Consider the following 57,671-nt stretch of genomic DNA (forward strand, 5'->3'; position numbering starts at 1 on the left):
GCACAAAATGTAGCAGGTGATGCCGCAATTGTTGAATCAATTACTAAACCAGGCGCTGAAATCCATGATTATCAACCTACCCCCAAAGATATTATTAAATCCCAACGTGCTGACTTGATCCTGTGGAATGGATTGAACCTAGAGCGTTGGTTCGAGCGTTTCTTTGAAAACCTAAAAGACATACCCGCAGTTGTTATTACTGACGGCATTCTACCATTACCTATCCGTGAAGGGCCTTATAACGGGAATCCTAACCCTCACGCATGGATGTCACCAACAAACGCTTTAGTCTATATTGAAAATATTCGCAAAGCATTTGTGAAATATGATCCTGAAAATGCAGAAATCTATAATGGGAATGCCAAAGCCTATGCTGAAAAAATCGCCAAATTGGATTCTCCGCTGAGAGAGCGTCTTTCCCGTATTCCACAGGATCAGCGTTGGCTAGTTACCAGTGAAGGAGCTTTTAGCTATCTGGCCAAGGATTATCAATTCAAGGAAGTTTATCTGTGGCCAATCAATGCAGAAGAACAAGGCTCACCACAACAAGTTCGTTATGTCATTGATACGGTAAGAGCAAATAAAATCCCAGTTGTATTCAGCGAAAGTACAATTTCTGATAAACCAGCCAAGCAAGTCAGTAAAGAAACTGATGCCCGTTATGGTGGTGTTCTTTATGTAGACTCACTCTCCAGTAGTAACGGCCCAGTACCAACATATATCGATTTGTTGAACAAAACAGTAGATACAATAGCAAAAGGATTTAATCAATGAATTGCAGTAAGCCGTTTGAACATCCTCATTTAGTGGTTGATGATGCCACTGTGACTTATAACAACGGTCACACCGCTATTTATGACGCAAGTTTTTCTATCACTGGCGGTACTATCTGTGCGTTAGTTGGCATTAACGGTAGTGGTAAGTCCACATTGTTTAAGACTATTATGGGCCTACTAAACCCATCCCAAGGGAAAGTTACCCTGAGCGATATGCCTGTCAAAAGTGCTTTAAAGAAAAATATCATTGCATATGTACCCCAGACAGAAGAAGTTGACTGGAACTTTCCAGTACTGGTTTCCGATGTTGTTATGATGGGTCGCTACGGCAAAATGGGATTCCTGAGAATCCCAGGTAAAAAAGATCACCAAGCTGTTGATGAAGCGCTTGAACGTGTTGGCTTAACTGCTCTACGCAACCGGCAGATTGGTGAACTTTCAGGCGGACAAAAAAAACGGGTTTTTCTTGCAAGGGCCTTGGCTCAGGAAGGTAAAGTTCTGTTACTAGATGAACCGTTCACCGGTGTTGATGTAAAAACAGAGAATGCCATCATTGACTTACTGTGTGATTTACGTGATGAGGGCCATCTGGTTCTGGTTTCAACACACAACCTTGGTAGTGTGCCTGAATTCTGTGACCATGTTATCCTGATCAACCGAACTGTTCTGGCAAGTGGCCCAACAGAAACAACATTCACCCAAAAGAATTTAGAAAGGACTTTTGGTGGAGTACTCCGCCATATCAATCTATCCGGACCAGAATTACATGATGATGATGACCCACGTTCTCTGACTGTCATTACTGATGATGAACGCGCGGCAGTGTTTTATGGTCATAACCACCATGTTCCGCCGCGGCAAACTCAGCAAAAGGAGAAACGCCAACCATGATAGAACTTTTGCTGCAACCTTTTCACTATAACTACATGGTGAAAGCCATCTGGGTCAGCGCTATTGTCGGTGCCGTCTGTGCTTTTCTTTCCGCCTATCTGATGTTAAAAGGCTGGTCATTGATGGGAGATGCTCTTTCTCACTCAGTTGTGCCTGGTGTTGCCGGTGCTTACGCACTGGGTCTTCCCTATGCTGGTGGCGCTTTTTTTACTGGTATGCTGGCAGCCCTGTCGATGACTCTGGTTCGTCATATTACTCGCTTACGTGAAGATGCGGTGATCGGGTTTATATTTTCTACCTTCTTTGCTGCCGGCTTATTAATCGTTTCTCTTAATCCAACATCTGTTAACGTACAAACCATTATTCTCGGCAATATTCTTGGTATCGCTGATGAAGATGTTCTTCAGGTTGAAATCATTATTGCAGTTTCATTTATCGTGTTAATGTTTATCTGGAAAGATTTACTCGTCGTGTTCTTTGATGAAACCCATGCACGTTCTATTGGCCTATCGCCCTTGAGGATGAAAATTATTTTTTTTACTTTATTGAGCGCATGTACAGTTGCAGCTTTACAAACTGTTGGCGCCATTCTAGTGATCGCAATGGTAGTAACTCCAGGAGCAACGGCTTATTTGCTGACTGATCGTTTTAAGCACCTATTAATAATTGCAATTGCTATTGGTTCCCTAACCAGTGCATTTGGTGCTTACCTAAGCTTCTTTCTTAATGGTGCCACCGGTGGTGTCATCGTCACACTTCAAACAGTTATTTTCTTATTAGCGTTCTTCTTTGCACCAAAACACGGGCTATTAGCTTCTCGTATACGTGCCAGAAAAGAATCCTCGGCATTGGCTCAGGAGACGCAATCATGAATGAGTTGATTCAACTAATCATTGAACCATTTATGTTTCCGTTCATGCAGCGGGCAATATTCGCAGCTATTGTAACAGGCGCAGTGTGTGCGATGCTTTCTTGCTATCTGGTACTTAAAGGCTGGTCGTTAATGGGTGATGCTATCTCTCATGCAGTATTACCAGGAATTGTTCTGGCTTTTGCTGCCGGGATACCACTGGCTATTGGCGCATTTCTTTCTGGTATTTTTTGTGCTTTCGCAACAGGATATCTGAAAGAACACAGCCGAATAAAAGAAGATACTGTTATGGGAATTGTCTTTTCTGGTATGTTCGCTTTTGGTCTGGTTCTTTTTGCCCGAATGGATACCGACCAGCATCTCACTCACATTTTGTTTGGTAATATGTTAGGGATAACCAAAGATGAATTGAATCAAACATTATGGATCACCTGTATTACCATGGTGGTGGTACTGCTGAAACGCAAAGATTTCATGCTTTACTGCTTTGATCCTAATCAAGCGCGTGTAGTGGGATTGCCTGTTAAATTTTTACATTACGGCTTGCTTTGCCTGCTAGCAATGACGATTGTCGCCTCCTTACAGGCTGTAGGAATGATTTTAGTCATTGCAATGTTGATATCGCCGGGAATTATCGCTTTCACGTTATGCCGCAGCTTTGATCGAATGTTAATTGTCGCTATTATTGCATCAGTCAGTTCCTGTGTTCTTGGTACACTTATTAGTTTCCACATTGATGGAGCAACAGGCCCGTGTATTGTTATTGTCCAAGCTATTTTCTTTACACTGGCATTGGCTTACAGTCAAATAAAACTGGCAAGAATAAAATCCAAACATAAAACGCATCAAGTTTCTCTGAAGATCTCTAACGAACCCAATCAATAACAAAAAGGGTTATATCCGTTTTGAGATATAACCCCGTTAATCATCTTTTTTACCTGATCATATATTTTCTCTGACTATAATTGTTAATTGTTTATAAAGTGATTAAGGGCGTAGAGAGGTGAACCATGTGGCAAGCAGTAAATCGTTTGTTGAATGAGCATTTCGGTGTTGCCGAAATTCGCGATAAAACCGAGTTAGTCGGAGGCGATATCCATCAATCCTGGCGAGTCGTTCATGGAGAAAGGCAAATTTTTGTCAAATCTAACATGAGGGAAATGCTTCCTGTCTTCAAAGCAGAATCAGAACAACTTGAACTATTGGCACGCAGCCAAACTATCCGTGTCCCGGCTGTTTATGGTATTGGCAGTGATCGTGATCATAGTTTTTTATTGCTTGAATTTCTGCCTTTAAAATCTTTTGATCCTCACAGTGCCTACTGTTTCGGCCAACAACTGGCCGCACTTCATCAATGGAGTGAACAACCTCAATTCGGCTTTGATTTTGACAATATGCTAGCAACAACACCACAACCAAATGGCTGGCAACGTCGTTGGCATCAATTTTATGCGGAGAAAAGGGTTGGTTGGCAATTACAGATTGCGGCAGAAAAAGACATGATATTTGGTCATATTGATAATATCGTTCAAGCTGTAAGTAACAAACTCCAACATCACCATCCACAACCCTCTCTCTTACATGGAGATCTCTGGCCAGCCAATTGTGCTTCTCTAGATGATCATGCAGTTGTTTTCGACCCAGCCTGTTATTGGGGAGATCGTGAATGTGATTTCGCTATGTTACCATTATACTCAGACCTACCAATGCAAATCTTTGATGGCTATCAGAGCGTATGGCCACTCCCCATCAACTTCATTGAGCGACAACCTGTATACCAACTCTACTACTTACTTAACCGGTGCAACCTGTTTGGTGGTGATAATTTTGCTGCAGCTCAAAACATTATCGATAACATTCTGGCCGAAGATAGCCAATAAGTAACTAATCAAGCTGCGAAAACATTTTATTCCGCAGCTATAATCATCGGAGAACTTACCAACCTAAAATTCCTAGTATAAAATAAGCGATTACACCGATAATTACCGGTGAAATATATAAGATATAAATCTGACTGAACAGTGTATGATGAGGAAGTTTAATTCTTGATTCAATCTGCTCTCTTGTCAGACCATCGCTACCTTTAGCTCTTTCAAGAATAAGCTGATCTTCAATATTTTCACGTATAAACTTTACTTGCCTATACATACGTTGACCAGATGCACTCATAGCGAGACCAACAAAAATAAGGAAATAGATAATCAAAAAACCAAGAGTTGATCCTGTAAAATCAACCCAAAGATCAGGCGTTGGCGAATTTTTCCAGAAAAAATCCAAGAATGGAGTATTGAAACGCACCATTTCCGCCATCATTTTCAGAAAATCATCCAAAACAGCATTGATGCCATCACCTTTAATACCTTGCTGCCAAACAAGATTGATCACAGAAACGATAGTCGATAAAAGTGCCGGAATAAAAATCACCCAACCTAAGACTCGCTTAATAATAGCGATATATCCAGCTTTCTGGTAAGTCATCAATATCCCTCGTAGTAATAATTTTTGTCTAATCATAGCCCATCAGTCATTAAATTTAACTTTATATTTAATTAACTAAGCATTTCTTACCATGTTCCCAATAAGAAAAAGATTTCATCTATCAGGATTGCTACAATCAGTTTTCGCTAACTATATAACCAGTGGGAGATGCGAATGTCCTTTCATTTACCAATAAAAGCAGCCATTTTTGATCTGGACGGTTTGCTGATTGACTCTGAACCCTATTGGACCCAAGGAGAGAAAAAAGTATTCAGTGAATTAGGCTTGGATCTATCTTTGGCGGAAAAACTACCAGATACTCTTGGACTACGTATTGACCATATTGTAGAGCTATGGTACCAAGCTTCTCCGTGGCAAGGTGTACCGAAATCAGAAGTAGAACAGCGGATTATCGACCACGTTATCAATTTGATAAAAGAAAACCGCCCTTTACTCCCAGGCACTGAACATGCTTTAAGCCTTTGCCGTGAACAGGAATTGAAAATCGGCCTAGCCTCAGCTTCCCCACAATATATGTTGGAACAAGTGTTAAAAATGTTCAACTTGCGTCATTATTTCAATACTGTCGTTTCGGCTGCCAAATTACCTCATAGTAAACCCAATCCCGAAGTTTATTTACGCTCTGCTGAACAACTGGGGGTTGCCCCAGTAAATTGTGTAGCTTTAGAAGCTTCATTTAATGGAATGATAGCAACAAAAGCAGCGAGAATGCGTTCAATCGTTGTACCATCAGCTCATCATTTCAATGATCCACGTTGGGCATTAGCTGATATTAAACTGCATACACTCGAACAACTAAATGTAACGGATATCGTTTGACTATGACTTTAACTGCTATTATCTGTTCAGATGGCAGTTCTTGATTGTTCACATAGCAGCCTTAGTGCTTATATCTTATTCTGTCAAATAAAAACTTGATTAAATATTAATGTTATTTATTAATAAATAACATATTTTTGTTTTTCACCCTCTATCTTACCCGCATAAAACCCACTATACTCGCCCACTGTATGGATAGACAGTCACCAGTCAGAGGAATTTATGACCGCGGAAGGGCATCTTTTATTTTCAGTTGCCAGCATTATTCTGGCGCAAAAACTCAAAATAACACCAGAAATAGCTAATGGTGACTGGTTACATATGCTACCAGGAGTGCTTCTCACCGCATTGTTACCAGATATAGATCACCCAAATTCAACCCTGGGTAAATTATTCAGGTTTATCTCCATACCAATCGCCAAATTATGTGGGCACAGAGGATTTACTCATAGTCTCCTTGCCCTCGTATTAGGTGTTGCCTTATTTTGGCTGAAAATACCAGAAGAGTGGCTTATCCCAACTGATTTTTTCCATGCCATGATTGTTGGCTATCTCAGTCATCTGATTGCAGATATGCTGACTCCCGCTGGTGTACCGTTATTATGGCCAATAAAGATACGTTTTCGCCTACCTGTGCTTGGCAAGCAGGGAAACAAGAAAGCAGAAAGATTTATTTCTGTTCTATTGATCGCTATCGCCATTTTCCTACCAGAACACATTAAATACTCCATATTTTTTTATATAGATTGCATCAAGGAACTCTATTTTTAATGCCCTGATTGACTAAAACTAAATCTTAATTATTACATTTGTTATATCAAATTCGATCTAGTTATAAATAGGAATAATTTAAGCTGATATTATGTTCCCCAACTGCTTGTTGTAATGTGTTCGTTTACAAACTTACACGATTCAATACAGCTTATTACCTAACTAATTGAATTCTGGAGTTTGGGAATGAATTTATCACTCATTCTGAATGTGCTCGTTTTCGCAGCGCTGCTTTTGCTATTGTCAAAAGCCAGTTCACATCAATGGAGTCTGTCGAAAAAGGTTCTTGTCGGCCTTGCCATTGGCGTTATTTTTGGCCTGGCACTACAACTCATTTATGGTCCCGATAATGCCACAGTGAAAGAATCAGTATCATGGTTCAACATTGTTGGCAATGGTTACGTACAGCTTTTGCAAATGGTGATTATGCCTCTGGTATTTGCCTCTATTCTGAGTGCGGTTGCCAAATTACATAAAGCATCTTCTTTAGGAAAAATCAGTTTTCTAACCATCGGAATGCTGCTGTTCACTACAATGATCGCAGCACTTGTCGGTATCATTATTACCAACCTGTTCGGCCTGACTGCAGAAGGTCTAGTTCAAGGAACCCAAGAAACAGTACGCCTGTCTGCTATCGAAAATAACTATATGGGCAAAGTCTCTGACTTGTCTGTGCCGCAGTTAATTTTGTCTTTTATTCCTAAAAACCCATTTGCTGATTTAACTGGCGTCAATCCAACTTCTGTTATCAGTGTTGTTATTTTTGCAACCTTCCTGGGTATTGCTGCGTTGCAAATGCTGAAAGATAATCACCAACGTGGTGAGCAAGTATTAGTCGCTATCGATACTATGCAAGCATGGACAATGAAATTGGTTCGTCTGGTTATGCGCCTGACGCCATATGGTGTCATGGCTCTGATGACTAAAGTTGTCGCTAACTCTAACATCCACGAAATCGTGAAACTGGGCAGTTTTGTTATCGCATCCTATATTGCACTAGCTCTGATGTTTATTGTTCATGGGTTTCTGCTCTCTCTTACTGGCATCAATCCAGTAAAATTTTTTAAAAAAACCTGGCCAGCGCTAACCTTTGCATTCACCAGTCGTTCAAGTGCAGCCAGTATTCCACTGAATGTTGAAACCCAGACACTTCGTATCGGTGTACCTGAGTCTATCGCCAGTTTCTCTGCATCTTTCGGTGCAACAATTGGTCAGAATGGTTGTGCCGGTATTTATCCTGCCATGCTGGCAACCATGGTTGCTCCAACAGTAGGAATAAATCCATTTGACCCCATGTGGATCGCGACACTAGTTGGTATTGTAACTATCAGCTCTGCTGGCGTTGCCGGCGTAGGTGGAGGCGCTACATTTGCCGCATTAATCGTTTTACCGGCAATGGGGTTACCTGTAACGTTAATTGCCCTATTGATTTCTGTTGAGCCTCTTATTGATATGGGCCGCACAGCCTTGAATGTAAGTGGTTCAATAACCGCAGGTACAATTACCAGCCAATTGCTGGGGAAAACCGATACAGCCATCTTCAATCAGGAAGAAGAAACTAGGTTAAATCAGCTATAAATTTTTAAAAGCTGGGAAACACTCCCAGCTTTTTTACTTCATTCACAATATTATTTATTCAGGTATTGACCACTACGCAGTGCTTCAATACGCTTATCTAATGGCGGGTGAGACAGAAACAGCTCACTGAATGTTTTAGATTTCCCATTAATACAGAACGCCATCATACTGCCCTCTTCTTGCGGCTCATAACTGGTTTTCAGACGCTGTAAGGCAGCAATCATCTTCTCACGGCCCACCAACCTGGCAGAACCTGCATCTGCATGGAATTCACGATAACGAGAAAACCACATAGTAATAATACTCGCCAGAATACCGAATACTATTTCCAGCACCATTGAAACAACCATGTAAACAATCGGATTACCGGAATTACTACTTTCTTCTTCGTCATCGTTGCCTGACAGAAAACTTGATACAGCCTGAGCCAACAAACGGGAGATAAAGATAACAAAAGTATTTACTATCCCTTGCAACAAAGTCATGGTCACCATATCACCATTAGCAATATGGCTAATCTCATGAGCGATAACAGCTTCCGCTTCTGCTCGGCTCATATTGTCCAATAGACCGGTACTGACAGCTACCAGCGAAGCATTACGACGCGCTCCGGTAGCAAATGCATTAATATCAGGCGCAGCATAAATTGCAACCTGTGGCATAGCAATATTGACTTGCTCTGCCTGACGGCGAACAGTTTCTACCAACCAGTGTTCAATTTCATTTGTTGGCTGTTCTATAACCTGACCACCAACAGAACGCAGAGCCATCCATTTGGACATCAGTAGAGAAACAAACGCTCCACCGAATCCGAACAAACCAGCCATAATCATCAGACCCTGTACACTACTTCCCTGAATTCCTGTCAGAGAAAGTATTATCCCGAACACCAACATAACAGCAAGGTTGGTGAGGAGGAACAAAGCAATTCGCATCATAATAAACGGGCTTCCTTTATTAATAATCAATACATTTTCAGAGTTATCCTATAAATAAGGCTATTCTTGCTATATTCAAGGTTTTTAGCTCTTCAAACGATAAAATCAACACAACTTTACAAAATCATAAAATACCAACATTAGCCTAACACCTATTGGTTAAGCAAAATACTTTGACACCAAGTAACACAAGGAAATTGTGAAACAGCTCATCCTTCCCGAAAAATAAAAATCGTCTCAAAAAAAGCCGCTTATATACTGAAAGCTAGTACCGTTCACTCAACGCATCTGAGATGAACGGTATTGGGCATTATTAAACTGGTTATTTAATCTATTGCTCTACTTAGATCGAGATAACATTTTCTCAGCAGGCTGGTGTGCCAAATCAAGCGCAATCTTCACTGACTCATCAAGATATGGATCTGGCCCTTGATAATCCTTAGGTAAATCATCCAGTGATGCTAATGGTTTCTTTCCTTCTCGTTTAAAGCGATCATTAATCCGGTTCAACTTCAGAGCATCATCTTCTTTATTCTCTTTCTCTCTTTGTACATAGTTCAGAGAAACAATATTTTTATGCTCTTTCATCGCCTTATAGTGAGCAATGTCCTCATTGATATACTTAAATTCTGGATCATTTGCGATACGAGCATTATGGGCCACAGTTAACTGAGGAACTAACCCTGCAATAACTTTAGACCCTGTATAACGGGCAGGAGGAATGCTATCCCAAGGCAAAGCATTATCTTCAAAACTCTCTCCTGTTTCCGCCAGATCAACCCCCGTTGGCATCACAATATCAGGTGTCACACCTTTACGTTGAGTACTACCGCCATTTACACGATAGAATTTCTGAATCGTATACTGGACAGAACCCAGTGATGGCCAATCAGGACGCATCATTTGATCGTAAATACGACTCAAAGAACGATATTGTTGAACAGTACCTTTACCAAAAGTTGGCTCCCCAACAATCAAGGCACGCCCATAATCCTGCATTGCTGCAGCAAAAATCTCAGAAGCAGAAGCACTAAAACGGTCTACCAAAACAACCAAAGGCCCTTTATAGTACACCACTTCATCAGTATCAGAATCCTGCCGAATTTTCCCATTATTATCCCTGACTTGCACCACCGGGCCACTTGGCAGAAATAGACCAGACAAAGAAACCGCTTCTGTCAGTGCACCACCACCATTGCTACGCAGATCTATGACAATAGCACTAACATGTTGCTTAGTTAGTTTCTGTAACTGAGTTTTAACATTATCAGTCAAGCCAACATAAAAACCTGGAATATCAAGAACCCCCACTTTTTCTTTACCGATTGTCTTAACTGACATCTTCACTGCCCGGTCTTCCAGGCGAATCTGTTCACGAGTTAAAGTGATGGTACGTGGTTTCGCCCCTTTAGTATCAGAAATAACCTCAAGCCGTACTTTACTACCTTTAGGACCTTTAATCAGTGCGACCACATCATCCAAACGCCAGCCAATAATATCCACCATTAGCTTTCCTGATTGACCGACACCGATAATCTTATCACCTACTTTTAGCTCTTTACTTTTGGCTGCGGGGCCACCAGCAACCATAGAATTTATGACAGTGTAGTCATCGTCTATCTGTAAAACAGCACCAATTCCTTCAAGGGAAAGGCTCATTTCTGAGTTAAATTGTTCAGTATTGCGTGGTGAAAGGTAATTGGTATGAGGATCAATTTCACGAGCAAACGCAGTCATAATCAATTGGAAAACATCTTCACTTTGGCTTTGTGTCAGACGTTTTAGCGCAAACTGATAACGTTTGGTCAGCACTTCTTCAATTTCTTTATCATCTTTACCCGCAAGTTTGAGATTGAGCCAATCAAATTTAACTTTAGCATCCCAAAGCCTATTCAGCTCTTCTACACTCTGTGGCCAAGGAGCTTTAGACCGATCAACATCAATTGTATCGTTACCATCAAAACTCATTGGCTGTTCAAGACGAGATAAAGCATACTGATAACGTTCAAAACGGCGTTTCTGTAACAGATTAAACAGGTCATACGGGATTTCCAGATTCCCGCTTTCCAATTCCTGGCCCAACAATTTTTTCTTATCAGCATACTGAGCTACATCTGACGCCAGCAATATATTATGGCTGTAATCCAGTATATTGAGATAACGGTCAAAGATTTTTGCTGAAAAACCACCATCTAAATTAAATTGACGGTAATGAGAACGAATGAAGCGGGATGTTACCCGCTCGCTCACAGTTGAATGCTGAGGCTCTTGTTTCAATATAGGCAATTGCTCAATACGAACAGGGACAGTTGCTGGACTGTTTGTATTTGCATAACAAGTACCAAAAATTGAAACGCTTAAGACAAAAGCCAGCTTGACGAATTTGTTCATGCTTGGGTTGGCCTCCGTATCAGAACTGTAAATGTTCTGCGCGTACAATCATTGCCAGACCAGAAGGCAATTGTACTCGTACACCATCTTTAGCGATTTCAAGCACAGAGGCATCCATCGAGCTTTTACCTACCCTGACTTTAATTTCCTGACCAATTTTCAGCAATGAAACATCAGCAATCTGAGTCGGTGTAGGCTGACTAGGTTTAGCAACAGGTTTACGTGCTTGTTGCTGAGGGCGACTTTGTTGGCGTGGCTGCCGTTTTTCCCCTTCAGTATTATTAGCACGGCGACGAGGAGCCGGCTTCCTGGCAATTGGACTCTCATTTTTTTCACCGGCAGCTACATTTTCAGCTTCACGTTTTTTGACTCTTTGCTCTGCACGCTGGGCCTGAACCCGTGCTTTGGCTTCAGTCAGTTGCTGGAGAGCATGCTCAATATGTTCCGCATCCAATTCACCGCATGAGTTACCATCAAGGTCAACACGTTGTGCCCCCTCTTTAACACCATACAGGTAACGCCAGCTTGATGTGTACAGACGCAAGGCAGAGCGCAATTGTGTTTTACTTAAACATTCTTCGTCCTGAATACGTTCAACGATATCCTGAAAGATACCGATCTTTAAAGGACGAGCTTCACCTTCGGCTACGAAACAGAGCGGAAAGCGCTCAGCTAAAAAAGCAATGATTTCTTTACTACTATTCAACTTAGGTTGATTTTCCATGAAATTTCCTGATTACAACGGTTTTGCCAACCAGCATAGGCATGAACTGGCGTCATTATAATAGCGTTGTTGATAAATGCCACGTTATCCATATGTTAAGTTACATTCAACTCAACATATTTCGGCACAACGCACTGTTCTAAATGAGCACAGAGCCCATCAATAAGGGCTTGTAAGCCAAATTCATCTTCTTCATCAAACCGATGAAAAATCGTACTATCAATATCTAATACACCTATGATTCTATCGTTTACAAGCAATGGCAACACAATTTCTGCGTTACTAGCAGCATCACAAGCAATATGACCAGGGAATTCATGAACATCATTAACACGTTTAATACGCTTTTCTGATACAGCAGTTCCGCATACCCCTTTGCCAACAGGTATTCTGACACAGGCAACCTTTCCCTGAAATGGCCCCAGAACCAACGTATCACCATCAATCAGATAAAAACCGACCCAGTTAACGTCATGAAGACGTTCATACAGCAATGCACTAGCATTAGCGAGTGTCGCTATTAAGTCATACTCACCAGACAACAGAGCTTTTAAGTCTCCAGTAAGATCCCGATAGAACTCATTTTTATTCATATTGACCTATCCGATGAAATTTACAAAACGCATCTCTATTTTTATATCAAAAAAATATCAAATGCCCATAACAATAAGGTTAACAGCCTGTCACACTGACGTAAATTTTTTACTGTCTCTGTTAAGATATTCTTTATTATATTTATCGAACGTTTATCAAGATTGGTGAGATATCACACCTCTTACCAAAACACCAAAAGGTGCAGCCAATATAAGTATAATGCATAGTAAACGCCTCTATACCTCCTACAATAAAAATCAGACTGTATTCTCTCACATTGCAAAGGTAAATTATCTGGGAACCAATCAATAGAGTAGAGAAAAGCAAAACATTCAAACAATTTATCCGTAGAATTATTACACTTGCCACTCTATCATTAACGCTTTTGGCTCCGACAATTACACCAAATAAATATTTCCTACTGAATGTGGAAAAAGCCAAAGAATGACAAAGATGAAAAAAGCAATATTACAAAACTAAGTTTTAGCACAGATAGTTATAACAGCAATATCATCTAACGATTATCCAATACAGGAAATATTATTACTGGCAATCTCAGTCATTTGATCTATTCTCAAATGATGGCCTTACTGGTCGTACCTGTTAATTGAAATTAAGGAGCCATCATGAACCAGACAAAATTGAGAATTTCCAGCTACGAAATTGACGATGCTATTCTGTCCCAACCTTCCGCAGACGACGATACTACCATTAGCATTCCTTGTAATTCTGACCGCGAACTTTGTATGCAGTTAGATGGATGGGATGAACATACCAGTATCCCCGCCTTATTAAACGACAAACAAATTCTGTTATACAGAAAACATTATGACAAACAAAAACACGCATGGGTGATGAGGGTAGTCTGATGTCCAAAAAATTTCTAACAAAAAAAAGCCGAGTTGACTCCTCTACTCGGCCTAGGGAAAATGGCTCTTAAGAGCCGTGCGCTAAAAGTGTCATTGAGACGTAAAACAACTTACAACTTAAAGCGTAGCTGACATATTACGTTTAAACAACCTCTTGGACAATAAACGGCCAACATGGTGTTTATTAAGTCAAACATCACGATATGGCTTAGCTCAATGACATTATTTTTTATCGCATTACTTTCTATCACATAGTGTTAAAGCTGCTCTCTGGAATGGTTCTATGCTCATTTTTTGATCCGGATTATTACTGTCATCTAATAGAATAATATCCAGAGACTTAGCATTCACTTTCCCTTCCCTGACCATCTCTGTGGCTATATCATTCAATGGGTATTGCACCAGTGTGCTTGGATTAATCACAAACAAAGCCTTATTGGCTCTGCAATCCAGCATCACTTCTTCCCGAGTAAATGCCCATTTATCACCAAATTGCAGCTTACTCACCGTTTCAATAGGTGCAGCAATACCTTGAAAAGCCAGACAGAATAAAGAAAGTAATAAAAATAAACGTTTCATAATAGTTACCAATGTGTAGATATAAGGGCAAACGAAGCAAATTATCCTCACGTACTACGTGTGCGCTCCAGTTTCTGCACGTTATCCGTGTTCCACTATTTATTATCACCAATAAACTGCACCAATAACACCTACTAAAACAAGCTGCTAGTTAAAAAAATCAAATCGGCTGATAAGTAGCAAAAACAGCAACACATAATAAAACCAACGCCCCAAAAATAATTTCAATCCAACTATTTATAATCAGCAGTTGATAGCGACCAGGTTGCCTTAGTTTAGGAACCAAGATATAACGGTTAATCAATGCAAGCATCACCATAGCCGCTACCAGCGCTATCTTCAGCCATAGCATTGACTGATATTCAGTACCGCTATACTCCGGCCAATCAGGGAGCAAAATCAAGCTACTTATCATGCCTGTAACGATAATAAGGATTACCGCGATATGGCCATAAGTGGAAAAACGCACCATAGAAATCATAACTTGCCTATCCAACCCTACAGCTAGTTCATTCCGTATACGCAAAAATTGCAGGCATAACAAAAACGGCCATAATCCCCCAAACCAGTACCCAGCACTTAATAGGTGAATAACCTGATTAATCTGATGAAGGATACCCAACATGCCATCATGTATTACCGCATGACCTATAAGAGCATGGCAAGACAGTAAAATGGTAGAGCTGATTAACATCAGAATATTTCTGGCTTTTTGGTTATTGATAAACAAGAACCCTGTAGTAACTACTGCAACCAATATTTGCCACTGCCAGATCTTGCCAAAGGTTGTTCCTAGTACTGCCAGCCAGATTTCTGGATTATAAGTATCCTGCCAGCCATCTCCCATTAGCCCCGCTTGTATCACCAACCAGCCAATTGCTGTTATTAATGCCACAACTGTATTGATAATTACCCCCAAACGGAGGCGGGCATCAATTAGGACAGAGAGGCGATCAGGAACCAACATAGCAGTAAATATGCTGAGACCAAACATCAACATAACTGCCACGAAATGAGTGAAGCGACAAAAGATATAAAGTGCCGCCAGAGACATAATTATTTAACTGTAAAGCTATAGATGCCTTTAGTCTTATGCCCATCAACCGAAACTACGCTCCAGTCAACATCATATTTACCTGCCACTAGCTTATCTTCGACAGGAAGGATAAGTTTTGTACTAGTTGCAGGATCAAGCCTCAATTGACCAGTTTTGATGGATTTATTTTCCGGGCCAGTCACTTTTACCTTACTGAAATTCAGTTCAATACCTTCTGAAAAGCTCAGAGTAATTACCTGTGGTGCATTTTCCACTGTGGTATCTTCTGCTGGAATTTGTTCTGTTAAATGCGCGTGAGCCAGAGCTTGCTGGCAAGACATACTGATAAACAAGACAACTAAAGCAGATAATTTCCGGCAAAAAGAACGAATTTCGCTGATAGTCATAAATAACCTCTTAATTTTCAGGTATATTCCTATAAATTAAGGCTATCTTATAACAAAGAAATTATTTTATCCGCGATAACTTACAATAAGAATTTCGTCTTGTGAACTATCGCGCAAAAACAAAGGAAAACCGCGGCACTAGCCTTAAATACCTAAAGTCATTGCCAGCTACTGCGGTTAATTAATTCCGTTCATTCAGATAGGGTTGGCAGTGGCCAGACCTTTCAGATCCTTATCCAACAGGAAGAGCGCCTTACCATCCTCACCAACCATCTCCAGTTTATCAAGAATAGACTTGAACAATTTCTCTTCTTCATGCTGCTCTGCTACATACCATTGCAGGAAGTTAAAAGTAGAATAATCCTGCGTTGTTATCGCCAGATGAGCGAGTTTATTAATTTCATTAGTAATAAATTTCTCGTGTTCGTAGGTTTTATTAAGTACATGAGACACGGATTCATAGTCTGCCGAAGGCGCATCAATCCGCCCTAAACGTGGCATCGTACCCGTATCACTCAGATAATCAAATAAGCGATGCATATGCTGCATTTCTTCTTGAGAATGCGACTTAAAAAATGCAGCGGCGCCAGCTAATCCTTTATCACAGCACCATGCACTCATTTGTAGATATAAATTCGCAGAATAGAACTCCAAATTCATCTGCTCACTTAATTTATTAACCATTTCTTGATTTAACATAATAAATACTCCTGTCATTAATTTACCTGTATTATGCCAATTAAATTGAAATAAAAAAACCCAACAAACAAAAATAAATCATAAAAATATATCATACTGAAATATAACAATATTTTCAATAAAACCAAATGGAAATGAATCTCATTTAATATATTTAAATGAAAATGAATTTTATTTTCAAAATAACCTTATCAAATAAATTCTTATATTTAATGATAATGAATATTATTTATATTTATAAAATTATCGATTCAGTTCTTGCCAAAAAAACCAGTCTGGATTAGCTTTATCATTTTATGAATTAGAATTTTAATTCAGGGAGAGACTCATGGGACATAATCTGGCTGAACTTTCTACAGAAAATATGGATAAAATCAATGTTGATCTGGCAGCATCTGGTGTGGCTTTTAAGGAACGTTACAATATGCCAGTACTTCCTGATACAGTTGAGCAGGGACAACCCACATACCTTCGAGAATATTTTCAACAACGCTTAGTGCATTATCGTCAATTATCCAAACAATTTTCCCGCTTACCCTACGACCCAAAAAATCGCTAGCCATCCAGCAAGAATTAATAACCACCGGATAACCGGTGGTTATATCAGATTACTGCTCGGCAAACTTATCCGTTGCACTAATAAGTTGATGTAAAATACCCGGCTCATCAAATGAATGTCCAGCTCCTTCAATGATGTGTAATTCTGCTTCTGGCCATGCCTGCGCTAGATCCCAAGCATTTTGCACTCGACAGGCCATATCATATCGGCCATGAATAATAACTGCCGGAATATTCCTTATAGCGTCAATATTATTTAACAGTTGCTGCTGCTCATTCATAAAACCCTCATTAATAAAATAATGATTTTCAATTCGGGCAAATGCCAAGGCAAACTCATCTTCTGTAAAAGACTCCACACTATCCGAAGGAAGCAATGTTACCGTCTCTCCTTCCCACAAGCTCCAGAGGCGAGCAGCTTCTAATTGAATTTGACGATCATCACTAGTCAATCGTTTGTTATATGCACCAATAACATCCTTTCGTTCTTCCTCCGATAAAATAGAGACAGTTCGTTGCCATTTATCCGGGAAGAAATTAGAAGCGCCATCCTGATAATACCAATGTAACTCTTGTGGCCTTAGCAGGAAAATCCCCCGAAGAATCAGTTCAGAAACTCGCTGAGGATGAACCTGTGCGTAAACCAGAGATAAAGTTGAACCCCATGAGCCGCCAAATACCAGCCATTTTTCTACCCCCATCAATTGACGTAAACGCTCAATATCTTCAACCAAATGCCAGGTAGTGTTATTTTCCAGGCTGGCATGAGGTTTTGAACGCCCACAACCACGCTGATCAAACAGCATGACATGATATTTCTTAAGATCAAATAGTCGGCGGTGGTAAGAAGCAATACCACCGCCAGGCCCGCCATGAATAAATACGGCGGGCTTACCCTCAGGATTACCACATAATTCCCAATAGATTTGGTGACCATCACCTGTGTCCAAATAACCAGAACGGTAAGCTTCACAGGCCGGATATAACTTTCTCAATTCTGACATAACATCTCCTTTACTGGTTAACACCAGATCTGGTGTCCATCTGATGACGGTTAGAGATATACCCGTTATCTTTCAAGTTGCCTCTTTGTTGGCTGCACTCGCTCCCTCCGGTCACATAGTTAGCTGTGCTCCCGGGGATTTGCTCCCTTGCCGTCGCGATGCATCTTAAAACCCATAAGGTATAACTATCAGAAAATGTTATTTCAGTTCGCTATAGCTAATTGTATTTTGCTGACAATCAACGATAACCTTGTAATCTTTGTCACGCTTAGAACCACGAACAGTAAGTGGAACTTTTAACACCTCTTTATCACCCGTGATATTTTCTGCATTTACCCACGCCACCGGTGTAGAAGTTCCCAACTGTTTTCTATCTTCTGACCAGCGGTTAATACGGTTTTGCAGAAAATCTCGCTTTACCTGAGCAGCAATCTGCGATTTGGTTAAATTATTGCAGGAAACAAATTTATCAACACGTTTGCTCTCTGACACAGCAAATACGGCAAATGAAACCGTAAACAAAAGCGCAGCACCTGATAAGCCAACTCTGTTAATGATATGACATGCTTTCATACTACCTCCTGTTAATATCTCAAAATAAGAGATTAAATATGGAGCTAACCTAACATGTCAGGTAAAAAAAATGTGTGATTATTGTTAAATAAATAATTTAATTATGTTCATTTTTAATCATCAAACACTACATTAACCTGCTCTTGACCTCTATGCTTATCGCGAAGCTCCTGGGCAACCAGCGCAATGGCTTCCCCACTGCTCATTCCTTCAGCCATCAATTGCTGAATTTTTTCCACTGCTAGTTGCTGTTCTTGGTGAGATAATGTTGGCATACCTGAAAACACGAGAATAACCTCAATAAATTGATCGACGACCAAGAGTATAGCGATTTTTAACTCAGGTAAGGAGTGGATTTCTATGTTAACCTCTGGCGATTAAAATTAATGACAACTTTCTGCGTTGCTATTGTTAAAACCAACACCACAAATGAATACTTCATTGCAAAAACGACAATTACCTTATCAATCAGATGCCGCCATCAACTATTTCGCGCCGATTTCAAACCAGCCTTGGGCAATGCTGCTCCATTCTGGCTCTGCAAACCATTCCCATAATCGGTTTGATATTCTGGTTGCAGAACCACTGATCACACTCCTTAGTCAGGATAAATCAACCGAAATAAAGAAGCATGGCACTACCTCTATTACTGAGGAAGATCCCTTTTACCTGCTAAAAAAACAGCTAGAAAATTTAAATATCACCGCAAAATTTAATCCTGATTTGCCATTTCAGGGCGGTGCATTAGGTTTATGGGGATATGACCTTGGACGTTGTATTGAGGAATTACCGTCACAAGCTAAAAATGAGCTGTCATTTCCAGATATGGCAATAGGTATTTATGACTGGGCTTTGATTGTCGATCATCACAAAAAAAAAGTGACTCTATTAAGTCACAATGACGCTGATGCGCGTCTAAACTGGCTTATATCCCACGGAAACTCGCCAGAAACAGCCTTTACGCTGACCAGCGAGTGGCAGTCAAATATGAGTGCTGAGCAATATAATGAGAAAATCCGTCACATTCATGACTATCTGTTAAATGGTGATTGTTATCAAGTTAATCTGTCACAACGATTTTGCGCTGACTATCGGGGAAATGAATGGCAGGCATTCGTGAAACTTAATGAGAGTAATCGTGCACCTTTTTCTGCCTTTATCCGTTTACCAGAAAACAGCGTGATCAGCGTTTCTCCTGAACGTTTCTTACTCCTGGAAAATAAACAAATTCAAACTCGCCCTATCAAAGGCACATTACCGCGCTTGAATCAGGCTGAAAAGGATACATTACAGGCTGAAAAACTAGCAACATCGAAAAAAGACCGAGCCGAAAACCTGATGATCGTCGATTTGTTGCGTAACGATATTGGTCGGGTCGCCACACCGGGTTCAGTTAAAGTTCCTGAACTATTTGTGGTTGAACAATTCCCTGCCGTTCATCATCTGGTCAGCACAATTACCGCAACACTACCCAATGAACAGCATGCCATAGATTTATTACGAGCCTGTTTTCCCGGTGGTTCTATCACTGGTGCCCCGAAAATCAGGGCAATGGAAATAATAGAAGAATTAGAGCCTCACCGCCGACATGGATATTGTGGTTCAATTGGCTATATTAGTTTCTGTGGCACAATGGATAGCAATATCACTATTCGTACCCTATTGACCGAGAAAGGAAAAATATATTGTTGGGCGGGTGGCGGAATTGTTGCAGATAGTATTGCTGAAAAAGAGTACCAGGAAACATTTGATAAATTGAATCGTATTTTGCCACAACTAGGGAAAATAAAATCGATATGATGCTACTATCTAATTTCATTAACAGATTTCAGTTACAACTTCCATCACATCCTAAACGGCCTTCAAATAACCGCCGCCATGCGGCGGTATTATTACCGATCATCAGCAAGCCGAGACCAACACTATTACTGACCCAACGCTCAATCACTTTACGATCACATGCCGGTCAAGTAGCTTTTCCAGGTGGTGCTGTTGATCCTGAAGATAAATCAATAATCGCCACAGCACTACGGGAAGCAGAAGAAGAAGTTAACATACCTCATCAGAAAGTTCAGGTTCTGGGGAAACTCCCCCCTTTAGACAGCATTAGCGGCTATCTAGTCACCCCGATTGTCGGATTACTCCCCCCCGGACTGCCTTTCCATAACAATCCGGCAGAAGTTTCCAATATATTCGAAGTTCCTCTATCTGATGCACTTTCACTGTCGAATTACCATCATCTTGATGTTAGCCGCCGTGGTCAGCAACATCGTATCTATTTTTATTGGTATCAAGGACAACTCATTTGGGGCTTGACAGCGGCAATAATTCATCAATTAGCTCAACAGATTCAAGTTTGATCTGTATCATTAGAAATAATCAATTTGTGTGTTTTTCATCCATCTTTGTCACTGTTGCTATCATAATTCAAAAAAAGCTGTAAACTCCCTTATCAACACTACTAAATCACAGTAAAGTAGCGTGCCTCAATATATATAACTATATCTCTATCTTTTTTAAGGAGTCTGGCGTGATTAGCGTTTTCGACATGTTTAAGGTCGGTATCGGCCCATCTAGCTCTCATACGGTTGGCCCGATGAAAGCCGGCAAACAGTTTGTCGACGATCTGGTAAACCAGGGATTAATGCCTTCTATCACGCGTGTAGCCGTTGATGTTTACGGCTCACTCTCATTAACCGGTAAGGGTCACCATACGGATATCGCCATTATCATGGGCCTGGCAGGCAACTTGCCAGCAACTGTTGATATTGATTCGATCCCCGGTTTTATTCGTGATGTAGAGCAAACTCAGCGTATTAAGCTGGCCAATGGTTTACATGAAGTCGATTTCCCACACGACAGCGGCATGGTTTTCCGTAGTGATAACCTATCGCTACATGAAAACGGTATGCAAATTCATGCATTCGCTGGTGACAAAAAAGTTTATAGCAAAACCTACTACTCAATTGGTGGTGGTTTTATTGTTGACGAAGAACATTTTGGTAAGCCATCTCAGGATACCAAACCTGTTTCATATCCATACAGCTCAGCAAAAGAATTACTGATGAATTGTAATAAAACCGGGCTGTCAGTCTCCGGTTTAATGATGAAAAACGAATTGGATCTCCACAGCCAGGAAGAGATTTATGCCTATTTTGCTGATGTTTGGGATACCATGCAGGCTTGTATTGAGCGTGGCCTGAACACAGAAGGCGTTCTGCCTGGCCCATTGCGTGTACCACGCCGGGCAGCAGCACTACACCGTATGCTGACTGCATCAAATAATCTGTCTAATGATCCAATGAATGTCGTAGATTTGATAAACATGTTTGCATTAGCAGTCAACGAAGAAAATGCTGCGGGTGGACGTGTTGTTACAGCACCAACCAATGGTGCTTGTGGAATTGTTCCCGCCGTACTTGCTTACTACAACCATTGCATTGAACCTGTAACACCAGAGCTGTACATCCGCTATTTCCTGGCCTCTGGTGCTATCGGTATTCTGTATAAAATGAATGCCTCTATTTCTGGCGCTGAAGTTGGTTGTCAGGGCGAAGTGGGGGTTGCTTGCTCAATGGCAGCAGCAGGTCTTACTGAATTACTCGGCGGTAGTGCTGAACAGGTTTGCATTGCGGCTGAAATCGGCATGGAACATAACCTTGGTCTTACTTGTGACCCGGTAGCAGGCCAAGTACAAGTTCCCTGTATTGAGCGAAATGCAATTGCTTCGGTAAAAGCAATCAACGCTGCACGTATGGCTCTGCGCCGTACCAGTGAACCACGTGTTTCTCTCGATAAGGTTATTGAAACCATGTATGAAACAGGTAAAGACATGAACGCTAAATATCGTGAAACATCCCGAGGCGGTTTGGCGATTAAAGTTCAGTGTGATTAATCAAATAAGTAACCCGCTTTTTTAAGCAGCAAATCCTTCCTTAACGAACATATCCCTGCCTTATGGTCGGGATATTTTTTATACAAAATCCAGACCGACCATTTTTTAACCTAAAAAGATGAATATATTTTTAATTTTAGATTAATAAGATGTTACCGGAAACAGAATTAATAACTTTTTAAAGCTAAATTTAAGATAATTAAAGTAATATTTAACAATATTTAGTTTATTAAATTATTTTATTACTAATATGTTCACCTATTTCATTTTTTCTGACTGATAGCAATTTTTCTCTAGTGCCTCTGATGCTAATCTAATAGTATGTTTTCTCAGTCAATAAGAGATAAAAGTCTAAATCAAGCCAAATATTTAGATATCAAATCAACAAAAGACTATTACTTATACAGATAAATTTTTTGTTGGAAGAATGATTCATTAAAATTATTGGAGTAAATTTGTAATCATTCTGCATTTATATTACTAACAGAGGGGAAAATAGGTGAGTATAGCCATTATGATTGGCACACATGGAGCTGCGGCTGAGCAACTGCTTCGCACCGTAGAGATGTTAATTGGGGAACAAGAAAACGTTTCTTATATTGACTTTGTTCCTGGTGAAAATGCCGATACTTTATTTGAAAAATACAACAGCAAACTTGCAAAGCTCAGCACAGATAAAGGGGTGCTATTTTTTGTTGATACATGGGGAGGAAGTCCATTCAATGCAGCTAACCGTATCGCTGTAGATAAAGAAAATTATGAGATTATTACCGGGGTTAACGTCCCGATGCTAGTTGAAGCCTTTATGTGCCGTGATGATGATCCATCTTTAGAAGAGTTGGTCTCAGTCGCTCTGGAAACAGGAAAAGAGGGTATCCGGGCCCTAAAAACAGAAGAACCGCCAAAAGTTGAACCTGTCAAACCTGTAGCCCCCGTAGCGACACTTACATCAGCACCACCAACCGGTGGTCATATGAAAATCGCGCTGGCCCGAATTGATGACCGCCTTATTCATGGGCAGGTTGCTACCCGTTGGACAAAAGAAACCAATGTCAAACGGATTATTGTCGTCAGCGACGAAGTTGCAGCCGATACTGTTCGCTCCACTTTACTGAAACAGGTTGCTCCACCGGGGATTAGTGCTCACGTTGTTGATGTCGCAAAATGTATTCGCGTTTACAACAACCCGAAATATGCTAATGAACGAGTCATGTTACTGTTCACAAATCCAACAGATGTTCTTCGTCTGATCGAAAATGGTGTCGATATCACTTCGGTAAACATTGGAGGAATGGCATACCGACAGGGAAAAATACAAGTTAACAACGCAATATCTATTGACGAAACTGATATTGAAGCCTTCAAAAAATTGGATGAACGTAGCATTGAGCTAGAAGCCCGTAAAGTTGCCAGTGATACCCGTCTGCAAATGATGGATCTTATCCAGAAGGTCAAAAACGAAAATTAAACCAGAGCAATTTAACTATTACTCAATGACAAAAATTTCTCACCAAATTTAATTTGGTTACAGGAGACAAACAATGGAAATTACCGTTGTTCAAATTTCATTGATATTCATCGTAGCCTGTATCGCAGGTATGGATTCCATTCTTGATGAATTCCAATTCCATCGCCCACTTGTGGCCTGTACTTTAATCGGAATCATTCTTGGTGACATGACAACTGGCGTTATTATTGGCGGTACGCTGGAGATGATCGCACTTGGCTGGATGAATATCGGTGCCGCAATTGCTCCGGATGCTGCTTTAGCATCAATCATTTCAACTATTTTGGTTATCGCAGGTGGCCGAGATATCGGTGAAGGTATCGCACTGGCAATTCCTTTGGCAGCCGCAGGTCAAGTTCTGACTATCATTGTCCGTACCATCACTGTTGCGTTCCAGCATGCTGCTGACAACGCTGCAGAACGTGGCAATCTTCGGGCTATCAGCCTTATCCATTTATCCGCATTACTGCTTCAAGCTATGCGTATCGCTATCCCTGCCCTGATTGTTGCCCTGTCCGTTGGGACCAACGAAGTCCAACAATTGCTCGCCTCTATTCCTGAAGTTGTAACAAACGGCCTGAATATTGCGGGTGGAATGATTGTGGTTGTAGGTTATGCAATGGTCATCAATATGATGCGTGCTGGCTACTTAATGCCATTCTTCTATCTCGGTTTCGTCACTGCGGCATTTACTGATTTCAACCTGGTTGCATTGGGTATTATTGGTATTGTTATGGCCGTGCTATACATTCAACTCAGCCCTAAATACAACAAATCTCAGGTGGTTACTGCTGCCCCTGGACACACCAATAACGATCTTGATAACGAATTAGACTAAGAGGATGAGCAACATGTTAGATACAACAAAAACGGCTGCTCAGACAGTCGGCCAGAAAAAACTGACACCAAGCGACATCCGCGGTGTATTCCTCCGCTCTAATGTGTTCCAAGGCTCATGGAACTTTGAACGTATGCAAGCGCTGGGTTTCTGTTTTTCTATGGTTCCAGCCCTCCGTCGTCTGTATCCAGAAAATACCGATGAGCGTAAACAAGCAATTAAGCGTCATCTTGAATTCTTTAATACTCATCCTTACGTTGTCGCACCTGTATTGGGCGTCACGATGGCGATGGAAGAGCAGAGAGCTAATGGAGCAACAATTGATGATGGTGCTATCAACGGTATTAAAGTCGGTTTGATGGGGCCATTGGCCGGTGTAGGTGACCCAATTTTCTGGGGCACAGTCCGCCCGGTATTTGCTGCTTTGGGAGCGGGTCTAGCAATGAGCGGTAGCTGGCTTGGACCTGTACTATTCTTCTTTTTATTTAATCTGGTTCGCCTATTGGTTCTTTATTCAGGGATCTCTTATGGCTATAAGAAAGGGATTAATATCGTTCAGGATATGGGGGGAGGCTTCCTACAAAAAATGACGGAGGGGGCATCAATCCTTGGCCTGTTTGTCATGGGAGCATTAGTTAATAAATGGACGAAAGTCAATATCCCACTAGTCGTATCAGAAATTCCTAACCAACAAACAGGTGAAAAAACAATCACCACGGTTCAGAATATCCTTGATCAACTGATGCCGGGCCTTGTACCACTTTTGCTGACATTTGCCTGTATGTGGCTATTACGGCATAAAGTCAATGCCCTATGGATTATTATTGGCTTCTTTATTCTAGGGATTATTGGCGCCAGATTTGGGTTCCTCGGCCTATAGAATATATTATTCTATTAATCATACGGGGAGGGATTCCTCCTCGTATTTTCTTTTTTTACAACAACACAGAGATTAAAGAATGAGCCTCAATGATATGGTATTAGTGGGTTTAATCGTGCTAATGCTAGCTTTCGCTATCTATGATGAATTTGTGGTTAATCTACTGAAAGGAAAAACCTATTTACAAATAAAGCTGAAAAGAAAACATAAAATTGACGCTCTCATCTTCATTATCCTGATACTTATTGTTGTTTATAATAATATCACTGCTCATGGTAGCCGTTTAACCACATACTTATTGTTATTTACTATCCTGGTGACTATTTATATTGCCTACATACGCTCACCTAAATTGTTATTTAAAAGTAAAGGTTTTTTCTACGCAAATACGTTTATTTCGTATGACCGGATAAAAACCATAAATTTATCTGAAGATGGAATTCTGGTTATTGGTTTAGAAAATAAAAATTTATATATCTCAGTCTGCCAACTTGATGATTTAGAAGTGATTTATAAATTCCTTGTTGAAAATAGATAGATAAGAATAAATAATGGATAGAAAAATAAATAATAAACAATCAGCTTTATGCTGGTTTTTATTTTCTCCCACATGACAAATAGATAATGATAATTATTATCGGTATCATACTTTAACCCTAAAAATAATATTATTTTCTCTTTTTGAGTTATTATGTTATCTTTGAAAAAGTCATGGGGAGTAGCCTGTTTCAGAAAAATGATTTAGTTAATTTCTCTGAAAAACTCGTATCAACATACTCGTTTCAAAATAAAACGTGGTACGGGTAGCCTTTAAGGTTGGCAAGACCATAGGCATATAACACATCATTGGTTGGGGGTGAGTTATATGTATATGGAAACACCCAACCGAGGCTATTTTAATGAACTTATACGCAACCCTTATCCTAGCTTTAGCGCTCTCAATGGATGCTTTTGCTGCTGCAATCGGCAAAGGGGCCGCACTGCATAGACCACATTTTCGTGAAGCACTCCGTACTGGCCTGATATTTGGTGTGGTGGAAGCTTGTACTCCACTGATTGGCTGGTCGATAGGACTTTATGCCAGTCAGTATATTATGGAGTGGGATCATTGGATTGCTTTCACTCTGTTGTTTATTCTAGGCTATAGAATGGTTACAGACAGTTTTAAAGCTAGCCCGGAAAAAAAGTGTGAACCACCCTGCCGCCACAATTCAATGGTATTAATAACAACCGCTATTGCTACCAGTCTGGATGCAATGGCAATTGGTGTCGGACTCGCTTTTCTTCAAGTCAATATCATACATACTGCGATGGCTATCGGTATAATGACAATGATCATGGCGACATTGGGGATGTTAATTGGCCGCTATATTGGCCCACTACTAGGCAAACGTGCTGAGCTTATTGGCGGGCTTATTCTGATTGCAATTGGCTTCAATATTTTATTTGAACACCTCGAATTATTTATGTACTCGAAATAACGCCTCTAGCCCAGAATATTTCTTTTTCAAAAATGATATTTTGGGCTAAATTCTAATTAATCAAGACGTTGATAAACCCGCAATATAAAATCAGTTTCGCATTCAAACAACGCTTTATCTGCCAATCCTTTTTTCACATCTTCTGTTGCCCGCCAGGCAAATGGTGTCATCTGTAATAAATGATGCGCTTGTATTCCATTTAATTTCATTGGATAAGATAATGATTCATCCGTTATCAATTCGAATCCTGCTAACTGTTCTGTCTTCAATGGATGAAGCTGAATATTCTGATAAATCAATTCCTTGAGCTGATAAAGATGGCGAGGACCAGGAGTGACTGTCAGAACAATTCCCTGTGGCTTAACAACCCTTGCCAGTTCTTCCGCTTTGCAAGGCGCGTAAATCCGTAGCACCCCGGCAAGAGATTCATCGGCAAATGGCAAACGATGGCTCGACGCGACACAAAAGCTGACAGCAGGATAGCGCTTAGCGCCATAACGAACTGCAATCTTAGCGACATCTAACCCATAGATTTTAAGATTACGTCTCTTGCTTAACTGCGCTTCAACCGCAGCAGTGTAATAACCTTCACCGCATCCTATGTCCAGTAAACTTTCTGCCTTTTCTGGCAGATACCTTTCCAGCAATTCCGAAACCTGTTGTTGTAATGGTTGATAATGCCCAGAATCCAAAAACGCCCTTCTTGATTGCATCATCTCTGGACTATCTCCCGGTTCTTTAGACCTTTTATGCTGAACAGGCATCAGATTGACATACCCTTCTTTCGCACAATCAAATTGATGATTATTCTCACAGCGCCATTGCTGTCGAGTGAGCAATAAAGATTGATGACATAAGGGGCATTGATAAGACATAAGATTCCCAAAATATACGCAAAAACCAGCCAACACTATAGCATATTCTGATACTTTTAGTCGTAAATCATACTCATTAATAGTTCCTATATAGACGATTAATAATTACCTTGAATGAAATTATATTCCATTATTTTCAGTTCTATTTTTGAGCCGGCTCGCAATATTTTTATGGAATAAATCTATTTATCAGGTATTATTATTCAATCAAAATCAAGAAAATATAATTGTAAATAAATCATTTAACTAATAGAAGCAACTAATAATACAGGTAATATGATGAACATTTTCATACAATATTTTAATAAATTAAGATCAATTTCACCGAGATTCGATATTATGCCCAATACAAACTATTTTGATCTCATCCCACAGAAGAGTGATGTTGATACTTTAGCAGATGATCTGGATAAAGTCCGTGCAGACTTTGCTGTTGTATTAAAGCAATTCAATGATGAAATCATATTATCTACAGGGAAAGAGACGATATATGAACAAAATAGTCACCGGAAAACATCCGAAAATAGCTAAACAATCTAATCAAGGTGATATCAATCCATTATATTATCAATTGCCTGATTCGGAGATATTATCGCTTTATGAACAACATACAAAAGGAGCTGCTGATCGATTTCTAACCCTAATCGAACAACAACAGAAGCATAGACAAGAGATGGAAAAAGTTGCCTTAGAACAAATGGTAAGAAAAAGTATCAGAGGACAAAGTTATGGATTATTACTCACTTTTATCTCTTTGTTTGTCTCTTTAATCTTGGGTTTAAATGGGAATAATTGGTTAGCAGGAATTATTGGAAGTGGTACTGTAACAACTATTCTAATTATTTATGTTTTAAATAGAAATCCACACCGATTTATAAGATAATTAATATAGGTCAGGGTAAAAATGCCAACCTTTATATCGTCATAGATCTTTACTTTGCCTAAAATTTATAGATAAAAATAAAATATCAGTTAATAAATTGATGACATTTATATATTATTTAATCATTAGAGGTCAATATAATACGTTCAGAATAAATGTTTTTATATCCAATAGATTTCAAATTGCAGCGCAGCAGCAAGTGAAGACATCCCTAGGATGCATAGATAACTATGTGACTGGGGCAAGTGAAAGCAGCCAACAAAGCAGCAACTTGAAGGATGAAGAGTATATCATTAATTTAACGGTTCCATTCGCAAAATAGCAACGGTTGGCCGATGAATTGATAATTAAATATCTGAACATAACTTGAAATGACATTATGAAAATAATCCAGCGGATCACAATATCTTCGGCTGTAACTGGAATAATTCTTAATGAATAAATTGGACATTCAAAAGTCTGCAAACCATCTTTGCCACTTCTACATCACTAATTAATAGAATAGCATAAAATTGAATCACGGTTTGTAGCATTGGGGGGAAACAAGTGACCGTCAATATTGATACTAAAATTCGTCATGTAACACCAATTGGGAAAAATATTTTTTCTGAACTCGGCTTTGACGCACAAGAAGCACAACAACTTCATACTAATTCTTTATATGAAATCGCAAATACGTTAGCAATCAAAGAGAAACTGATAGGAGAAATTACACTGGATCGTAAACAAAAAACTGAACAGCCTCTCTGAGACTGTAACTTTGGATATTCCTGCAAATGAGAGATATTCTATACTTGGGATCTTTCTATTAAGGCAAAACGAATGAGTTCGATTTATTCAGAAGAATATCAGCATGTTATCCGATTATTACGCGAAACACGCTTGGAAAAAGGCATTACACAGGAAAAACTGGCACGAGCATTTGGCCGTCCTCAATCATTTATAGCCAAAGTTGAAAGTGGTGAAAGAAGACTAGATGTCGTGGAATTTGTGCACATAGCCCGTTTGTTGTCATTAAATCCAGTCCAGGTTCTAGGCAAAATAAAGCTGAAAAAACCAAGTTTTAACAATAATCTCAAGTGAATATCGAGTTTATTCTTTATATTCTTCAATCAACTTGTTAACCAACTCCGCGGCAGTTAGTTGTTTGCTCTGTTCAACGCATACAGCTTTGTTATGGATCTCTACGGCTACGTTACTCATGAGTTAAAACCTCTTCAATCCAATCTCAGTTATATCCAACTGGCGAATACAATTCAGTGTATACCATAAATAAAAACACCAAAAAACGTTTTAGTTTTATTGGTGTTTTTAATTTAGGCTTCAACCAATGTCTATAGACTCTGAGGGCTTATTCCCACTCAATAGTCGCAGGGGGTTTACCACTGACATCATAGACCACTCTTGATATCCCATTGACTTCATTGATGATCCGGTTAGAAACCCGACCAAGGAAATCATATGGTAAATGTGCCCAATGTGCAGTCATAAAATCAACCGTTTCTACTGCCCGTAACGAGACAACCCAATCATATTTACGGCCATCCCCCATAACGCCCACCGAACGAACCGGTAAGAATACAGTGAATGCCTGGCTGACTTTATTGTACAAATCAGCCTTGTGCAGCTCTTCAATAAAGATAGCATCTGCCCGACGTAGTAAATCGCAGTACTCTTTCTTCACTTCACCCAATACACGAACACCTAAGCCGGGGCCTGGGAATGGATGGCGGTTCAACATGTCATAAGGCAATCCCAACGCCAAGCCAATCTTACGCACTTCATCTTTGAACAACTCTTTCAGAGGTTCTACCAATCCCAGTTTCATCTCTTCTGGCAAACCACCTACGTTATGATGAGATTTGATAACATGGGCTTTACCTGTCGCAGATGCCGCTGATTCGATGACATCCGGATAAATAGTACCTTGTGCCAGCCATTTAACCTGAGTCTGTTTACTTGCCTCTTCATCAAAGACTTCAACAAATACACGACCAATTGTTTTACGCTTCTCTTCCGGATCATTGATGCCAGCCAGTGCAGCAAGGAAACGATCTTCGGCGGGAACATGAACAATATTTAGCCCAAATTTGCCGGTAAACATTTCCATTACCTGATCAGCTTCATTCAAACGCAACAAACCGTTATCAACAAATACACAGGTCAGACGATTACCAATTGCGCGATGCAGCAATAATGCGGTAACAGAGGAATCAACACCACCGGATAACCCCAAAATAACGTGATCCTCACCAACCTGTTCACGTAGGCGTACAACGGTATCTTCGATAATAGAATCAGGAACCCACAGCGCTTCACATTGGCATATATCCAGTACAAAACGTTCCAGTATGCGCTGCCCCTGATGAGTATGAGTGACTTCCGGGTGGAATTGTACGCCATAAAAACGTTTTTCTTCATTCGCTATAATGGCAAATGGACAGGTATCAGTGCTGGCGATCGTAATAAAGTCCGCAGGAATTGCCGTGACTTTATCACCGTGACTCATCCATACATCCAGTAATGGTTGACCTCGCTCATTTAATGAATCCTGAATCCCACAGAATAGTGCACTTTCCGCTTTAATTTCGACCTGAGCATAACCAAATTCACGCTCAATAGAACTTTCAACCTTACCACCAAACTGCATTGACATAGTTTGCATACCATAGCAAACACCCAATACAGGAATACCCGCGTTAAAAACATATTCAGGTGCCAGTGGACTTCCCTGCTCTGTGGTGCTTTCCGGGCCACCGGAAAGAATGATACCGCTTGGATTAAAGCCGCGGATTTGTTCTTCAGTGACATCCCATGCCCAAAGTTCACAGTAAACCCCGATTTCACGGATACGACGAGCAATCAACTGAGTATATTGTGAACCAAAATCGAGGATAAGAATGCGGTGCTGATGGATATTAGTTGTCATGTGCGGGGAATTCCAAAAACAAATAGTAAAAATAAAAAAGATTAAGTGGCCTCATGCAGGCCACATAAATATGAATTACAGACCTAAACGGTAGTTTGGAGACTCTTTGGTAATGGTCACATCATGAACGTGGCTTTCCTGAATACCAGCACCACTAATGCGAACAAATTCTGCTTTAGTTCTCAATTCATCAATGGTTCCACAGCCTGTCAATCCCATGCAAGAGCGCAAGCCCCCCATTTGCTGATGGACAATGTTTTTCAGCAAGCCTTTATAGGCAACACGGCCTTCAATACCTTCCGGTACCAGCTTATCTGCGGCATTATCAGTTTGGAAATATCGATCAGAAGAGCCTTTAGACATCGCCCCCAACGATCCCATACCACGATAAGATTTAAATGAACGTCCTTGGAACAGCTCAATTTCTCCTGGTGACTCTTCTGTCCCTGCGAACATAGAACCCACCATAACACAAGACGCTCCCGCGGCGATGGCTTTGGCAATATCGCCAGAGAAACGAATACCACCATCAGCAATAACCGGAATACCGGTGCCTTCCAACGCTGCAACCGCGTCAGAGATAGCAGTAATTTGTGGTACACCTACACCGGTAACAATGCGGGTAGTACAGATAGAACCGGGACCGATACCGACTTTAACCGCATTGACTCCAGCCGCTACCAGCGCTTTTGCTCCTTCCCCAGTCGCCACGTTACCACCAATAATTTGCAGATTTGGGTACTTAGCGCGGGTTTCACGAATACGTTGCAATACACCTTCAGAATGACCATGTGATGAATCAATCAGCAGAACATCGATACCAGCGGCAACCAACGCATCAATACGCTCCTCATTGCCGGCACCAGCGCCAACCGCTGCACCAACACGTAAACGGCCATGCTCATCTTTACAGGCATTAGGTTTACGCTCTGCTTTCTGGAAATCTTTAACTGTGATCATGCCAAGCAGATGAAAGTTTTCATCAACTACCAGTGCTTTTTCGACACGTTTTTCGTGCATTTTCTGCAATACAACTTCGCGAGCTTCGCCCTCTTTTACCGTTACCAAACGCTCTTTAGGTGTCATTACTGCGGTAACTGGCTGATCCAGATCAGTAACAAAACGTACATCACGGCCAGTAATAATACCAACTAACTCATTTCCTTCGGTCACGACAGGATAACCAGCAAAACCATTACGTTCAGTTAGAGCCTGAACTTCACGCAGCGTTGTTTTAGGAGTCACAGTGACAGGATCTGTCACAACACCACTCTCATGTTTTTTCACCCGGCTAACTTCTTCTGCTTGCCGCTCAATCGACATATTTTTATGGATGAAACCCATTCCACCCTCCTGAGCCAGCGCAATAGCTAAAGCAGATTCAGTCACGGTATCCATAGCCGCAGACAGCATAGGAACCTTCAGACGGATAGTGGAGGTCAGTTGAGTAGACAGGTCAGCAGTGTTAGGCAGAACAGAAGAGTGGGCAGGAATTAACAGAACATCATCAAAGGTTAAAGCTTCTTTTTTAATTCGTAACATAAGCAATATCTCACCAGGCTGCAGACAATTTAAGGAATAAAATATTGCCGTGGCATTATACAGAACGTAATCGGTTGCCTCCAGCATTTTATTAAAAAATTTCTTGCTTACTTCATAACGAACGTTAGTATCAGTGAATTAAGCCCTTGTTTTGGAATTTGATCTGGCTCACATGTCACTACCTTCTAATACTGGAATTTTTTCTGTCAGTCGCCTCAATCAGACTGTCCGTCAGTTGCTCGAAATGGAAATGGGCAGAATTTGGCTAAGTGCTGAAATATCCAACTTTTCTCAACCTTCTTCGGGTCACTGGTATTTCACACTGAAAGACGAACGCGCCCAAGTGCGGGCAGCAATGTTTCGCAATAGCAACCAACGTGTGACATTCAGACCACAAAATGGTCAGCAGGTCTTAGTTCGCGCTACAATTACACTTTATGAACCAAGAGGAGACTATCAGCTTATTGTTGAAAGTATGCAACCCGCCGGTGATGGCCTGTTACAGCAACAGTTTGAATTATTGAAACAAAAACTCAGTGCTGAAGGATTATTTGACCAAAGCTATCAAAAAACCCTGCCATCTCCTGCTCAACAGCTTGGTGTGATTACTTCAACCAATGGTGCTGCTCTGCATGATATTTTGAATATTTTAAAGCGTCGTGACCCATCATTACCCATCATCATTTATCCAACAGCCGTTCAGGGTACAGAAGCACCGTTACAGATTATCCGGGCTATTGAATTAGCTAACGAAAGGCAGGAATGTGATGTATTGATCGTTGGACGCGGTGGTGGCTCGCTAGAAGATTTATGGAGTTTCAACGATGAACATGTTGCCAGAGCGATTTTTCACAGTGATATTCCGATAGTCAGTGCTGTAGGTCATGAAACGGATGTCACCATTGCTGATTTTGTGGCAGATTTACGCGCTCCCACACCATCAGCAGCAGCTGAGTTAGTCAGCCGTAATCAGCTTGAATTGTTACGTCAAATTCAATCACAACAACAACGGCTGGAAATGGCAATGGATTATTTCTTTGCCCAGAAACAACGTGTTTTTAGTTTGTTATCTCATCGTTTACAGCAGCAACACCCTCATTTGCGACTGGCTCGTCAGCAAAACGTACTGGTCAGTTTACGCCAACGACTCACTGACAGCTTGCAACGATATCTGCGACAAAGCGATTTGGCTTATGAGAAATTGCAACAACGCCTCTGGTATTCAGAGCCTGGTCAGCAGATCCGCCAATATAGCCAACAAATCCAACAACAGGATTTTCGGCTAAAACAAGCAATTGAACGACAACTCAGCCGTTCCAGAGAAAAATTTGCCGTTTCCTGTTCACAAATGGAAGCCGTCAGCCCACTAGCAACACTGGCTCGTGGTTACAATATCAGTGAAACATCTGATGGAAAATTACTGAAACAAACCAAACAAGTACATGTTGGTGATGCTCTGAGAACCCGTTTACAAGATGGTTGGGTTGAAAGTGAAGTTATTAAAGTGAAGAAAGAACGCCAGAAACGGCGAGCAAATACAAATCAGGAATAATGGCATTCCCTTGCCACTGTTTTCTTACATCAGAAACGAATTTCTGCACTTGCAATATAGGTACGCCCTCTGGCTGTTTGCATAGCTGAAGTTTGTTCAGTCATTACTGGAGAAGAATTTACACGGTTAAGTGCTTCAGAATAGTTCTTGTTTGCCAGGTTCTGTACCGAAAATTTCAACAACACGTTTTCGTTTATCTGATAATCACTATAAAGATCAACTATCGTTGGAATTTTAGGCTCTTTTTGCATCACAACCCGCCCATCACTATCCACATTATAGCGATCTAGGTCCAATCTATGAGAATCGCCGGTATATTTAACAATCGCACCAATACGGAATTTCTCATCAAATAAACGAATACCAGTATCCAACGTCATAAAACTATCAGGTAATTGTGATACGGGATCGGCATCAAAATACGCCGTAGCGGCAGAAGTTGGCTGGCGCGTTTTTTGCCAGCTATAAGCCAATTTGCTATAAAACACCCCCGCATCATAATCAGCAGCAACTTCATACCCACGTATTGTCACCGGCGTCAAGCTATTGTGATAGATATACATTTTGATGTTAGGATCGACTGTATCGTAGTTGTCCAGTGAACTATCGTATTTACATGTTTTCCTGTTGCCACAAATAATCCAGATATCACTGAGAATATAATTTTTTACTTTAGAGTGATACCAAGCGGCTTTCAGGCGGAAAATATCTCCCTTAACAATCAAATCTGGGCGAAAACTATTAAAACCAATTTCATAAGTATCTGCTGTTTCTCCTTTCAGAAATGGATTCATGGAACCACCACCTTCATTACTATAGAAAGTTTCCTGAATGTTTGGCGCTCTCATTGAACGAGCATAACTGACGAATGGCTGGAATTCAGGAATAATTTCTGCTGATAATAAAATACCTGGATTAAATCCATGTTCTTTCAAATTCAAGTTGGTTGCCCCCTGAGGGAAACAAGGAATCCGCAGATCACAAGCCGGTTTATGACCTTTAACACTGTAGTCCATATAATTAAAGGTAATATTGGCCTGATAAATCCCACGATTCATTTTCAGCCCACCATAAATACTGGCAATATCTTGTTTACCACTTGGTGCAAAGACATTATTTTCTTTTGCTTCCCTATCTGTTTTTTCATATTTTTTCTTTTCTTTTTCATTTTTGCCTTCGCCAGAATAAATACTATCCGTTGTTCTGCTATATTCGGTTTTCATCAATTTGCTGCCGAATGTTAGCTCAAAATTTGTATCACCATAGTCGAATCGACTGATATTACTGATATCTATTGCATCTGACTTATTTTTAGCATTGCTATTTACCAACCTAAAAAGTGAATCACCTTCATAGCGTTGACTACTCTCACTGGTGCTGGCCAATAATTTCATATCAACCCATTCACTAAATGGTGTGTAATTGTATTTTAGATAAACATCCCGACTATCAATATGACGGCGGGTAAATTTATTATGATAATTACGCCCATTGAGTTCCATATCATGAAATTCGTTTGGTTTAATATTTATTTTCATTAACTGCGAATTGGGTTTTTGCTTAAATGATTTATTGGTAGCAAACTCATCACTTAATACTCCGTCGCCATTCTTATAATGTGCATCAATTGAATGTCCGCTGCCAGCCAACATAGCACCTATTGAACCCTCAGAACTAAAAGCCGGTATTTTACCCGCAACCGCTATCATGCCATTATGACCAATGCCATTATTGCCATAAGTTGCTTTTGTGCGTATTCCTAGCGAATTTCCAGCAAATATTACATCATCTATGCCAATTGTGCGGAAATTAGCGCTACCTATCAAGGCATTAACGCTATTTGAACCATCAGATTGACCACGATTAACATCAACTCCCACAATAAAATTAGGATCAATTAGTGTACCGAATTGGTTATAAGTCAAACCATGAATTGGATTCGTCGGAGATGTACCATAAAAACTCTGGCTAACACCATCAACCATCATATTGACCCGACCAAAACCACTTAATCCACGGATATTTACACTCACTGTTCCCTGCCCCGGATCTATTTGCGTATAGGTTCCGGGCATACTGCGCAATATATTATCTATTGACTGAAGTTTAGTGTCTTCGCCTTTAGAACTATAAGAACCGGGCCTTTCCATTGCCCACACTTCGGTATTATCCTGTAAACCTGAAACCTTAAGGCTGCTGAATTTCATTACCTTATCTGATTTCTTCTCTTGCTTTTCTTCACCATAAGCAAGCCCTTGAAGCCCAATTAACACGACACTGGCCCCTGCTATTTTTGTCATTATTTTCATTTCAATCATCCCAAATTCATAGAAATAAATATTTGCTCACATGCCAGTCTTTTAAAAAACAATAAAAAGATTCAGCACTGATAAATAATTATCAGTGCTTTAAATAACAAACTTATATTTATAATTTCTTTCAGTTATCTCTTAATTGCGGGAAATACTTTTTAGCATCATCCAACATTAAAATAAAACTATAATCTAATGCAGTGTCTTTCAAACGATTAAAACGGCCTGATTTACCACCATGTCCCGCACTCATATTGGTTTCCAGTAATAAAACAGTGTCACCTTTCTTGATATCGCGTAATTTCGCCACCCATTTAGCCGGCTCCCAATATTGAACCTGTGAATCATGAAATCCACTCGTGACCAATAAATTGGGATAGCGTTGAGGTTTTATATTATCATATGGGCTATATGATTTAATTCGGAAATAATCTTCTTTATTTTCAGGATTACCCCACTCTTCATATTCTCCTATTGTCAGTGGAATAGAAGGATCGAGCATGGTTGTAACAGCATCAACAAATGGAACCTGAGCAACAACACCGCGATACAATTCCGGTGCCTGATTAATCACTGCTCCCATCAGCAAACCACCAGCACTGCCCCCCATAGCATAAACACGCTTACTGTCACCATATTTCTGAGCAATCAGATCCTTGGTCACATCGATAAAGTCATTAAAACTATTCATTTTATTTTCGACTTTACCTTGCAGATACCATTGTTTACCTAATTCACCACCACCGCGCACATGCACTAATACGTAAACAAAACCTCTGTCCAATAAACTCAGTCGTGGTGAGCTGAATGCAGGGTCCATACTCATACCATAAGCCCCATATCCATATATCAATATTGGGTTATGACCTTTTTTGAACAGTGATTTACGATAAACCAGAGAGACCGGAACTTCCACACCATCACGAGCTTTCACCCAAATACGCTGGCTCTCATAATTATGTTTATCAAATCCTTTTACTTCCTGCTGCTTAAGTAATTCCCGCTCGCCTGTTTTCATACTCCACTGGAATGTTGAACTTGGTGTAGTCATGGACGAATAACCATAACGTACAAAATCAGTATCAGGTTCAGGGTTGTAATCAATCCATGCCATATAACTTGGATCATCAAATTTAATTTGTTTTTCTTGCTGTGTTTCCCAATTAATCTGACGAATTGTTGGCAATCCTTTTGTTCTTTCCTGTACAACTAACCAGTTATTGAATAATACGAAATCTTCAAGATCACTATCCTGCTGTGGAGCAATAACTGTTCTCCACGGGGTATTTATTGCATCCGTCTGATAAAACCCATAGGTTTCATTTTCATGATTTGAACGGCTGTAGAAATGATCACGGAAATGGTCTATATAATACTCCCGACCTTCTTGACGGGGAGAAAATACTTGAAGTTCAGCTTGTGGTTTATTTGCATCAATCAGTAAATATTCCGAAGTCGAAGTGCTGGTTATCGACAACATAATATAATCACGGGAGGAACTTTTAGATAAACCTAAGTAAAAACGCTCATCTTCTTCCTGATATACTTTCTGATCTTCAGTAGTATTTGTACCATATTGATGACGAAATACCTGATATGGCAACAGAGTTTGAGCATGTCTACGCACATAAAATAGTGTGCTATTATCATTTGCCCAGACAATATTGCCGGAAGTATTGTTTATTACGCCATTATTCCACTGTTTATCATTGATCTCTTTAAAGGAGATCTGATAATTACGGCGCCCCTGAGTATCTTCGGCAATCGCAATATGTTTATTATCCGGAGTGATAGCAAAATTACTCAGTTGGTAATATTCATGCCCTTTAGCTCTTTCATTACCATCGACCAGCACTTGCCAATCTGATGAACTATCAACCGGTTTACGCTGATAAATCGGAAAATCTTTTCCAGCTTCATAAATTGTACGATAAATATACCCGTTATAAGTATATGGCACGGATTGATCATCCTGTTTCATCCGACCAATCATTTCTTCGTATAACGTATCCCGCAATTGCACCCCGGGTTTCAACATCTGCTCGGTGTATTTATTTTCAGCTGTCAAATAATTAATAATTTTTTGATCTTTACGATCATCATCCCGCATCCAGTAATAATCATCTATACGAGTATCACCGTGAATAACCATCTGATGTGGTTGTTTCATTGCCTTTGGTGGCATAACTCCTTCCTCCGCAATAGCTGAGCTCAACCAGCCACTTAATAAAAATGTCAACAACAGCCCTTTAGTTTTCAGGGCAAACTTCGCTTGCTGCCTTAACATATATGCTGTCCTTAAGTAGTTCAAAGGTGCTAATTAGTTAAACTAAAATCAATCGGAAGTTCTATCGTAATTTCACTACCATTTAAAATAGCATCGGGGGGAGCTGGCAATGGTTGCGATCTTGCCAGAACTTGCTTCGCTTCCCTGTCCAGAGAATGGGTACCTGAACGACGGACTAAATCGCTGTTAGTGACATAACCTTGTTTATCAATAGTGAATCTGACCGTAGGCCGACCAGTACGGCCTCTTCTCTGAGCGTCTTCCGGATAACGTTTATAACGATTTAAATGCCCGATAACCTCAGCTCGCCATACAGCGCCCGCATCAACAACAGCATTTGAATCACTATCATAAGGAGCAGCAACTCGCGAAGTCAGATTAACCGAAGTGGCAGTACTACTCACAGGAGCAGCACTACTTTGAGATTTTTCACTCTCTTGTTCTTCTACCTGTTGGCGTTTTACTGGCGGTGTTTTTTTAAGCTCTTCGTGCTTCTTTTTTTGTTTTTTAGGTTTATGCACCAAAATCTGTGCTTGTTCATCTTTAATAAGTTCAGGCGCCTTAATCTCATTAATCGCACTTTCTTGCTGTCGGCTGGCAACAGAAAGTTGCTGTTCAATACCAATAGGTTGTTTTTGTACCTGATGTATCGCTTCTGTCAGTAATGAAAGCTCCATCATCACCGCCGGAGGTGGCATCAATTCATCAACAGAAATTTCTTCTGGCTGGTAGATAATCCAACCAGCCCAAATGAGATGAGCAGCAAGAGCAGAAGCAAGCCCTTTTTTAAAATGACTTGTTTGAAAGACTGGGTGTGTCAACGTCAACATTAGTTAAGCGCATAATTTTAATTATCATTTGGTAATGATAATTAATTTCATATGTTAATGAAAATTATTTTTACATATATCGTTAACTTGCGCACATCCATGTGCTAAATTCCTCTAAATATATATAAAAAACAACTTATTATGTAATATACCTATGGTTTTTTTACTGGGGTATACCAGACATAATCAGCATGCTGATTATCTAATACATTTGCTTTCTCAGCGAGAATCAGCACAACAAAATCCTCTGGTGGTGACAAATCTTTAATATGCAGAGGAACACCCATCACTTTCGTTGCATGGTATCCACCCACAATTAATGTGGCAGGAGCAGGCGCTTTAAGTAACTGTTCTGCCATCCTACGATCCCGCATTTGCTGAATCGTTGTCATTGCAGATAACTGTTGCTCTGTTATTTCACCACCATGAGCATCTTTAATCGTTGCCGCAATCCGCGCCTTTACATTTTCAGCAACAGAAATATTTCCCTGTAAAACAGGGGGATTGCTGTAAGCAGCCTTAATTTCACTGCGAGCCAAGTTTGCAGCCAAGAGCGGATAAGGCTGACTCATAAGCTCCATGACCAACTCACCGTACAACTCCCACGGCCATCCAGCATGCCACGCCAGCAAATCTTTTATACGGCTTTCACGCACAGTAGGCTTAGTTTGCAACCAGCTTTTGACTTTATTCACCTTTTCCTGCTGGTCAGGATCAATCATTTCCAGCAATACCGAGCCATGTTCTCTCTTGAGAAGAAGTTGCTGAACCAGCCACAGCTCAATTTGATGATGGTATGGATTATCATGTTTTTCACCCACAACTATTCGCTGATGTGATGCTAATCGATTGATCAATTCATCAGGAGTAAGCGCGTTGCCGGTTTTAAGATCGATAACAACCCCTTGCTGGGTCAATTCCGGCGAAAGTATTTGCAGAGTTGGCTTTTGTTGTACAGATACGCATCCAGATAAGAGCAGTAAGCCACAGATAATCAGAAAGGATTTTACAGCTGTGAAAATTTTCATGATGTCCGTTATCCATATAATATTTTGCGCATCATATAGATAATAAGAATTATTTACAACAAACAGCCCGGCTCCCTACAGGAAACCACGGCTGTTTTAATCTGCTTATTAAGATCTGATTTACAGTGGATGAGTTTGCGCTTCAACCGCTGCTAAAGCGACCATATTGACGATACGACGTACAGAAGCAATTGGCGTCAAAATGTGTACCGGTTTTGAAACTCCCATAAGGACCGGACCAACGGTAACTCCCTCAGAGCTGGTTACACGCAGCAAGTTATAACTGATACGGGCAGCTTCCATATTCGGCATAATTAACAGATTCGCCGCACCTTTCAATGGGCTATCTGGCATGACGTCACGACGAATACTTTCAACCAACGCTGCATCACCGTGCATTTCACCATCAATTTCAAGTGAAGGTGACATCTTATTGACCAATGCCAATGTCTGACGCATTTTCTGCGCGGAAAGACAATCTGTAGAACCAAAGCTTGAATGAGAAAGCAACGCAACTTTGGGTTCAATACCAAAACGGCGAATGGTCTCTGCGGCCATGAGAGTAATCTCTGCCAGTTGTTCAGGCGTTGGATCATTATTGACATAGGTATCAGCGATAAAAGTATTACCACTTGGCAACATCAATGCGTTCATTGCGCCCGCAGTATGGACCCCCTCCCGGAAGCCAAATACGTCTCTCATCACATCATAGTGTTCACTGTAACTGCCAACGGTACCACAAATCAGACCATCAGCCTCACCGCGCAACACCATAATTGCCCCAATCAGGGTTGGATTACCAATAACGGCTCGGCGTGCTTGTTCAGGAGAAATACCACGGCGTTTCATAATGTTATGATATTCTTGCCAATACTCTTTAAAGCGTGGATCATTCTCATTATTGACGACTTCAAAATCTTTACCCGCTTCGATATGCAGCCCTAATTTCTGGATACGCTTTTCGATAACACTTGGACGACCAATCAAGATCGGATAAGCCAGCCCAAGAGAAATCAGCTCCTGAGTTGCATGCAGTACCCGAACTTCTTCCCCTTCGGCCAGAACAATGCGTTTTTTCGCTTTCTTCGCCTGAGAGAAAATAGGCTTCATAAACAAGTTCGTTTTATAGACAAACTCATTCAGTTTCTCTATGTATGCACTAAAGTCTTTAATCGGACGGGTTGCTACTCCAGAATCCATGGCCGCTTTAGCCACTGCCGGGGCAATTTTAACAATCAGACGCGGATCAAATGGTTTGGGAATAATATACTCTGGGCCAAAAAACAGATCCTGATCATTATATGCAGAAGCTACTTCTTCACTCTGTTCTGCTAGTGCCAAATCAGCAATAGCGTGGACGCAGGCAAGTTTCATCTTTTCGTTGATAGTTGTTGCCCCAACATCTAACGCACCACGGAAAATGAATGGAAAACAGAGAACGTTATTAACCTGATTTGGATAATCAGAACGACCCGTACAAATAATTGCATCAGGGCGAACTTGTTTAGCCAATGGTGGCAAAATTTCTGGTTCAGGGTTTGCTAGCGCCATGATGAGAGGATCTTTTGCCATGGTTTTCACCATATCCTGAGTTAGCACACCAGGACCGGAACATCCCAGAAAAATATCTGCCCCAGGGATAACATCAGCTAGTGTACGACTGCCATTGTCTTCAATAGCATAGGCGGCTTTAGTTCCTTCCATATTTTCATCACGACCACGATAAATAACCCCTTTAGAGTCGCATACCACGATGTTTTCGCGTTTCAGCCCAAGCGCAACCAGTAAATTCATACAGGCAATCGATGCAGCACCAGCACCAGAAACAACCAGACGAACTGCTGAAATCTCTTTTTTCATAATCCGCAAACCATTCAGAACGGCAGCAGTACAAATAATTGCCGTGCCATGCTGATCATCATGGAATACTGGAATATTCATTTTCTCTCGGAGTTTTTGTTCAATATAAAAACATTCCGGTGCTTTGATATCTTCGAGGTTAATTCCCCCAAAAGTCGGCTCCAATGCCGCAATGATGTCAATCAATTTATCAGGATCAGACTCATCTACTTCGATATCAAATACATCAATCCCTGAGAATTTTTTGAACAGTACACCTTTTCCTTCCATCACTGGCTTACCTGCCAGTGCACCAATATTCCCTAACCCTAAGACTGCACTACCGTTAGAAATCACCGCAACAAGATTGCCGCGCGCAGTATATTTGTAAGCCGCTAATGGATCTTCTGCAATTTCCAGACAAGGCGCAGCAACACCTGGTGAATAAGCTAAGGCCAAATCGCGCTGAGTTGTCAGAGGCTTGGTTGGAGTAACCATGATTTTTCCTGGTTGTGGAAACTGGTGAAAATCCAATGCACTCTGCTTTAATTTTTCGTCCATCGTCGGGTCCTTTATATACATTATCTGGAGTAAGAACAGAACCAGTATAATGGGTATGGTGTGTTAAATCATAACTTTGACAGTATTTTACCAATAAATTAGCACTTTTCTGCTCAAAAAAAACACAGGTAAATTTATCCATCAATGTCACATGCTGAGTATGGAGAATATAAACACAGAAACATTATTGTTTGCATAATATCATTAGAATTATAATAACACTGATAATTATAACCCATAAAAACCCTCAATATAAATTCAATTAAAATAAATTTTATAAAAGAAAACAAATTTAATAATTAAATTTATAACAAATTGATTTACAATATTATTTTCCATAGCAAAGTTATATGTTTTTTGTAAAAATTACTCATCTTCTTCTTTTACTTATCAAACTAATTTGCGCTATTTATCTTTTTATATCAGGATGTGTTTTCTGGACTTACAGAGATATCAACTTTGTAATTCAATCGGTTTTTATAAAATTTTTTTATAGTAATTTAATTTAGGGCAGACTCATTCATTACTGCCTTTTAATCGAATTAAAAGTCTGCATTTCGTGGCTTTATCTATAAGGGAGAAGGACAATGTATAACCATTCAGTGATGATAGTTGATGACCACCCTCTCATTCGCCATGGCCTGAAACAGATTGTAGAGCTTGACCGTGCGCTTACCGTCACTGCGGAAGCTGACAACGGTGAAGAAGCAATAAACATTGCGTGCAAGCTCAAACCTGATGTCATTATGATAGACCTTAATATGAATGGTCTTTCAGGCGTGGACACAATTAAATCTATTCGTAGGAAAGGAATCAACTCTTATGTGCTGGTATTATCCGTTTCAGATGACCGAAACGATGTTTACGCAGCCATTGACGCTGGCGCCAATGGCTATTTACTTAAAGACAGCGATTTAGATTCGCTGTTAAGTAGTATTCGCCATGCAGCCCGTGGACAAACTGTATTTAGTGAAAAAATATATCAACATCTGGCTAACCGCCATAAACACGTTGATCCTTTATCTGAATTGACCAAACGTGAGTTAGATGTATTAAAAGAAGTTTCCAGTGGCATGACCAATAAGGAAGTTGCTGATGTACTCTTTATTTCTGAAGAAACAGTAAAAGTACATATCAGAAACTTGTTAAAAAAACTGAACGTACGTTCCCGTTTAGCAGCAACAATTATGTATCTGCAACATAGGAAAAATGGGATAGCTTAATATTTTTATCTGAGCCGCTCTCTTAGGTTTATAACCGGGGACCGGCTCTTGCGGTTAATTGTGCAACAAAATAGCCTCCACAAGACAAACTGCGCCCTTCTTTCTCAGATAATAAAAATCAGGATACCGTCTAGATAAAACTGGCATTTTCCAGCATTATGTTTAGGTATTTAGACTTTTTAGGGATCTCTTATATTATGTCGGATAAACCTTCTCAATCTATTTTTACTCTCTACGGGATAAAAAACTGCGACACCATAAAAAAAGCCCGTCATTGGCTGGAAGAACAGAAAATCGCTTACCTGTTTCATGATTATCGTGTAGATGGATTAAATGAAGTACTTTTACAATCGTTTATTGACAAACTTGGCTGGGAATCACTGATTAATACCCGTGGCACAACCTGGCGTAAACTGACTGACCAACAGAGAGCAACAATCAATAATGCTGATGCAGCAAAAGTATTAATGTTAGAACAGCCCGCTATTATCAAGCGTCCATTATTAGTTTCTGCTAAAGGTAACTGTCTGTTAGGTTATAAAGCAGATGAATATCAGCAATTTTTTGCTGAGGTGCTCTAAGATGACTTGTCCTGTAATTGAACTTGCACAACAACTCATCAGGCAACCATCTGTCAGTCCAGACGATAAAGGTTGTCAGGATATTATGATCACCCGTCTGCAAGCGATTGGCTTCACCGTTGAACAGATGCCTTTCGGCGATACAAGCAATTTCTGGGCTTATCGTGGTACTGGTTCAACGCTGGCCTTTGCAGGACACACCGATGTTGTTCCTGCGGGTGACGAATCTCAATGGGAACATCCACCTTTTGAGCCGACCATTCGTAATGGCATGCTATATGGCCGGGGTGCAGCGGATATGAAAGGTTCGCTGGCCGCCATGGTTGTCGCCGCCGAACGCTTTGTTACCAGTCACCCTAATCACAATGGTCGCCTGGCTTTTCTTATTACCTCAGACGAAGAAGCGAAAGCCACCGATGGTACAGTTAAAGTGGTTGAAGCATTGATGTCCCGCAATGAACAACTAGATTATTGTCTGATTGGTGAACCCTCTAGCCAATATCACCTCGGTGATATGGTGAAAAATGGCCGTCGGGGTTCCCTTACAGCCAATTTGACTGTCCATGGCATTCAGGGCCATGTTGCTTATCCACATTTAGCTGATAACCCGATTCACCGGGCTCTCCCTGCCTTACAAGAATTGGTCAGTACACACTGGGATGAAGGAAATGAATTTTTCCCAGCGACCAGTATGCAAATTGCCAATATTCATGCCGGAACAGGCAGCCATAACGTGATCCCTGGGAGTTTACAGGTTCAATTCAACTTCCGCTTCAGTACAGAACTCACCGATAGCCAAATCCGTGAACGGGTTGAAACCATCCTGAAAAACCACGACCTGGATTACACCATTGAGTGGATATTACCAGGAGAGCCTTTCCTGACCGCCAAAGGCGAGTTAGTCAATGCAGTCGTACAAGCAATAGACCATTACTGTGGCTATAAACCTGAACTATCCACCAGCGGCGGTACATCAGACGGGCGGTTTATTGCCAAGATGGGCGCTCAGGTTGTCGAATTGGGGCCATTAAACGCAACAATTCATAAAGTTAATGAGTCTGTCAGTGCCGCAGATCTGCAACAACTTAGCCGGATTTACCAGCGTGTTATGGAGCAGCTAATCCAGTGACAACAGAAAATATGTTAACCGGCCTGACTACCGATCATCTGGTTTCGCTCTCTGACAACCATCAGTTACAACCAGAAGCAGCAAAAGCTTTTTTATCCATGCAGCAGGCCGCAGCAAGCGCAGGATTTAATTTGCAACCTGCCAGCACTTTCCGCGATTTCCAGCGCCAACAGACTATCTGGAATGGCAAATTCCGGGGCAAACGCCCTGTATTGGATGAAAATAGCCAACCAATGGATATTACCCAGTTAACCGAAGGTGAACTCTGTAAGGCTATTCTTCGCTGGTCTGCCTTGCCCGGTGCCAGCCGTCATCATTGGGGAACAGAGCTGGATATTTATGACCCAACCATGCTGCCAGAAAACCAAAAATTACAACTGGAACCCTGGGAATATGAAAAAGACGGTTACTTTGAACCATTAACTCACTGGTTAACAGAGAATATGGCCCATTTTGGCTTTTATCGCCCTTTTGTCGGTAACAGTGGTATCGCTTATGAGCCATGGCATATCAGCTACCGGCCACTATCTGAACAATTGGAGAAATTGCTAACTGAACAGATTTTACTGGATGTCTGGCAACAGCATGATATCGCAGGGATCGACTGGTTATCTGTTAATCTACCTTATCTATTTGAAAACTACCTCCGTATTCCACAGGAGACAACCCGATGCAATGGTTAGCTGATTACTGGTGGATTATTTTAGTTTTACTGGTTGGCGTTCTTCTCAATGCCATTAAAGAGTTACGCCGTTTGGATGTCAAAAAATTTCTGGATAATAAACCGGAACTCCCCCCTCATAGAAATCTTAATGACAAATGGGATGATGAAGACGATTGGCCTCAGAAAAAACAGTAGTCCACTCTTGCCAGTACATAGCAAGTTTTTTGTCGAGGTTTACCAACGCCTGCGTGGTTTCTTGCCGCCAACGTAATGTTAATGCCTTATACCCGCTTAACTTTAACTCAGTGACACACTGTTCAATACTCATTTCCCGCTGGAGATGATTTCTCAGTGCTATCAGCGGCAAATCACAATTCAGTAACAATCGTTGTAAAGCTGGCAATGAAGCAGACAATGGCCGGTGAGCAAATGCAAAACCTGCAAGCTCCTGCCAGTCATTTTGATTGAGACATTGATCAGCTTGATAATCAACAGGCAAGCGGAATCCAATCTGTGATCCCAGCCAATGTGCATCACGAGCCAACTGTTTTTGTGCCTGAACACAAAGTGCAATCCCTTGTTGACTCAGTGGAAAAATTGCCATTGCGGTATAACAACCGCTACTGGCTTCCTGATGGGTACCCATCCGTACCAGTTGGAAACCACACTTTTGCCATAACGCCCAAAGCTCAGCGGTATAACCAAAGCTAACAGAAATAAAATCCATTCCCTGCGCTTCTGCCCTTTCTCGTTGAAATGCAATCATTCCCTGAGCAATACCCTGTCTGCGACGATTAACCTGCACTGCAACTCTGCTAATTCGCAGGGATTTTAGAATCGCCGCCTGGGGTAAACCACTATGGGCAGCTAACGATTGAGCAACCAAATTTCCTCTTGGACGACGCCTTCCCGCCCATACTTCATGTGCCAGTTCAGACGATAATCCACCTTCTTCAACCATCCACAAAGCACCGATCAAGGCATTATTTCCAAGAGCCGCAACAAATTGCATACCTTTAGCATCAAGTAAACGCCGCAAATCCAAAGGTGACGTTTTGTAGTGAGCGCTGGTTAATATGCCGTAAAACTGTTTCAGCAATTCAGACTGTTTAATCCATTGTTGCTGATGATAGACATGATAACGGATCGCCTTATCAGAATCGTTGACAGGAATTGCATCCTTAAACAATAAAGCGTTTTCCAACCAGTTTTCCAGTGGATCATTTTCAGCCCAACGTACAGGTGCTGTCAGGCTCAGAATATGACTATCAGGAATCCCAACACAAAATTTAAGTAAAAATCCGCGCCCTGTACCTTCATATCCCTGCACGGTTGTGGTCAACAATATTCGGGGAAAATAACTGATCAACTCAGCTAACTGAGGCATTGGAATAGCAGCGGCTTCGTCGATAAGCAACCAATCAATATCCGATACGCTATTTTGTCTACAATATTTCAGCAAATTATCTACTGCCCAGAATTGACCCTTTTCCCCTGAATAGCACCTGATAACTTCGGTTGTTGCTTTTGCCGGTGCTGTCAACCAGCAATTTCCTTGCCATTGCTGCATTAACATACCTGCAAGCGTCGATTTCCCTCGCCCTCTAGAAGCAGTAATTACCCATACCCCCTGATTTGCCTGCAAAAATTGCGCCAAAATGGCATTCTGGCTGTCCGTTGGTTTGCCATCAGGCAATTGCCATTCTCTATATTGCGGAAATTTAGGGATGTAAAAGGGATCATTTTGCTGCCATAACAACACTTGAGGATCGCTAACAATTTGCCGTTGAATATGCTGAATAAAGTTCGGAGTTGGAATAACACCTGATTGTTCATTCCAGCGAATACTGTCACGGTCTGGTTGATAATCCCATTGATACCAAGATGGAACCATCATCACCAACCAGCTCCCTGCCTTCAACGTACCAGCTAGTATCGCTAGTGCTTCCGCATTAAAACCTTCAGTAGCATCAAACACTCCGTGCAGATATTCCTGCCCCAATAATCCAGCTGCTTTTTCAGGCAACACAGCGTTCTCTTTACGATAAGAGATCCATAACCAATCACCGGTAAATCTCTGCTGTAACTCATTAGCCTGTTGGTAGCACCAATTATGATCTCCACTCAGCACCAGCAAACGACGTAATCCTTGCTGCTGCATTCCCACCTGGATCGTACTTAATTCTGGAAACATAACTATTACGATTTACCAATCAGCAATGACAAAATCCCCGCAGCAATCAGCGGCCCGACTGGAACACCTTTAAACATGGCAACACCCAGCACTGTTCCCACTAGCAAACCAGCGACAGTCGATGGTTGATTAGACATCAGGGAAACACCGCGACTACCCAGCCATGAGACTAAGATACCTATCACTATTGCCAACAACGATTTCCAATTCATAAATGAGTTGAGGACCGCTTGTACAGTGATTTTTCCACTGGCAATAGGCGCCATCACTCCCACAGTCAAAATAAGCACACCAATAGTCAGCCCATATTTTTCTACCCACGGGAAGAACTGATTCAATGGCGTTATGCGAATAACTAGCAGGAACAACATTGCAAGAGTGACGGTCATGTTGTGGCTGATGATACCCAGTGCTGCCAGCACCAACAGTACGAGTAATGTAGGATCGATATGGCTCATAGACGTTAATACCCTGCTACCTAAACTCGATTAGGCCAGGGCGATTTTTCCTTGTATTACATTACAAAACGAATTTTTACTTACTAATATTAGTAAATGCTTCTAAATAATTAACTGATCAATGTTACACAACCATCAACGACAATATCCTGTAGCATTATAAGATTTACCATTCGGAAGATAAAAAGAGTACGATATGCGAAATTTCATCAACATTTGCAATCTTACCGAGAGTAATCCCTAACTTATATCATATCGCTCAGGATACCCGGTAATCGTATTTTTTTTCATCATCTGTTTTCCACCTGAATGCTGCATATGAGTATCCGTCGAATCAGACGACACGCCATTATAGCTACTTTTCCTGAAAGCAACAGTTGCTGAGAACAAACAATTTCTACCCTTGTCGGATCGTTAATATCGAGTTTTATATATTCATATAGCATCAATAATTTCAAAATGATCCGTAAACTTGTATTATGACCAAATAAAGCATTAATAGGCACTGCACCCATTTTCAGCAATACAAAAAATGCAATATAAAATTCAGCCATATTGGACAATTGTATTATTACAGAATAATCTTTTTTATACCTGCGAAAATCAAATTCACAGTTAACGAGGAAGATTGTTGTTCAATATGTCAGTTAAAGGCTTGCCAAGCTAATAATCTTTAGTAGCTCACGAATTATTCTCACTTACTTTATCCTCTATAAGGAATATTTCTACCCCCTATTTTGTGAGCAGCCTCTAAATAAGCATATTTTTAACAAGTCATACTTAGCCTAAACACTCAAAATACGAATTTAATTAACCAATACATTGCAAAATGAATTCATACTGCTAATTGCGAATAGTGAATATCGCCTGACCATTAATCTAACCGGAGGTAAATTATGTCATGCTTTCCTACCGGATATTGGGAAAAATATCCGAATACAGCCACAGTAATCACAACATATACTTGCAATGCCGCTTGCAAAGAGTGTTGTTTTGAATGTAATCCCTCTGTGAAAGCACGCCTAAGCCTGGATGAAATTAAACAATTTATTACACATTCAAAAGCTAATTTTCCAGGGTTAAAGTTAGTCGTTTTTAGTGGAGGAGAATGTTTCCTGCTAGGCAAAGATCTCATGGAAGCTATCCGTTTTACCTCGAAACATGGCTTATTAACCCGTTGCGTGACTAATGGTTACTGGGGAAAGAATCGGGCAAAAGCGCAAAAAATCGCCCAAGATTTAACAGATGCGGGTATCACAGAGATAAACATCAGCACCGGGAAAGATCACAGCGAATGGGTACCAATTGACAGCGTAGTTGCAGCCGCGGAAGCGTTGGCCGGGCAAAACATTACGACACTGATTACAGTGGAACAGGACACCGCAGATTCCGCCATTGCAACACAAATTACCCAAAATCCAATCATCAAGCGTCTCAAAGAACAAAACAAGATTAGCTTACAGCGAAACACCTGGATGCCATTCTATGATACTAGTGAAGAACGGAAAAACGTGCCAAACCGGGATGAACAACTGACAAAAGGGTGTGATCAGGTCTTTGAAAATATCGTGCTGACACCACATGGTGAAATTTCCGCCTGCTGTGGTCTGACATTAGAGCATATCCCGGAAATGAAACTTGGTCGGTTACAAGGGGGTGATTTAGCCCAACTTTTCAAAGGTCAAGAAGAAGACTTTATGAAAGTCTGGTTACGGACAGAGGGGCCATATAAGATTCTAAAAAAATATCGCCCGCAAGATAGCAACATTAATCTGGAAAAAATCGTTCATCCCTGCCAAGCCTGTGCCTACCTGCATAAAGACCAAGGGACACGCCAGAATTTATTAGATAATTACCACGGTGAAATTATTCCAGTAATCAAAAAATTTAATGCTAAGGAAAGATTGGATCTTCTGATATATCAATCAGCAGCAGAAAACGCCGTTGATTCAATATAAGGAGTGAATAATGAAACGACGTACATTTATTGGGGTAGCAGCGGGAGCAGCTATTAACAGCATCATTCCAACCATTAACGCCCAAGCTGACAGTAAACGCCTCTTCGGTGTGCCACGTTCATTACTCTCTCCAGGAGGAAAAGAAGAAAATAAGTTAAGACTGTCAATGTCAAATGCCAAACTCCCGGTTGAAGTTTGGGAAGAAATTATTACCTATAACCGCTTTTGGGAAACCATCAAACAACAGCCTGAATTAGCATTAGAATATAGAGAATCACCGGAAAAAGTTCTGAATGAATTTGGTATAGATAAAGATATTGTTAGCCCCAGCTCCGCTGAGGAATTACTGCTATTTATCACTTATGATAAGGAGTTAATGGATGCGGTAAAAACTAACAACTATGAGGAATTATTTTCCCGGCTAAAGGTTTATGGCTTAAACGAAAGGAAATCAAGCCTGAGAAATCGAATTAATCATTATCTTAGTCAAGATGCCGATCTTATCGCACATTTTAAAGAACATATTACATCAGATAAGTTCGAAGAGTCAGATAAATCAACCTTTCTCAGGTTAAAAGAAATCCTGGAACCTTTAAACAACGAAGACAATACCAGCCTAGCGATAGGAGCAAGTGTCGTTGCCACTATTAACATCGTCGCTGTCGTTACTACCTCCACAACTGTGAATGTCTCGACAACCAGTGTGATGGCATACGTCTTGACCGTAACAAATATCGCGGGAAAACATGCAGTAAATAACCAGCCCCCAATTAATTATAATGATATTTCCGCCAGCGCAGCCTCCATTCATCTTGCCAGAATCTACAACAACCCAAAAATGGTCGATACGCTGGTCAAAGAAACCATCCAGAGGGAAATTACCGCTTGCCTGTTTGCCGCACAAAAATGTGGTTATATTAACCTTCCAGCGAACCGAGCAGAACGCAAAGAAGTCATTGACCTTTTTACCGAATTGTCTTTAAAAATGATAACAGCATGAACAATACTACAGGATTGAATCCAAACCTTAACATTACTACTAACAAATATCGCCATAATAAGGACTTTTCGACTATAAAATTTTTATTAGATGAGGTAGTAATCAAGGAAAGAAAATATTTTCTTATCCTTTAGGAATATTTTCACCACCTATTTTGTGAGCAGGTTCCAAATAAACACACTTTATAACAAGATATATTTAGCCTAAACACCCAAAATATAAATTTAATCAACTAACCTATTGCAAAATGGAGCCATCCAGCTAATAGTTAGTGGCGTCTAACCTTTAATCGAACGGAGGGTGAGTTATTCTATGTTTTCTCACCAGGCATGAGAATAATATCCAGATATTGTTACAGCAATCACAACATATACTGACAATGAGTATCGTTGGTAAGAAACTTTAGCTAGATAATTACTTTATGAAATTGTATCTATGATGAAGAACTTAATAAGAAAAGGTTAAATTTCGTCTTATAACACTCAGTAAAAAAAGAATTCCGTTAACTTATAAAGGAACGAATGATGAAAAGACGTACATTTATTGGCGTAGCCGCCGGAGCAGCCATTGGCAGTGTCATACCCACCGTTAACGCCAGTACTGACAGCACTCGTCTCTTTGGCGTGCCACGTTCATTACTTTCTCCGGGAGAAGTTGAAGAAAATAAGTTAAGACTGTCAATGTCAAACGCAAAACTCCCGGTAGAAGTTTGGGAAGAGATCATCACCTATAACCGATTTTGGGAAACCATAAAACAACAACCTGCTTTGGCATTAGAATATAGAGAATCACCCGAAAAAGTATTGGATGAATTCGGTATAGACAAAGATATTGTTAGCCCCGGCTCCGCTGAGGAATTACTGTTGTTTATCACTTATGATAAAGATTTAATGAATTCAGTAAAAACCAACGATTATGAAACGCTCTTTTCCCGACTCAAAACCTATGGTTTAAATGAAAAAGGCTCAAGTCTGAGAAGCCGAATCAATTACCACCTCAATCAAGACGCCAGCCTTGTTGCACATTTTAAAGAGCATATCGAATCCTATCAGCTGCAAGATACAGGCAGCCCTCCTCTTATCCGGTTAAAGGAAATTCTGGAACCCTTAAACAGCGAAGACGATACCAGCATTGAGATTGCCCGCCTGGTCGTCGGAGCAAATGTGGTTGCTGCGGTTAACGTGGCTGTCGGCACCAGAGTCGTCGCGGCGGTAAATGCAGCAGCAGCGGTTAACGTAGCAGCCTATTTAAGTCTGGCAGTACAAACAGCCGTTACTGTATGTATGGCAAATTATCTACCCAAAATTGACCATAGCGACCTCTCAACTGGCACCGCTTCTCTTCATCTTGCCAGACTCTATAACAATCAAGAAATGGTTGACACACTGGTGAAAGAAGCTATCCGGAGGGAAATTACAGCTTGCCTGTTTGCAGCACAAAAGTGTGGTTATATCAATCTGCCGGAAACTCGCGAAGGGCGTAAAGAAGTGATTCATCTTTTTACCGAATTATCTTTAGGAATGGCAGCAGCATGAGTAATATCGTGGGATTAAATCCAGACTTCAAAGTCATATTAATGAACGTCGCCATGTTCGTCCTTATTGCTTTGGTTTTTCTGCCAGTGCCATACTGGCTCAATAGCAGCAATCCCAATAAATTGGTGGCAGGCATTACAACCACTCTCTTTGTCATCATCACCTTGTTTGTGGGCTATCAACTGTTATCAAATAAGGCAGTGGTCAAGGAAGGAAAATTATTGATGAAGTCCGGAGTATATTCACACGAATGGACTATTTCCTCATTGCGCCGGGAAGAAGGAACTTCCCTGGACGACTTTCATCGCAGTAATGGTATACATATTATCCATTATTCATCTGGATACTATCAAAAGAAACGAAACAAATATTTTATTCTGCGTACCAGCAAACGTCCCCTGATATGTTTTAGTGCAGAAGGCAATATTGGGTTATGCATGGATGAATCTATTTTCGAAAAAATAAAGAGCGAGTTGCAAAATAAAATATATACCCAATAGATTTCAATTTGCAGCGCGGCGGCAAGGGAGCGAATCCCCGGGAGCATAGCGAACTATGTGACCGGGGTGAGTGAGTGCCGCCAACAAAGCAGCAGCTTGAAAGATGAAGGGTATAGAGTGGAGTAGCAGGATAATGGTATATAGCGAGAATTATTGGCCGTTGAACTATACACAGCTCCGTTTAGCCATTGCTAATACTGTAGCTGACGATAAGTCTGTCTTCAATGTCGGCGAATTCATCAGTTTCAGTGACTGTATTAGTCTGGAAAGACTAGAACAGGCCATTATGACTATTCACAGTTTTAATGATGGTTTTTCTTTACGTTACCGTCTTTCTGAACAAAACATTTTTCAAGATCGAGGATCTGCACCGATTGAAATCATACGGATAGAACAGTCAGATTCAATGATAGAACAAGCGGCTAAAACTGATTTTAAAAAGAGAGCAACTGAACCACTGGACATCGAAAATGGCGTTACAATCAGACATTATCTTTATTTTAATGATATTGGATGCTATTTTTGGGGGATCGTTGCTCATCATATTGCTACAGATTATTGGGGAATTGGACAATTAATTCATAATGTTTTATCCTGCTATGAAGAAACCCGATCCCCCTCAATATTAGAATCTGTTTTTACCTATCACGCTTACCTTAATGATGCTAAATATAAGGCAAGCGTATATTATACCAACGACAAAAACTATTGGGATAATTATCTTAACCAACTTCCTATATTAGAAGATTATGCACGTAAACGTTTATTTCCTTCAAAAGCGATTAAAGTTAGCCGACCACTCACCGCCAATAACGGTAGTTTCACTTTTAATGATAAATTGATGATGATATTGGCTTTATGCTTACAAATGACCAAACAGGGCCGTTCATCAACAAGTATTATCAATTTACCTTTCTCCAATAGACGAGGCAAAGGAGAATACCGTTATTATCGCCCGGCTATGAACACTTTGCCTCTTATGGTTTCTTTATCTCCAGGGGCAACGATAAAACAAATCCTTGTGGAAATGCAATCTCAGATCAGCCTGCATAGCAAACATAGTCGTATTGATATAAATGATTTAAACGATGGTGCGATAAGCCGAGCGGATCAATTAACTTCTGCGCCCTATGTTAACCTGTTACATGAGCTTGAACATAGTTTCATGAAAAATAACCGTGCTACTCGCGGCTGTATGATTTCCGGTGCGGTAAATAATTATGGCATTAATATCCGATTCTCCTTTGACGGGAAACCGGCATTAGTTGAACTGGATGCAGGGAGCCACCTGTATAGTGTTTTTACCGCACATGCTTTGATTGATGAATATTTACGTATCTATAACACGATGACAGGAAATATTAATGAAACTATCGAAACATATTGGAAAAAATATAAAGCAATAGAAACAGATGACAATGTTACATCAGGCACATGTACTACAGAGAATATTGCCGTCAATCACCCTATCAAAGAGAATATTATTTCCAAAATAGCGAAAATAGACGCGGCATCACCAGATAAAAAAGCAGTAATTTGTGGAAATCAGCCCATAATAAACGCTGCACATGACCTTAATTACCATGAGCTTTACTGTAAGATATTAAATCTCAGTCAACTGCTATTATCTTATCCGATGCAAAACCAAAGGGTAGCAGTACTATTACCAAGGGGAATGGAGTCCTTATTGTCCATATTAGCAATCCATGCTGCGGGTTTATGTTTTGTCCCAATCAACATGACATTCGGACGAGAAGAAATTAGCAGTATATTACAAGGGCTGAATATCTCTTTATTAATAACTGCACATAATTACCATGAGAAAGTGAACGGTATTAATAATGCACATATTTTCTTTATTGAGGATATAGATACTCTCCCTGCCAGAACATCTCTGGGACATAACATAAAACGCCCTGCGACCAAAGAGGACGAAGCCTACATCTTTTTTACATCAGGAACCACTGGCGTACCAAAAGCGGTACCGATAACTTTCAAGGGACTTTATGCTTATTTGGCCACAATAACAGATAAGTATGGCATTAAACAGGATGATGTTATTCTTAATTTCAGTACCCCAGTTTTCGATGCTTATATTGAAGAGGTATTCGGATGTTTTTATCGGGGAGCCACCCTGACAATTGCCAACGATCAAATGATTGTTGAGCTTAATACGCTATTTTCATTTTGCCATGCTCAATCGGTCACTATAGTTAATTTTCCTACGAATTATTGGCACCAAATTGTCTTTTTCCTGCATGCAGCCATTAAAGAGCTATCGCCTTCGATCCGAATGGCAATTATCGGTGGCGATTTAGCAATGGATAAAGCTATCCACCATTGGTTAGAAAAAGTAGGCTGCGGAATCTCCCTAATTAACTCTTATGGTCCAACAGAATGTTGCGTTGTAGCTAGCTGCCACAAAATAGATGATGAATTTCACCCCGGAAATATCATTGGTAAAGCATTGGCAAATACCTCTATCGTCATTCGGGAATATGGAACTGATAAAATCATCAACGGTAGCAGTGGAGAAATATGCATCCGTGGCGATTCTATATGTACTGGATATATCAACGATGACGAATCAACTTCACGTAAATTCTTACAACT

At 40.6% G+C, this 57,671-nt stretch carries 56 protein-coding genes and 1 riboswitch (2 of these 57 cut by a window edge); of the genes, 34 read left to right on the plus strand and 22 right to left on the minus strand.

Translation table 11 applies throughout. The annotated features are described in order from the left end of the window. From C5469_RS03760 to C5469_RS03780, 5 genes are all read left to right on the plus strand, one after another. Nucleotides 1-774 carry the 3' portion of a metal ABC transporter substrate-binding protein gene (locus C5469_RS03760; protein WP_166302514.1) on the plus strand. The gene continues 141 nt to the left of window position 1, outside the view, so 774 of the gene's 915 nt are visible here — the last part of the coding sequence; the start codon falls outside the window, past its left edge; the stop codon is at nt 772-774. Then, nucleotides 771-1,667: a manganese/iron ABC transporter ATP-binding protein gene (locus C5469_RS03765; protein WP_166302517.1), complete on the plus strand. Its 897-nt coding sequence runs from the start codon at nt 771-773 to the stop codon at nt 1,665-1,667. The genes C5469_RS03760 and C5469_RS03765 overlap by 4 nt, the downstream gene beginning before the upstream one ends. Further along, a complete protein-coding gene (locus tag C5469_RS03770) occupies nt 1,664-2,539 on the plus strand; it encodes a metal ABC transporter permease (protein WP_166302520.1) in 876 nt (291 codons plus the stop codon). The genes C5469_RS03765 and C5469_RS03770 overlap by 4 nt, the downstream gene beginning before the upstream one ends. Then, complete coding sequence (locus C5469_RS03775; protein WP_166302522.1) at nt 2,536-3,423, plus strand: metal ABC transporter permease; 888 nt, start codon at nt 2,536-2,538, stop codon at nt 3,421-3,423. The genes C5469_RS03770 and C5469_RS03775 overlap by 4 nt, the downstream gene beginning before the upstream one ends. Before the next feature lie 125 nt (nt 3,424-3,548). Next, complete coding sequence (locus C5469_RS03780) at nt 3,549-4,418, plus strand: fructosamine kinase family protein (RefSeq protein WP_166302525.1); 870 nt, start codon at nt 3,549-3,551, stop codon at nt 4,416-4,418. A 55-nt stretch (nt 4,419-4,473) separates the two neighbouring features. On the opposite strand, the gene C5469_RS03785 is transcribed toward C5469_RS03780, so the two are convergent. Then, nucleotides 4,474-5,016 (minus strand): YniB family protein, encoded by a 543-nt coding sequence (locus C5469_RS03785; RefSeq protein WP_166302527.1) that lies wholly within the window; start codon nt 5,014-5,016, stop codon nt 4,474-4,476. A 174-nt stretch (nt 5,017-5,190) separates the two neighbouring features. Between C5469_RS03785 and hxpB the strand changes: the two genes are divergently transcribed. The 3 genes from hxpB (at nt 5,191) to C5469_RS03800 (ending at nt 8,205) form a co-directional block, all read left to right on the plus strand. After that, nucleotides 5,191-5,856, plus strand: coding sequence for a hexitol phosphatase HxpB (gene hxpB / locus C5469_RS03790; RefSeq protein WP_166302530.1), 666 nt, complete (start codon nt 5,191-5,193; stop codon nt 5,854-5,856). 222 nt (nt 5,857-6,078) lie between these two features. Further along, a complete protein-coding gene (locus C5469_RS03795) occupies nt 6,079-6,627 on the plus strand; it encodes a metal-dependent hydrolase (protein WP_166302533.1) in 549 nt (182 codons plus the stop codon). A gap of 186 nt (nt 6,628-6,813) precedes the next feature. Beyond that, a complete protein-coding gene (locus tag C5469_RS03800) occupies nt 6,814-8,205 on the plus strand; it encodes an L-cystine transporter (RefSeq protein ID WP_166302535.1) in 1,392 nt (463 codons plus the stop codon). Nucleotides 8,206-8,255: 50 nt separating this feature from the next. Here C5469_RS03800 and htpX read toward each other — a convergent pair whose 3' ends face one another. The 4 genes from htpX to C5469_RS03820 all read right to left on the minus strand — a co-directional run bounded on the left by htpX (nt 8,256) and on the right by C5469_RS03820 (nt 12,851). Further along, nucleotides 8,256-9,143, minus strand: coding sequence for a protease HtpX (gene htpX, locus C5469_RS03805; RefSeq protein ID WP_166302538.1), 888 nt, complete (start codon nt 9,141-9,143; stop codon nt 8,256-8,258). A gap of 339 nt (nt 9,144-9,482) precedes the next feature. Continuing rightward, the gene (gene prc, locus C5469_RS03810; RefSeq protein WP_166302540.1) at nt 9,483-11,534 is read right to left on the minus strand and encodes a carboxy terminal-processing peptidase; all 2,052 of its coding nucleotides are present in this window, start codon (nt 11,532-11,534) and stop codon (nt 9,483-9,485) included. Between the two features lie 19 nt (nt 11,535-11,553). Further along, on the minus strand, nt 11,554-12,258 hold the full coding sequence (proQ, locus tag C5469_RS03815; RefSeq protein WP_166302543.1) for an RNA chaperone ProQ: 705 nt from the start codon (nt 12,256-12,258) through the stop codon (nt 11,554-11,556). Between the two features lie 95 nt (nt 12,259-12,353). Continuing rightward, a complete protein-coding gene (locus tag C5469_RS03820) occupies nt 12,354-12,851 on the minus strand; it encodes a GAF domain-containing protein (protein WP_166302546.1) in 498 nt (165 codons plus the stop codon). A gap of 627 nt (nt 12,852-13,478) precedes the next feature. Between C5469_RS03820 and C5469_RS03825 the strand changes: the two genes are divergently transcribed. Next, nucleotides 13,479-13,721, plus strand: coding sequence for a DUF1480 family protein (locus tag C5469_RS03825; RefSeq protein ID WP_166302548.1), 243 nt, complete (start codon nt 13,479-13,481; stop codon nt 13,719-13,721). Nucleotides 13,722-13,958: 237 nt separating this feature from the next. On the opposite strand, the gene C5469_RS03830 is transcribed toward C5469_RS03825, so the two are convergent. From C5469_RS03830 to ftnA, 4 genes are all read right to left on the minus strand, one after another. After that, nucleotides 13,959-14,300, minus strand: coding sequence for a YebY family protein (locus C5469_RS03830; protein ID WP_166302551.1), 342 nt, complete (start codon nt 14,298-14,300; stop codon nt 13,959-13,961). A 160-nt stretch (nt 14,301-14,460) separates the two neighbouring features. Then, nucleotides 14,461-15,354 (minus strand): copper homeostasis membrane protein CopD, encoded by an 894-nt coding sequence (gene copD / locus C5469_RS03835; RefSeq protein WP_166302553.1) that lies wholly within the window; start codon nt 15,352-15,354, stop codon nt 14,461-14,463. 2 nt (nt 15,355-15,356) lie between these two features. Further along, on the minus strand, nt 15,357-15,743 hold the full coding sequence (gene yobA, locus C5469_RS03840; protein ID WP_166302556.1) for a CopC domain-containing protein YobA: 387 nt from the start codon (nt 15,741-15,743) through the stop codon (nt 15,357-15,359). Nucleotides 15,744-15,938: 195 nt separating this feature from the next. Next, nucleotides 15,939-16,442: a non-heme ferritin gene (ftnA, locus tag C5469_RS03845; protein ID WP_166302559.1), complete on the minus strand. Its 504-nt coding sequence runs from the start codon at nt 16,440-16,442 to the stop codon at nt 15,939-15,941. A gap of 328 nt (nt 16,443-16,770) precedes the next feature. Between ftnA and C5469_RS03850 the strand changes: the two genes are divergently transcribed. Continuing rightward, nucleotides 16,771-17,001, plus strand: a complete 231-nt coding sequence (locus C5469_RS03850; RefSeq protein WP_166302562.1) for a DNA polymerase III subunit theta — start codon at nt 16,771-16,773, stop codon at nt 16,999-17,001. A 49-nt stretch (nt 17,002-17,050) separates the two neighbouring features. Here the strand turns inward: C5469_RS03850 and pip are convergent, their stop codons facing one another. Beyond that, complete coding sequence (gene pip, locus C5469_RS03855; RefSeq protein WP_166302564.1) at nt 17,051-18,004, minus strand: prolyl aminopeptidase; 954 nt, start codon at nt 18,002-18,004, stop codon at nt 17,051-17,053. Between the two features lie 43 nt (nt 18,005-18,047). Between pip and C5469_RS24005 the strand changes: the two genes are divergently transcribed. Continuing rightward, the gene (locus C5469_RS24005; RefSeq protein WP_278249744.1) at nt 18,048-18,173 is read left to right on the plus strand and encodes a hypothetical protein; all 126 of its coding nucleotides are present in this window, start codon (nt 18,048-18,050) and stop codon (nt 18,171-18,173) included. Nucleotides 18,174-18,202: 29 nt separating this feature from the next. Here the strand turns inward: C5469_RS24005 and yebF are convergent, their stop codons facing one another. Both yebF and C5469_RS03865 read right to left on the minus strand, forming a co-directional pair. Next, nucleotides 18,203-18,577: a protein YebF gene (gene yebF / locus C5469_RS03860; protein ID WP_166302567.1), complete on the minus strand. Its 375-nt coding sequence runs from the start codon at nt 18,575-18,577 to the stop codon at nt 18,203-18,205. Between the two features lie 113 nt (nt 18,578-18,690). Then, complete coding sequence (locus C5469_RS03865; RefSeq protein ID WP_166302569.1) at nt 18,691-18,864, minus strand: YoaH family protein; 174 nt, start codon at nt 18,862-18,864, stop codon at nt 18,691-18,693. Between the two features lie 142 nt (nt 18,865-19,006). Here C5469_RS03865 and pabB point away from each other — a divergent pair, with 142 nt between their 5' ends. From pabB to mntP, 8 genes are all read left to right on the plus strand, one after another. Further along, nucleotides 19,007-20,377, plus strand: a complete 1,371-nt coding sequence (gene pabB / locus C5469_RS03870) for an aminodeoxychorismate synthase component 1 (protein ID WP_166302572.1) — start codon at nt 19,007-19,009, stop codon at nt 20,375-20,377. Beyond that, a complete protein-coding gene (locus C5469_RS03875) occupies nt 20,374-20,937 on the plus strand; it encodes a CoA pyrophosphatase (RefSeq protein WP_166302575.1) in 564 nt (187 codons plus the stop codon). The genes pabB and C5469_RS03875 overlap by 4 nt, the downstream gene beginning before the upstream one ends. A gap of 170 nt (nt 20,938-21,107) precedes the next feature. Further along, entirely contained in the window at nt 21,108-22,472 is a 1,365-nt protein-coding gene (locus tag C5469_RS03880; RefSeq protein ID WP_054476196.1) for an L-serine ammonia-lyase, read from the plus strand. Between the two features lie 499 nt (nt 22,473-22,971). After that, complete coding sequence (manX, locus tag C5469_RS03885; RefSeq protein WP_166302578.1) at nt 22,972-23,940, plus strand: PTS mannose transporter subunit IIAB; 969 nt, start codon at nt 22,972-22,974, stop codon at nt 23,938-23,940. Nucleotides 23,941-24,013: 73 nt separating this feature from the next. Beyond that, entirely contained in the window at nt 24,014-24,817 is an 804-nt protein-coding gene (locus C5469_RS03890; protein WP_166302581.1) for a PTS mannose/fructose/sorbose transporter subunit IIC, read from the plus strand. Between the two features lie 13 nt (nt 24,818-24,830). Next, entirely contained in the window at nt 24,831-25,697 is an 867-nt protein-coding gene (locus C5469_RS03895) for a PTS mannose transporter subunit IID (RefSeq protein ID WP_166302584.1), read from the plus strand. Nucleotides 25,698-25,776: 79 nt separating this feature from the next. Next, on the plus strand, nt 25,777-26,235 hold the full coding sequence (locus tag C5469_RS03900; protein ID WP_166302587.1) for a DUF986 family protein: 459 nt from the start codon (nt 25,777-25,779) through the stop codon (nt 26,233-26,235). A 164-nt stretch (nt 26,236-26,399) separates the two neighbouring features. Next, a riboswitch (yybP-ykoY riboswitch) is annotated at nt 26,400-26,590 on the plus strand. A 6-nt stretch (nt 26,591-26,596) separates the two neighbouring features. Continuing rightward, nucleotides 26,597-27,178 (plus strand): manganese efflux pump MntP, encoded by a 582-nt coding sequence (gene mntP, locus C5469_RS03905; protein WP_054476209.1) that lies wholly within the window; start codon nt 26,597-26,599, stop codon nt 27,176-27,178. 56 nt (nt 27,179-27,234) lie between these two features. Here the strand turns inward: mntP and rlmA are convergent, their stop codons facing one another. After that, complete coding sequence (gene rlmA / locus C5469_RS03910; protein WP_166302590.1) at nt 27,235-28,053, minus strand: 23S rRNA (guanine(745)-N(1))-methyltransferase; 819 nt, start codon at nt 28,051-28,053, stop codon at nt 27,235-27,237. 339 nt (nt 28,054-28,392) lie between these two features. Here rlmA and C5469_RS03915 point away from each other — a divergent pair, with 339 nt between their 5' ends. From C5469_RS03915 to C5469_RS03930, 4 genes are all read left to right on the plus strand, one after another. Continuing rightward, complete coding sequence (locus C5469_RS03915; protein WP_166302593.1) at nt 28,393-28,584, plus strand: hypothetical protein; 192 nt, start codon at nt 28,393-28,395, stop codon at nt 28,582-28,584. After that, on the plus strand, nt 28,544-28,936 hold the full coding sequence (locus tag C5469_RS03920) for a DUF2335 domain-containing protein (RefSeq protein ID WP_166302595.1): 393 nt from the start codon (nt 28,544-28,546) through the stop codon (nt 28,934-28,936). Before C5469_RS03915 ends, C5469_RS03920 begins: the two co-directional genes overlap by 41 nt. Before the next feature lie 546 nt (nt 28,937-29,482). Then, nucleotides 29,483-29,686: a hypothetical protein gene (locus C5469_RS03925; RefSeq protein WP_207628720.1), complete on the plus strand. Its 204-nt coding sequence runs from the start codon at nt 29,483-29,485 to the stop codon at nt 29,684-29,686. 72 nt (nt 29,687-29,758) lie between these two features. Beyond that, nucleotides 29,759-30,019 carry a helix-turn-helix domain-containing protein gene (locus C5469_RS03930; RefSeq protein ID WP_166302598.1) on the plus strand — a complete coding sequence of 87 codons (261 nt, stop codon included), beginning with the start codon at nt 29,759-29,761 and terminating at the stop codon, nt 30,017-30,019. 268 nt (nt 30,020-30,287) lie between these two features. Here C5469_RS03930 and guaA read toward each other — a convergent pair whose 3' ends face one another. Together guaA and guaB are read right to left on the minus strand one after the other, a co-directional pair. Next, on the minus strand, nt 30,288-31,865 hold the full coding sequence (gene guaA, locus C5469_RS03935; protein ID WP_166302601.1) for a glutamine-hydrolyzing GMP synthase: 1,578 nt from the start codon (nt 31,863-31,865) through the stop codon (nt 30,288-30,290). Between the two features lie 75 nt (nt 31,866-31,940). Then, nucleotides 31,941-33,407 (minus strand): IMP dehydrogenase, encoded by a 1,467-nt coding sequence (guaB, locus tag C5469_RS03940; protein WP_166302603.1) that lies wholly within the window; start codon nt 33,405-33,407, stop codon nt 31,941-31,943. Between the two features lie 172 nt (nt 33,408-33,579). Between guaB and xseA the strand changes: the two genes are divergently transcribed. After that, nucleotides 33,580-34,959, plus strand: coding sequence for an exodeoxyribonuclease VII large subunit (gene xseA, locus C5469_RS03945; protein ID WP_166302606.1), 1,380 nt, complete (start codon nt 33,580-33,582; stop codon nt 34,957-34,959). A gap of 29 nt (nt 34,960-34,988) precedes the next feature. Here xseA and C5469_RS03950 read toward each other — a convergent pair whose 3' ends face one another. The 5 genes from C5469_RS03950 to maeB form a co-directional block, all read right to left on the minus strand. Then, the gene (locus C5469_RS03950) at nt 34,989-37,268 is read right to left on the minus strand and encodes a TonB-dependent receptor domain-containing protein (protein WP_166302608.1); all 2,280 of its coding nucleotides are present in this window, start codon (nt 37,266-37,268) and stop codon (nt 34,989-34,991) included. 130 nt (nt 37,269-37,398) lie between these two features. Beyond that, on the minus strand, nt 37,399-39,456 hold the full coding sequence (locus tag C5469_RS03955; protein WP_166302998.1) for a S9 family peptidase: 2,058 nt from the start codon (nt 39,454-39,456) through the stop codon (nt 37,399-37,401). Nucleotides 39,457-39,587: 131 nt separating this feature from the next. Further along, nucleotides 39,588-40,388, minus strand: coding sequence for an energy transducer TonB (locus C5469_RS03960; protein WP_166302611.1), 801 nt, complete (start codon nt 40,386-40,388; stop codon nt 39,588-39,590). A 152-nt stretch (nt 40,389-40,540) separates the two neighbouring features. After that, on the minus strand, nt 40,541-41,416 hold the full coding sequence (locus C5469_RS03965) for a ChaN family lipoprotein (protein WP_166302614.1): 876 nt from the start codon (nt 41,414-41,416) through the stop codon (nt 40,541-40,543). Nucleotides 41,417-41,536: 120 nt separating this feature from the next. Next, entirely contained in the window at nt 41,537-43,816 is a 2,280-nt protein-coding gene (maeB, locus tag C5469_RS03970) for an NADP-dependent oxaloacetate-decarboxylating malate dehydrogenase (protein ID WP_166302617.1), read from the minus strand. A 587-nt stretch (nt 43,817-44,403) separates the two neighbouring features. Between maeB and C5469_RS03975 the strand changes: the two genes are divergently transcribed. The 5 genes from C5469_RS03975 to C5469_RS03995 all read left to right on the plus strand — a co-directional run bounded on the left by C5469_RS03975 (nt 44,404) and on the right by C5469_RS03995 (nt 47,608). Continuing rightward, nucleotides 44,404-45,039, plus strand: coding sequence for a response regulator (locus C5469_RS03975; protein WP_015833959.1), 636 nt, complete (start codon nt 44,404-44,406; stop codon nt 45,037-45,039). A 197-nt stretch (nt 45,040-45,236) separates the two neighbouring features. Next, complete coding sequence (locus C5469_RS03980; protein ID WP_166302620.1) at nt 45,237-45,620, plus strand: ArsC family reductase; 384 nt, start codon at nt 45,237-45,239, stop codon at nt 45,618-45,620. A 1-nt stretch (nt 45,621) separates the two neighbouring features. Beyond that, complete coding sequence (gene dapE / locus C5469_RS03985) at nt 45,622-46,749, plus strand: succinyl-diaminopimelate desuccinylase (protein WP_166302623.1); 1,128 nt, start codon at nt 45,622-45,624, stop codon at nt 46,747-46,749. Further along, complete coding sequence (locus C5469_RS03990) at nt 46,746-47,432, plus strand: D-alanyl-D-alanine carboxypeptidase family protein (protein ID WP_166302626.1); 687 nt, start codon at nt 46,746-46,748, stop codon at nt 47,430-47,432. The genes dapE and C5469_RS03990 overlap by 4 nt, the downstream gene beginning before the upstream one ends. Further along, entirely contained in the window at nt 47,420-47,608 is a 189-nt protein-coding gene (locus tag C5469_RS03995; protein WP_166302629.1) for a YpfN family protein, read from the plus strand. Before C5469_RS03990 ends, C5469_RS03995 begins: the two co-directional genes overlap by 13 nt. Here the strand turns inward: C5469_RS03995 and C5469_RS04000 are convergent. Next, nucleotides 47,559-49,607 carry a tRNA(Met) cytidine acetyltransferase TmcA gene (locus C5469_RS04000; protein WP_166302631.1) on the minus strand — a complete coding sequence of 683 codons (2,049 nt, stop codon included), beginning with the start codon at nt 49,605-49,607 and terminating at the stop codon, nt 47,559-47,561. The genes C5469_RS03995 and C5469_RS04000 overlap by 50 nt on opposite strands. Nucleotides 49,608-49,612: 5 nt before the next feature. After that, the gene (locus tag C5469_RS04005; RefSeq protein WP_166302634.1) at nt 49,613-50,065 is read right to left on the minus strand and encodes a DUF441 domain-containing protein; all 453 of its coding nucleotides are present in this window, start codon (nt 50,063-50,065) and stop codon (nt 49,613-49,615) included. An 896-nt stretch (nt 50,066-50,961) separates the two neighbouring features. On the opposite strand from C5469_RS04005, the gene C5469_RS04010 reads away from it, so the two are divergent. The 5 genes from C5469_RS04010 to C5469_RS04030 form a co-directional block, all read left to right on the plus strand. After that, on the plus strand, nt 50,962-52,023 hold the full coding sequence (locus C5469_RS04010; RefSeq protein ID WP_166302637.1) for a radical SAM protein: 1,062 nt from the start codon (nt 50,962-50,964) through the stop codon (nt 52,021-52,023). Between the two features lie 10 nt (nt 52,024-52,033). Next, the gene (locus tag C5469_RS04015; protein WP_166302639.1) at nt 52,034-53,023 is read left to right on the plus strand and encodes a hypothetical protein; all 990 of its coding nucleotides are present in this window, start codon (nt 52,034-52,036) and stop codon (nt 53,021-53,023) included. A 524-nt stretch (nt 53,024-53,547) separates the two neighbouring features. Beyond that, on the plus strand, nt 53,548-54,558 hold the full coding sequence (locus C5469_RS04020) for a hypothetical protein (RefSeq protein ID WP_166302642.1): 1,011 nt from the start codon (nt 53,548-53,550) through the stop codon (nt 54,556-54,558). Further along, nucleotides 54,555-55,058, plus strand: coding sequence for a hypothetical protein (locus C5469_RS04025; protein ID WP_166302645.1), 504 nt, complete (start codon nt 54,555-54,557; stop codon nt 55,056-55,058). Before C5469_RS04020 ends, C5469_RS04025 begins: the two co-directional genes overlap by 4 nt. Nucleotides 55,059-55,161: 103 nt before the next feature. Further along, nucleotides 55,162-57,671, plus strand: the 5' portion of a protein-coding gene (locus C5469_RS04030; RefSeq protein WP_242689391.1) for an AMP-binding protein. Its footprint extends 1,897 nt past the window's final position; the window shows 2,510 of its 4,407 coding nt (coding positions 1-2,510); its start codon is at nt 55,162-55,164; its stop codon lies off the right edge, out of view.

It is taken from the genome of Photorhabdus cinerea (assembly GCF_011189575.1).
Taxonomy (GTDB): Bacteria; Pseudomonadota; Gammaproteobacteria; order Enterobacterales; family Enterobacteriaceae; genus Photorhabdus; species Photorhabdus cinerea.

Bases quoted from the DNA above. Each gene is read 5' to 3' on its own strand.
- mntP (WP_054476209.1), top strand. From the start codon at position 26,597: ATGAACTTATACGCAACCCTTATCCTAGCTTTAGCGCTCTCAATGGAT.
- hxpB (WP_166302530.1), top strand. From the start codon at position 5,191: ATGTCCTTTCATTTACCAATAAAAGCAGCCATTTTTGATCTGGACGGT.
- C5469_RS04005 (WP_166302634.1), bottom strand. From the start codon at position 50,065: ATGAGCCATATCGATCCTACATTACTCGTACTGTTGGTGCTGGCAGCA.
- C5469_RS03920 (WP_166302595.1), top strand. From the start codon at position 28,544: ATGAACAAAATAGTCACCGGAAAACATCCGAAAATAGCTAAACAATCT.
- C5469_RS04020 (WP_166302642.1), top strand. From the start codon at position 53,548: ATGAAAAGACGTACATTTATTGGCGTAGCCGCCGGAGCAGCCATTGGC.
- C5469_RS03765 (WP_166302517.1), top strand. From the start codon at position 771: ATGAATTGCAGTAAGCCGTTTGAACATCCTCATTTAGTGGTTGATGAT.
- C5469_RS03800 (WP_166302535.1), top strand. From the start codon at position 6,814: ATGAATTTATCACTCATTCTGAATGTGCTCGTTTTCGCAGCGCTGCTT.
- guaB (WP_166302603.1), bottom strand. From the start codon at position 33,407: ATGTTACGAATTAAAAAAGAAGCTTTAACCTTTGATGATGTTCTGTTA.
- C5469_RS03895 (WP_166302584.1), top strand. From the start codon at position 24,831: ATGTTAGATACAACAAAAACGGCTGCTCAGACAGTCGGCCAGAAAAAA.
- C5469_RS03780 (WP_166302525.1), top strand. From the start codon at position 3,549: ATGTGGCAAGCAGTAAATCGTTTGTTGAATGAGCATTTCGGTGTTGCC.
- C5469_RS03995 (WP_166302629.1), top strand. From the start codon at position 47,420: ATGCAATGGTTAGCTGATTACTGGTGGATTATTTTAGTTTTACTGGTT.
- prc (WP_166302540.1), bottom strand. From the start codon at position 11,534: ATGAACAAATTCGTCAAGCTGGCTTTTGTCTTAAGCGTTTCAATTTTT.
- rlmA (WP_166302590.1), bottom strand. From the start codon at position 28,053: ATGTCTTATCAATGCCCCTTATGTCATCAATCTTTATTGCTCACTCGA.
- htpX (WP_166302538.1), bottom strand. From the start codon at position 9,143: ATGATGCGAATTGCTTTGTTCCTCCTCACCAACCTTGCTGTTATGTTG.
- C5469_RS04015 (WP_166302639.1), top strand. From the start codon at position 52,034: ATGAAACGACGTACATTTATTGGGGTAGCAGCGGGAGCAGCTATTAAC.
- C5469_RS03785 (WP_166302527.1), bottom strand. From the start codon at position 5,016: ATGACTTACCAGAAAGCTGGATATATCGCTATTATTAAGCGAGTCTTA.
- C5469_RS03825 (WP_166302548.1), top strand. From the start codon at position 13,479: ATGAACCAGACAAAATTGAGAATTTCCAGCTACGAAATTGACGATGCT.
- C5469_RS03820 (WP_166302546.1), bottom strand. From the start codon at position 12,851: ATGAATAAAAATGAGTTCTATCGGGATCTTACTGGAGACTTAAAAGCT.
- yebF (WP_166302567.1), bottom strand. From the start codon at position 18,577: ATGAAAGCATGTCATATCATTAACAGAGTTGGCTTATCAGGTGCTGCG.
- ftnA (WP_166302559.1), bottom strand. From the start codon at position 16,442: ATGTTAAATCAAGAAATGGTTAATAAATTAAGTGAGCAGATGAATTTG.
- C5469_RS03775 (WP_166302522.1), top strand. From the start codon at position 2,536: ATGAATGAGTTGATTCAACTAATCATTGAACCATTTATGTTTCCGTTC.
- C5469_RS03795 (WP_166302533.1), top strand. From the start codon at position 6,079: ATGACCGCGGAAGGGCATCTTTTATTTTCAGTTGCCAGCATTATTCTG.
- C5469_RS03900 (WP_166302587.1), top strand. From the start codon at position 25,777: ATGAGCCTCAATGATATGGTATTAGTGGGTTTAATCGTGCTAATGCTA.
- proQ (WP_166302543.1), bottom strand. From the start codon at position 12,258: ATGGAAAATCAACCTAAGTTGAATAGTAGTAAAGAAATCATTGCTTTT.
- dapE (WP_166302623.1), top strand. From the start codon at position 45,622: ATGACTTGTCCTGTAATTGAACTTGCACAACAACTCATCAGGCAACCA.
- pip (WP_166302564.1), bottom strand. From the start codon at position 18,004: ATGTCAGAATTGAGAAAGTTATATCCGGCCTGTGAAGCTTACCGTTCT.
- C5469_RS03830 (WP_166302551.1), bottom strand. From the start codon at position 14,300: ATGAAACGTTTATTTTTATTACTTTCTTTATTCTGTCTGGCTTTTCAA.
- C5469_RS03850 (WP_166302562.1), top strand. From the start codon at position 16,771: ATGGGACATAATCTGGCTGAACTTTCTACAGAAAATATGGATAAAATC.
- C5469_RS03915 (WP_166302593.1), top strand. From the start codon at position 28,393: ATGCCCAATACAAACTATTTTGATCTCATCCCACAGAAGAGTGATGTT.
- C5469_RS04000 (WP_166302631.1), bottom strand. From the start codon at position 49,607: ATGTTTCCAGAATTAAGTACGATCCAGGTGGGAATGCAGCAGCAAGGA.
- C5469_RS03770 (WP_166302520.1), top strand. From the start codon at position 1,664: ATGATAGAACTTTTGCTGCAACCTTTTCACTATAACTACATGGTGAAA.
- C5469_RS03980 (WP_166302620.1), top strand. From the start codon at position 45,237: ATGTCGGATAAACCTTCTCAATCTATTTTTACTCTCTACGGGATAAAA.
- C5469_RS03960 (WP_166302611.1), bottom strand. From the start codon at position 40,388: ATGTTGACGTTGACACACCCAGTCTTTCAAACAAGTCATTTTAAAAAA.
- C5469_RS03950 (WP_166302608.1), bottom strand. From the start codon at position 37,268: ATGAAAATAATGACAAAAATAGCAGGGGCCAGTGTCGTGTTAATTGGG.
- C5469_RS03890 (WP_166302581.1), top strand. From the start codon at position 24,014: ATGGAAATTACCGTTGTTCAAATTTCATTGATATTCATCGTAGCCTGT.
- pabB (WP_166302572.1), top strand. From the start codon at position 19,007: ATGAATACTTCATTGCAAAAACGACAATTACCTTATCAATCAGATGCC.
- copD (WP_166302553.1), bottom strand. From the start codon at position 15,354: ATGTCTCTGGCGGCACTTTATATCTTTTGTCGCTTCACTCATTTCGTG.
- C5469_RS03875 (WP_166302575.1), top strand. From the start codon at position 20,374: ATGATGCTACTATCTAATTTCATTAACAGATTTCAGTTACAACTTCCA.
- C5469_RS03975 (WP_015833959.1), top strand. From the start codon at position 44,404: ATGTATAACCATTCAGTGATGATAGTTGATGACCACCCTCTCATTCGC.
- guaA (WP_166302601.1), bottom strand. From the start codon at position 31,865: ATGACAACTAATATCCATCAGCACCGCATTCTTATCCTCGATTTTGGT.
- C5469_RS24005 (WP_278249744.1), top strand. From the start codon at position 18,048: ATGACGGTTAGAGATATACCCGTTATCTTTCAAGTTGCCTCTTTGTTG.
- C5469_RS04025 (WP_166302645.1), top strand. From the start codon at position 54,555: ATGAGTAATATCGTGGGATTAAATCCAGACTTCAAAGTCATATTAATG.
- C5469_RS04010 (WP_166302637.1), top strand. From the start codon at position 50,962: ATGTCATGCTTTCCTACCGGATATTGGGAAAAATATCCGAATACAGCC.
- C5469_RS03965 (WP_166302614.1), bottom strand. From the start codon at position 41,416: ATGAAAATTTTCACAGCTGTAAAATCCTTTCTGATTATCTGTGGCTTA.
- C5469_RS03955 (WP_166302998.1), bottom strand. From the start codon at position 39,456: ATGCCACCAAAGGCAATGAAACAACCACATCAGATGGTTATTCACGGT.
- maeB (WP_166302617.1), bottom strand. From the start codon at position 43,816: ATGGACGAAAAATTAAAGCAGAGTGCATTGGATTTTCACCAGTTTCCA.
- xseA (WP_166302606.1), top strand. From the start codon at position 33,580: ATGTCACTACCTTCTAATACTGGAATTTTTTCTGTCAGTCGCCTCAAT.
- yobA (WP_166302556.1), bottom strand. From the start codon at position 15,743: ATGACTATCAGCGAAATTCGTTCTTTTTGCCGGAAATTATCTGCTTTA.
- C5469_RS03930 (WP_166302598.1), top strand. From the start codon at position 29,759: ATGAGTTCGATTTATTCAGAAGAATATCAGCATGTTATCCGATTATTA.